The organism is Ensifer adhaerens, from assembly GCF_002940685.1.
Lineage (GTDB): Bacteria > Pseudomonadota > Alphaproteobacteria > Rhizobiales > Rhizobiaceae > Ensifer > Ensifer adhaerens_E.
On the sequence record NZ_PNFP01000003.1, the window covers coordinates 57,672 to 113,586 of the forward strand.

The 55,915-nt window shown below is 63.7% G+C and carries 57 protein-coding genes (2 of these 57 only partly in view); 22 read left to right on the plus strand and 35 right to left on the minus strand.

Annotated elements, in window-relative coordinates:
- The 3 genes in view from C1A35_RS06355 to C1A35_RS06365 are tightly spaced (each overlapping or abutting the next) and all read left to right on the plus strand, a layout consistent with a single transcriptional unit that may run on beyond the window.
- On the plus strand, positions 1 to 340 hold the 3' portion of the coding sequence (locus C1A35_RS06355; protein WP_104663514.1) for a response regulator transcription factor. It extends 305 nt beyond the left edge of the window; the window shows 340 of its 645 coding nt (coding positions 306-645); its start codon lies off the left edge, out of view; it ends in the stop codon at positions 338 to 340.
- Entirely contained in the window at positions 337 to 717 is a 381-nt protein-coding gene (locus C1A35_RS06360; protein WP_077966552.1) for a response regulator, read from the plus strand. The genes C1A35_RS06355 and C1A35_RS06360 overlap by 4 nt, the downstream gene beginning before the upstream one ends.
- Entirely contained in the window at positions 717 to 1,412 is a 696-nt protein-coding gene (locus C1A35_RS06365; protein WP_077966553.1) for a response regulator transcription factor, read from the plus strand. The genes C1A35_RS06360 and C1A35_RS06365 overlap by 1 nt, the downstream gene beginning before the upstream one ends.
- Positions 1,413 to 1,585: 173 nt before the next feature.
- Here the strand turns inward: C1A35_RS06365 and C1A35_RS06370 are convergent, their stop codons facing one another.
- Positions 1,586 to 2,422, minus strand: coding sequence for an alpha/beta fold hydrolase (locus C1A35_RS06370; RefSeq protein ID WP_104663515.1), 837 nt, complete (start codon positions 2,420 to 2,422; stop codon positions 1,586 to 1,588).
- Between the two features lie 1,342 nt (positions 2,423 to 3,764).
- On the opposite strand from C1A35_RS06370, the gene C1A35_RS06380 reads away from it, so the two are divergent.
- The 3 genes from C1A35_RS06380 to C1A35_RS06390 are packed head-to-tail and all read left to right on the plus strand — an operon-like array spanning position 3,765 to position 6,447.
- Positions 3,765 to 4,994 (plus strand): macrolide family glycosyltransferase, encoded by a 1,230-nt coding sequence (locus tag C1A35_RS06380; RefSeq protein ID WP_104663517.1) that lies wholly within the window; start codon positions 3,765 to 3,767, stop codon positions 4,992 to 4,994.
- A complete protein-coding gene (locus tag C1A35_RS06385; protein WP_077966557.1) occupies positions 4,985 to 5,497 on the plus strand; it encodes a hypothetical protein in 513 nt (170 codons plus the stop codon). Before C1A35_RS06380 ends, C1A35_RS06385 begins: the two co-directional genes overlap by 10 nt.
- Positions 5,494 to 6,447 carry a hypothetical protein gene (locus C1A35_RS06390; RefSeq protein WP_104663518.1) on the plus strand — a complete coding sequence of 318 codons (954 nt, stop codon included), beginning with the start codon at positions 5,494 to 5,496 and terminating at the stop codon, positions 6,445 to 6,447. Before C1A35_RS06385 ends, C1A35_RS06390 begins: the two co-directional genes overlap by 4 nt.
- 290 nt (positions 6,448 to 6,737) lie before the next feature.
- Here C1A35_RS06390 and C1A35_RS06395 read toward each other — a convergent pair whose 3' ends face one another.
- Positions 6,738 to 7,904: an FAD-dependent oxidoreductase gene (locus C1A35_RS06395; protein ID WP_234804155.1), complete on the minus strand. Its 1,167-nt coding sequence runs from the start codon at positions 7,902 to 7,904 to the stop codon at positions 6,738 to 6,740.
- A 22-nt stretch (positions 7,905 to 7,926) separates the two neighbouring features.
- On the opposite strand from C1A35_RS06395, the gene C1A35_RS35805 reads away from it, so the two are divergent.
- Complete coding sequence (locus C1A35_RS35805) at positions 7,927 to 8,253, plus strand: hypothetical protein (protein ID WP_158664995.1); 327 nt, start codon at positions 7,927 to 7,929, stop codon at positions 8,251 to 8,253.
- Positions 8,254 to 8,650: 397 nt separating this feature from the next.
- Positions 8,651 to 9,574 (plus strand): MBL fold metallo-hydrolase, encoded by a 924-nt coding sequence (locus C1A35_RS06400; protein ID WP_104663917.1) that lies wholly within the window; start codon positions 8,651 to 8,653, stop codon positions 9,572 to 9,574.
- Positions 9,575 to 9,629: 55 nt separating this feature from the next.
- Here C1A35_RS06400 and dhaL (C1A35_RS06405) read toward each other — a convergent pair whose 3' ends face one another.
- The 16 genes from dhaL (C1A35_RS06405) to C1A35_RS06480 form a co-directional block, all read right to left on the minus strand.
- Positions 9,630 to 10,268, minus strand: a complete 639-nt coding sequence (gene dhaL / locus C1A35_RS06405) for a dihydroxyacetone kinase subunit DhaL (RefSeq protein WP_104663519.1) — start codon at positions 10,266 to 10,268, stop codon at positions 9,630 to 9,632.
- 60 nt (positions 10,269 to 10,328) lie between these two features.
- Positions 10,329 to 12,416, minus strand: coding sequence for a bifunctional sugar-binding transcriptional regulator/dihydroxyacetone kinase subunit DhaK (locus C1A35_RS06410; protein WP_104663520.1), 2,088 nt, complete (start codon positions 12,414 to 12,416; stop codon positions 10,329 to 10,331).
- Positions 12,417 to 12,588: 172 nt separating this feature from the next.
- Positions 12,589 to 13,230, minus strand: coding sequence for a dihydroxyacetone kinase subunit DhaL (gene dhaL, locus C1A35_RS06415; RefSeq protein ID WP_104663918.1), 642 nt, complete (start codon positions 13,228 to 13,230; stop codon positions 12,589 to 12,591).
- 14 nt (positions 13,231 to 13,244) lie between these two features.
- A complete protein-coding gene (locus C1A35_RS06420) occupies positions 13,245 to 14,237 on the minus strand; it encodes a dihydroxyacetone kinase subunit DhaK (protein ID WP_104663521.1) in 993 nt (330 codons plus the stop codon).
- A 28-nt stretch (positions 14,238 to 14,265) separates the two neighbouring features.
- Entirely contained in the window at positions 14,266 to 15,039 is a 774-nt protein-coding gene (locus C1A35_RS06425; RefSeq protein ID WP_104663522.1) for a GolD/DthD family dehydrogenase, read from the minus strand.
- Positions 15,040 to 15,100: 61 nt separating this feature from the next.
- The gene (locus C1A35_RS06430) at positions 15,101 to 16,087 is read right to left on the minus strand and encodes a substrate-binding domain-containing protein (protein ID WP_104663523.1); all 987 of its coding nucleotides are present in this window, start codon (positions 16,085 to 16,087) and stop codon (positions 15,101 to 15,103) included.
- An 86-nt stretch (positions 16,088 to 16,173) separates the two neighbouring features.
- Entirely contained in the window at positions 16,174 to 17,178 is a 1,005-nt protein-coding gene (locus C1A35_RS06435; protein WP_104663524.1) for an ABC transporter permease, read from the minus strand.
- Between the two features lie 58 nt (positions 17,179 to 17,236).
- Complete coding sequence (locus C1A35_RS06440) at positions 17,237 to 18,715, minus strand: sugar ABC transporter ATP-binding protein (RefSeq protein WP_104663525.1); 1,479 nt, start codon at positions 18,713 to 18,715, stop codon at positions 17,237 to 17,239.
- 360 nt (positions 18,716 to 19,075) lie between these two features.
- On the minus strand, positions 19,076 to 19,228 hold the full coding sequence (locus tag C1A35_RS35810) for a hypothetical protein (RefSeq protein ID WP_158664996.1): 153 nt from the start codon (positions 19,226 to 19,228) through the stop codon (positions 19,076 to 19,078).
- A gap of 122 nt (positions 19,229 to 19,350) precedes the next feature.
- The gene (locus C1A35_RS06450) at positions 19,351 to 20,652 is read right to left on the minus strand and encodes an NtaA/DmoA family FMN-dependent monooxygenase (RefSeq protein WP_104663526.1); all 1,302 of its coding nucleotides are present in this window, start codon (positions 20,650 to 20,652) and stop codon (positions 19,351 to 19,353) included.
- Positions 20,653 to 20,667: 15 nt separating this feature from the next.
- Positions 20,668 to 21,318, minus strand: a complete 651-nt coding sequence (locus tag C1A35_RS06455; protein WP_104663527.1) for an NAD(P)-dependent oxidoreductase — start codon at positions 21,316 to 21,318, stop codon at positions 20,668 to 20,670.
- 20 nt (positions 21,319 to 21,338) lie between these two features.
- A complete protein-coding gene (locus C1A35_RS06460; RefSeq protein WP_104663528.1) occupies positions 21,339 to 22,589 on the minus strand; it encodes an FAD-dependent oxidoreductase in 1,251 nt (416 codons plus the stop codon).
- Complete coding sequence (locus C1A35_RS06465) at positions 22,586 to 23,464, minus strand: NmrA family NAD(P)-binding protein (RefSeq protein WP_104663529.1); 879 nt, start codon at positions 23,462 to 23,464, stop codon at positions 22,586 to 22,588. The genes C1A35_RS06460 and C1A35_RS06465 overlap by 4 nt, the downstream gene beginning before the upstream one ends.
- Positions 23,461 to 24,495: an ABC transporter substrate-binding protein gene (locus tag C1A35_RS06470; RefSeq protein WP_104663530.1), complete on the minus strand. Its 1,035-nt coding sequence runs from the start codon at positions 24,493 to 24,495 to the stop codon at positions 23,461 to 23,463. Before C1A35_RS06470 ends, C1A35_RS06465 begins: the two co-directional genes overlap by 4 nt.
- Before the next feature lie 10 nt (positions 24,496 to 24,505).
- Entirely contained in the window at positions 24,506 to 25,738 is a 1,233-nt protein-coding gene (locus tag C1A35_RS06475) for an acyl-CoA dehydrogenase family protein (RefSeq protein ID WP_104663531.1), read from the minus strand.
- A gap of 13 nt (positions 25,739 to 25,751) precedes the next feature.
- On the minus strand, positions 25,752 to 26,792 hold the full coding sequence (locus tag C1A35_RS06480) for an ABC transporter substrate-binding protein (RefSeq protein ID WP_104663532.1): 1,041 nt from the start codon (positions 26,790 to 26,792) through the stop codon (positions 25,752 to 25,754).
- Positions 26,793 to 27,089: 297 nt separating this feature from the next.
- Between C1A35_RS06480 and C1A35_RS06485 the strand changes: the two genes are divergently transcribed.
- From C1A35_RS06485 to C1A35_RS06505, 5 genes are read left to right on the plus strand one after another with little or no spacing between them, the layout of a single operon-like run.
- The gene (locus C1A35_RS06485) at positions 27,090 to 28,076 is read left to right on the plus strand and encodes an ABC transporter permease (protein WP_104663533.1); all 987 of its coding nucleotides are present in this window, start codon (positions 27,090 to 27,092) and stop codon (positions 28,074 to 28,076) included.
- On the plus strand, positions 28,076 to 29,074 hold the full coding sequence (locus C1A35_RS06490; RefSeq protein ID WP_104663534.1) for an ABC transporter permease: 999 nt from the start codon (positions 28,076 to 28,078) through the stop codon (positions 29,072 to 29,074). Before C1A35_RS06485 ends, C1A35_RS06490 begins: the two co-directional genes overlap by 1 nt.
- A 2-nt stretch (positions 29,075 to 29,076) precedes the next feature.
- Complete coding sequence (locus tag C1A35_RS06495) at positions 29,077 to 30,075, plus strand: ABC transporter ATP-binding protein (RefSeq protein WP_104663535.1); 999 nt, start codon at positions 29,077 to 29,079, stop codon at positions 30,073 to 30,075.
- On the plus strand, positions 30,053 to 30,997 hold the full coding sequence (locus tag C1A35_RS06500; protein ID WP_104663536.1) for an ABC transporter ATP-binding protein: 945 nt from the start codon (positions 30,053 to 30,055) through the stop codon (positions 30,995 to 30,997). Before C1A35_RS06495 ends, C1A35_RS06500 begins: the two co-directional genes overlap by 23 nt.
- A 14-nt stretch (positions 30,998 to 31,011) precedes the next feature.
- Positions 31,012 to 32,073 (plus strand): aldo/keto reductase, encoded by a 1,062-nt coding sequence (locus tag C1A35_RS06505; protein WP_104663537.1) that lies wholly within the window; start codon positions 31,012 to 31,014, stop codon positions 32,071 to 32,073.
- Positions 32,074 to 32,180: 107 nt separating this feature from the next.
- On the opposite strand, the gene C1A35_RS06510 is transcribed toward C1A35_RS06505, so the two are convergent.
- Both C1A35_RS06510 and C1A35_RS06515 read right to left on the minus strand, forming a co-directional pair.
- The gene (locus tag C1A35_RS06510; RefSeq protein WP_104663538.1) at positions 32,181 to 33,134 is read right to left on the minus strand and encodes an amidohydrolase family protein; all 954 of its coding nucleotides are present in this window, start codon (positions 33,132 to 33,134) and stop codon (positions 32,181 to 32,183) included.
- Entirely contained in the window at positions 33,131 to 34,231 is a 1,101-nt protein-coding gene (locus C1A35_RS06515) for an LLM class flavin-dependent oxidoreductase (RefSeq protein WP_104663539.1), read from the minus strand. The genes C1A35_RS06510 and C1A35_RS06515 overlap by 4 nt, the downstream gene beginning before the upstream one ends.
- A 346-nt stretch (positions 34,232 to 34,577) precedes the next feature.
- Between C1A35_RS06515 and C1A35_RS06520 the strand changes: the two genes are divergently transcribed.
- A complete protein-coding gene (locus tag C1A35_RS06520; RefSeq protein WP_104663540.1) occupies positions 34,578 to 36,212 on the plus strand; it encodes an ABC transporter substrate-binding protein in 1,635 nt (544 codons plus the stop codon).
- A gap of 86 nt (positions 36,213 to 36,298) precedes the next feature.
- A complete protein-coding gene (locus C1A35_RS06525) occupies positions 36,299 to 37,522 on the plus strand; it encodes an acyl-CoA dehydrogenase family protein (protein WP_104663541.1) in 1,224 nt (407 codons plus the stop codon).
- 145 nt (positions 37,523 to 37,667) lie between these two features.
- Here C1A35_RS06525 and C1A35_RS06530 read toward each other — a convergent pair whose 3' ends face one another.
- The gene (locus tag C1A35_RS06530) at positions 37,668 to 37,877 is read right to left on the minus strand and encodes a hypothetical protein (protein ID WP_104663542.1); all 210 of its coding nucleotides are present in this window, start codon (positions 37,875 to 37,877) and stop codon (positions 37,668 to 37,670) included.
- 169 nt (positions 37,878 to 38,046) lie between these two features.
- Between C1A35_RS06530 and C1A35_RS06535 the strand changes: the two genes are divergently transcribed.
- The 5 genes from C1A35_RS06535 to C1A35_RS06555 all read left to right on the plus strand — a co-directional run bounded on the left by C1A35_RS06535 (position 38,047) and on the right by C1A35_RS06555 (position 41,083).
- Positions 38,047 to 38,466, plus strand: coding sequence for a SyrB-like regulator (locus tag C1A35_RS06535; protein WP_199772875.1), 420 nt, complete (start codon positions 38,047 to 38,049; stop codon positions 38,464 to 38,466).
- A gap of 94 nt (positions 38,467 to 38,560) precedes the next feature.
- Positions 38,561 to 39,094: a hypothetical protein gene (locus tag C1A35_RS06540; protein ID WP_104663543.1), complete on the plus strand. Its 534-nt coding sequence runs from the start codon at positions 38,561 to 38,563 to the stop codon at positions 39,092 to 39,094.
- A 44-nt stretch (positions 39,095 to 39,138) separates the two neighbouring features.
- On the plus strand, positions 39,139 to 39,675 hold the full coding sequence (locus C1A35_RS06545) for a hypothetical protein (protein WP_158664997.1): 537 nt from the start codon (positions 39,139 to 39,141) through the stop codon (positions 39,673 to 39,675).
- A gap of 311 nt (positions 39,676 to 39,986) precedes the next feature.
- Positions 39,987 to 40,487 carry a DUF3016 domain-containing protein gene (locus tag C1A35_RS06550; RefSeq protein WP_158664998.1) on the plus strand — a complete coding sequence of 167 codons (501 nt, stop codon included), beginning with the start codon at positions 39,987 to 39,989 and terminating at the stop codon, positions 40,485 to 40,487.
- A gap of 59 nt (positions 40,488 to 40,546) precedes the next feature.
- The gene (locus C1A35_RS06555; RefSeq protein WP_104663546.1) at positions 40,547 to 41,083 is read left to right on the plus strand and encodes an AAA family ATPase; all 537 of its coding nucleotides are present in this window, start codon (positions 40,547 to 40,549) and stop codon (positions 41,081 to 41,083) included.
- Positions 41,084 to 41,137: 54 nt separating this feature from the next.
- On the opposite strand, the gene C1A35_RS06560 is transcribed toward C1A35_RS06555, so the two are convergent.
- From C1A35_RS06560 to C1A35_RS06620, 13 genes are all read right to left on the minus strand, one after another.
- Positions 41,138 to 42,235 carry an amino acid ABC transporter permease gene (locus C1A35_RS06560; RefSeq protein WP_104663547.1) on the minus strand — a complete coding sequence of 366 codons (1,098 nt, stop codon included), beginning with the start codon at positions 42,233 to 42,235 and terminating at the stop codon, positions 41,138 to 41,140.
- Positions 42,232 to 43,425 carry an amino acid ABC transporter permease gene (locus tag C1A35_RS06565; RefSeq protein ID WP_104663548.1) on the minus strand — a complete coding sequence of 398 codons (1,194 nt, stop codon included), beginning with the start codon at positions 43,423 to 43,425 and terminating at the stop codon, positions 42,232 to 42,234. The genes C1A35_RS06560 and C1A35_RS06565 overlap by 4 nt, the downstream gene beginning before the upstream one ends.
- Positions 43,426 to 43,433: 8 nt before the next feature.
- Positions 43,434 to 43,943, minus strand: a complete 510-nt coding sequence (locus C1A35_RS06570) for a protein-tyrosine phosphatase family protein (RefSeq protein ID WP_104663549.1) — start codon at positions 43,941 to 43,943, stop codon at positions 43,434 to 43,436.
- Positions 43,943 to 44,512, minus strand: a complete 570-nt coding sequence (locus C1A35_RS06575) for a GntR family transcriptional regulator (RefSeq protein ID WP_104663550.1) — start codon at positions 44,510 to 44,512, stop codon at positions 43,943 to 43,945. Before C1A35_RS06575 ends, C1A35_RS06570 begins: the two co-directional genes overlap by 1 nt.
- A 44-nt stretch (positions 44,513 to 44,556) precedes the next feature.
- A complete protein-coding gene (locus C1A35_RS06580) occupies positions 44,557 to 45,138 on the minus strand; it encodes a protein-tyrosine phosphatase family protein (protein WP_104663551.1) in 582 nt (193 codons plus the stop codon).
- A gap of 29 nt (positions 45,139 to 45,167) precedes the next feature.
- Positions 45,168 to 46,211: a transporter substrate-binding domain-containing protein gene (locus C1A35_RS06585; RefSeq protein ID WP_158664999.1), complete on the minus strand. Its 1,044-nt coding sequence runs from the start codon at positions 46,209 to 46,211 to the stop codon at positions 45,168 to 45,170.
- A 475-nt stretch (positions 46,212 to 46,686) separates the two neighbouring features.
- Positions 46,687 to 47,409, minus strand: coding sequence for a phosphocholine cytidylyltransferase family protein (locus C1A35_RS06590; RefSeq protein WP_104663553.1), 723 nt, complete (start codon positions 47,407 to 47,409; stop codon positions 46,687 to 46,689).
- Positions 47,406 to 48,191 (minus strand): 3'(2'),5'-bisphosphate nucleotidase CysQ family protein, encoded by a 786-nt coding sequence (locus tag C1A35_RS06595; protein WP_104663554.1) that lies wholly within the window; start codon positions 48,189 to 48,191, stop codon positions 47,406 to 47,408. The genes C1A35_RS06590 and C1A35_RS06595 overlap by 4 nt, the downstream gene beginning before the upstream one ends.
- A complete protein-coding gene (locus tag C1A35_RS06600) occupies positions 48,175 to 48,777 on the minus strand; it encodes a gamma-glutamyl-gamma-aminobutyrate hydrolase family protein (protein ID WP_104663555.1) in 603 nt (200 codons plus the stop codon). Before C1A35_RS06600 ends, C1A35_RS06595 begins: the two co-directional genes overlap by 17 nt.
- On the minus strand, positions 48,774 to 51,101 hold the full coding sequence (locus C1A35_RS06605) for a PEP-utilizing enzyme (RefSeq protein WP_104663556.1): 2,328 nt from the start codon (positions 51,099 to 51,101) through the stop codon (positions 48,774 to 48,776). Before C1A35_RS06605 ends, C1A35_RS06600 begins: the two co-directional genes overlap by 4 nt.
- Positions 51,098 to 51,847 (minus strand): class I SAM-dependent methyltransferase, encoded by a 750-nt coding sequence (locus C1A35_RS06610; protein ID WP_104663557.1) that lies wholly within the window; start codon positions 51,845 to 51,847, stop codon positions 51,098 to 51,100. The genes C1A35_RS06605 and C1A35_RS06610 overlap by 4 nt, the downstream gene beginning before the upstream one ends.
- A complete protein-coding gene (locus tag C1A35_RS06615; protein WP_234822809.1) occupies positions 51,844 to 52,326 on the minus strand; it encodes an adenylyl-sulfate kinase in 483 nt (160 codons plus the stop codon). Before C1A35_RS06615 ends, C1A35_RS06610 begins: the two co-directional genes overlap by 4 nt.
- Before the next feature lie 41 nt (positions 52,327 to 52,367).
- A complete protein-coding gene (locus C1A35_RS06620) occupies positions 52,368 to 53,564 on the minus strand; it encodes a hypothetical protein (protein WP_158665000.1) in 1,197 nt (398 codons plus the stop codon).
- A 311-nt stretch (positions 53,565 to 53,875) separates the two neighbouring features.
- Here C1A35_RS06620 and C1A35_RS35815 point away from each other — a divergent pair, with 311 nt between their 5' ends.
- Positions 53,876 to 54,073, plus strand: coding sequence for a hypothetical protein (locus C1A35_RS35815; RefSeq protein WP_158665001.1), 198 nt, complete (start codon positions 53,876 to 53,878; stop codon positions 54,071 to 54,073).
- Positions 54,074 to 54,099: 26 nt separating this feature from the next.
- Here C1A35_RS35815 and C1A35_RS06625 read toward each other — a convergent pair whose 3' ends face one another.
- Positions 54,100 to 54,999, minus strand: a complete 900-nt coding sequence (locus tag C1A35_RS06625; protein WP_104663560.1) for a LysR family transcriptional regulator — start codon at positions 54,997 to 54,999, stop codon at positions 54,100 to 54,102.
- A 118-nt stretch (positions 55,000 to 55,117) separates the two neighbouring features.
- On the opposite strand from C1A35_RS06625, the gene C1A35_RS06630 reads away from it, so the two are divergent.
- Positions 55,118 to 55,915, plus strand: the 5' portion of a protein-coding gene (locus C1A35_RS06630; protein ID WP_104663561.1) for a VOC family protein. Its footprint extends 135 nt past the window's final position; 798 of the gene's 933 nt are visible here — the first part of the coding sequence; the start codon lies at positions 55,118 to 55,120; its stop codon lies off the right edge, out of view.

Consider the following 55,915-nt stretch of genomic DNA (forward strand, 5'->3'; position numbering starts at 1 on the left):
GACCAAGCCTTTCAGCGATGCGCACCTCATGGCCGCTATTCAGACCGCACTGGAGCAGGACCGGAAGTCGAGAGCGGATCGCGCCGACCTCAACGCGGTCAGACGGCGATACCTCGAACTGACGCAACGTGAACGTGAGGTGCTGCCTCTGGTCGTGAGCGGCCTGCTCAACAAGCAGGCTGCCGCCGAGCTGGGGATCAGCGAAGTTACAGTCGAAATTCACAGAAGAAACGTGATGCAGAAAATGGCAGCCGCGTCGTTCGCTGATCTCGTGCGGTTGGCAGAGCGACTGGAAATACCGATCACCCATTCGCGCAGGACGGGAGGGAGCGGATCGTGAGCAAGAAAAGCCCCGTGGTGGCCGTTGTCGACGACGATCCGCGGCTGCTTGAGTCGCTGGAGGATCTTCTGGAATCGGCTGGACATGTAGTGCGCAGTTTTCCCTCGGCGGAAGCGCTGCTGGTCAACGGCCTGTCAGATCTCGACGTCCTCATCACCGACATCGGCATGCCTGGGCTAAGTGGCCTTGAACTTCGTGATCTGGTCGAGAAGGATCGCCCGGACCTCCCAGTCATCCTGATCACCGGCCGGCATGAGATCGCGGATCGACTCCGCGCCGGCGGTGTCAGCAGGCTTTTCTGCAAACCTTTCGACGGCCCGGCGCTTCTTGAAGCCATCGGCAGCGCTTTGCCGGATGTAGAAACAGGAGAACGATGATGAAAGCCGAACAGCCGCTCATGCGAACGCCAATGCCCTTGTCGCCGCAATGGGGAAGTGAACTGGAGCTCCCTCTCGTCACCATCGTCGATGACGACGCCTCTGTTCGCGAGGCGCTTGCCGAACTGATCCTGTCAGCGGGCCTGCGACCGGTCTGCTTCGCCTCGATCCGTGAACTGCTCGATGCCGACGTCCTGGACCGTCCGGGCTGCCTGATCCTCGACGTGCGCATGCCGGGAGCGAGCGGTCTCGATCTGCAGCATCACCTGGCTCGAACCGGCAACCCCAAGCCGATCATCTTCCTCACCGGGCATGGCGATATTCCGATGTCTGTTCAGGCCATGAAGGCTGGCGCCGTCGATTTTCTCACCAAACCGGCGCGTGATCAGACGTTGCTCGACGCTGTCGCCGCGGGCATTGCGATCGACGCTGAGCAATGCGCGAAGGCTGCGGTGGTCAAGCGTAACGTCGAGTTGTTTTCTGCGTTGACGCAGCGGGAGCGTCAGGTTCTGCGCGAAGTCGCGCGCGGGCGTTTCAACAAGCAGATCGCCTACGACCTCGGCATCAGCGAAGTTACGGTCAAGCTGCATCGCGGCAATGCCATGCGCAAGATGGAGGTGGCCTCGATCGGCGAGTTGATCCGCTCATGGGAAACGCTGCCCGTCACTGTTCGCGAGGGTGGAGCGACCCAGTAGGCGAGGCTAAGGCAGCAAGAACGCCGCCGCTTCAGATATCGGTTGAGGCACTTCTTCACGGCCCTTTCGCGACGCTTGCGACCAGCTTCTCCCTCCTCATGGCCCATTTCATTTGAGGATGATCGCCGGGCGAGGGGCACGACCGGCGATCGGGCTCGGGGAACGGCGTGAGCCTAGGACCTGATGAAGGCAAGCAGGTCAGGATTGAGCGTTTCGGCATGCGTGGTGCACATGCCATGCGGAAGTTTCTCGTAGATCTTGAGTGTTGCGTTCGTGAGAATCTTTGCAGCGAGGAGTGCAGAATCGGCGATCGGAACGATCTGATCGTCGTCGCCGTGCATCACGAGCGTCGGCACGCTGATCGCCTTCAGGTCTTCGGTGAAGTCGGTCTCTGAGAAGGCTTTGATGCCGTCATACTGTGCCTTGGCGCTGCCTATCATGCCCTGCCGCCACCAGTTGTGAACGACGGCTGAGATCGGCTTTGTGTCCGGGCGATTGAAACCGTAGAAGGGGCCGCTTGCGAAATCGAGATAGAATTGCGCCCGATTGCCGGCAAGCGCCTTGCGCAAGCCGTCGAAAACTTCGATCGGCAGTCCGCCGGGATTGGCCGGTGTCTTGACCATGATCGGAGGTACGGCGCCGATCAGCACGAGCTTGGCTGCACGGCCCTGCGGCTGCCCGTACCGCGCAACATAGCGGGCGGCTTCGCCGCCGCCGGTGGAATGGCCGACATGGACCGTATTTCGCAGGTCGAGATGCTCGATCACGGCGGCGACATCGGCTGCGTAGTGATCCATATCGTGGCCCTCGCTCACCTGCGCCGAACGGCCATGGCCGCGCCGGTCGTGGGCGATCACACGGTAGCCCTTGTCGAGAAAATAGAGCATCTGCGTATCCCAATCGTCACCGCTCAGGGGCCATCCATGGTGAAAGACGATCGGTTGGGCATTTTTGGAACCCCAGTCCTTGTAGTAGATTTCCGTACCGTCCTTGGTGGTTACGATGGTCATAGTCGTGGCTCCTTTGAGAGGGGATGATCATGTTCTACGGCTGCCGGCGGAGTTCTGCCTCTGGCAGACCGCCGCAGCCAGGGCGCCCAGCAAGTCGTCGCGGTGCGCCCGGGAGGATGCCCTTCATCGTTTCGTTGATTGGCGTTCACGCGGGCGGCTTCAGCGCTGCCCGACGTTGCGGCATGCATCAACCGTGCCTTTCTCCGCAGGTCGCGCTGAGCATGCAGTTCACAATGCGGCGGAATCGCCTGCCAGACTATCGAACCGAGGTGTGCGTCAGGCGATGCGATGGTTTAGGGCAAATGCGCCGACCGATAGGGGAGGCTGTGAGGGCGCTGGGCACGATTGTGACAGCAAGCCACGCGGCCCACTCTCACGGGCCGATCTGAGGATGCCGAGGAACATCGCGCATCGCTGACCGGAGCAGCAACGATCCGGGCTGAAGCAAGCTAGAATAATCGCGAGGCATGTTGCGACCGCCCAATCGGGGGCCGGCGCAATCCTGGAGGTGTAACCATCTGAAGCTTATCGAAGTGGGCGCAAAGCCGCCCGCAAGCCAAGCCTGTGATGCGCCTGCAAAGGAGGAGATGTCTCGCCGCAAACCCGGATTTCACCCGATCAGGGGCATGCGACAGACTTGCTTTGCTGTGCTAGCGGATTCGCAAAGGCGGGCAGACGTTCATCTGCAGTTCGTGCCAGGTGGCATAGCGGCCGAGCAACGTGATCAAGCGTCGCTCCTCTGCCTCTCCGACGCCGGTTCGCCTGCAGTACTCCGATATCTCCAACACGGGTCGCCCGTCGGGCCGGGAAGATAGTCTGACTTCATGTGATGACATCGCGAGGACCCCGTCTGCATCGCCGTGCACAGGACACAAGCGCCACGATGTTAAGGATTGAGATCGCGAGCGAAACTGTATGGAGGTCTATTGCGAGCAATACGGGGAGACGATCGACGTCCCTGCGGCCGAACGCGTCGGTGCGGCTCCCGGATCAGATTTCGTTCGAACTCGGCGAGCGTACGACCGTTCGGCACTCGGCGGTTGCGACGTGTGCTGCCGTGCTCAGCATATTCTCAGCCTCTGGATTGCCAATTGATCCTGGATGTCGAGGGCCGATCCTCCAGGTCGAGCACTCGCCCTATGCTTTGGCATTGCCGAACCGACCCCACCGTTTGATGGCCCCGCACGCTGGATCGGAGCATTCTCGATCAGAACCAGCAGAGCGATCGCTCCAGGGATGAAGGCGGATCGCCCGCCTCGTCATGATCCCTGAACGGGGAGTGCATACAGATGGAAGACGTACCACGCGTAACTGTCCCGATCGCCAGTTGCGGAGGCCAGCGATGAGCATCGTCTCGTTCCTCAATATCGGCATGCACGGCTACGTCAATCCGACGCTGCCGATCGTGGCAGAACTCGTGCGGCGCGGCCACACGGTCACCTACCACACCTTCCCCGCATTCGCGGGGAAGATCGAGGCGGCCGGTGCGAAGGTTTACCTCTACTCCGGTGAGGACATGCCCCTGCCGGATCCACCGATCCCTCTCACATTGCTTGAAGAACTCGCACGTACCACCCTCGGCCTTTTGCCCGGCTTGCTCTCGGATCTTCGCCGCGTCGGGCCCGACCTGATCGTTCACGGAGCCGCCTGCCCATGGGGCGCGGTGGCGGCGCGTGAACTCGATGTGCCGGCGGCGGCCACGTTCACGACGTTCGCGTTCAACAGGCAGGTGCCGAGCCCCACCGGCCTCTCCCGCGCGCTGGTGGCCGCCGCGACTGCCCGTCCTCGCCTCGGCTGGGGCTACGCCCGCGCGCGCTGGGCGCTGCGCCGAAGCTACGACACCGGCGGGTTGCCTCTGATCGACCTGATGAACGCGTGCGAGCCACTCAATCTCGTCTTCACCTCCAGCGCATTTCAGCCCGGAGCCGAGGAATTCGACCCATCATACCGGTTCGTCGGGGCGAGCGTCGGTTCCCGGCCGTCCGATCCGGGGTTCGACGCCGTCCGGCTGGAGGATCCGGTGCTATACGCATCGCTCGGCACGGTGTTTGATGCAGGACCGGCCCTGTTGCGGACCTTCGCGATCGCACTGGCGCCGCTGGGTGGCACCGTTGTCGTCTCGACAGGGCAGGAGGAGCCGGCAGACCTGGGTCCGCTCCCGCCCAACGTGCTGGCCCGCCGATCCGTACCCCAACTGCAGGTGCTGGACCGGGCGGCACTTTTCGTGACGCATGGCGGCATGAACAGCGTCAACGAGGCGATGCGCGCCGGGGTGCCAACGCTCGTGGTGCCACAGGGTGCAGACCAACCGCTCGTGGCCCGGCGGGTCGTCGAACTCGGTGCAGGTCTCGCGCTCCGCACGGACGATGCCAGCGCCGAGACCGTGCAGGCGCTCGCCCGGCGTCTGTTGGACGAGCCGCGCTTCCGCGAGGCGGCGGCCGCACAGCGCGCCGCACAGGAGCAGGCCGGCGGCGCGCGGCGTGCCGCCGACGAGATCGAACGATACCTCGGCGAAGCGCGCCAAAGCGTCTTGATCGATCGCGCATGGGGGAGTGCTGAACCATGTCGATAACCGTCGCCGCCCTCCTGGTCCTCTGCGGGCTGTCCGAGAGTGCCGGGCGCGTACTGCCCCTCGTGGCAAGCAGGCCCAACGTGTCCCCGCGGCTCGTGGCCGGGCTGATGATGACCGGAACGGTCGTCGAGGCTACGGTGATGGCGCTGTGGCCCGTTGGCGCGTGGGCCGTCGCCGACCTGTTGCAACCTCTTGTCGCGCCGAACGCGGCGCCGCTGCCCGGCGCGGTCGGGCTGGCCTGGACACCCGCGTCGGTGGCCCCGCTGCTCCTGGCCGCCGTCCTCGCGTTCCCGCTGCTCGGGCCGTTCCTGCACCTCCTGCTCGTGGCGGGTGTCGGGGCTGGGTTGGCCGGCTCGCTTGCCGCGGCGTCGGGACTGGGCTGGTGGACCGCGGCCGGGTGCATCGCCGTCGCGGGCATCGGGCTTGCCGCTACCGTCGAGGTGGTCCGGCGGCTGATCGCGAGGATCATCGCCGGCGCGCGAAAGCGGGAGGCGATCGTGTGAGCGAGCCTCTCCTGCTGGTCGCCCTCCTTGCGCTCGGACCGCTCCTGCTCGTCGAAGGGTTGCTCGCCCGCCACGAGCTGATGGCCTACACCATTGGCCGACGCGCATCGGCGGCCCCACTGCGGCCGGAGGTGCCCTACGCCAGGGGGGCCGATCCAGGGCGACCGCCGGACGCCTATGTGGTCTACCTCGACGGGATCGGCAAGCGCCGGTTCACCGATACGCGCGACGGTGGCCAGCTCGTCAAGGCCGTCATTGCCGGCGCACCGGAGTTGCGTGTGCTGGGCCAGGTCCAACCCTATTCGCCGCTCGCGGCCCCGCTCGTCGGGCGCCCGGTGTGGGACTGGTTGCGGCGGCATGCCGGCATCACGCTGTTCCTGCACAACGTCATGCAGACCCTAGTCGCCGCCGACGGCCGCTACCGCCCGCTCTATAACCAGGCGGTGGGCGGCCAGATCGCCGATCAGCTCCGGCTTGCGGGCTATCAGCCCTCAAGCGGCACACCGGTCGTCCTGCTCTGCTACAGTGGTGGCGCCCAGGTGGCTACCGGTGCGGTGGGAGAGCTCTTCGATCAGCTGGGCGCTCCACTCGTCCTGATCACGCTCGGTGGTTTCCACAATGGTGCCAACGACCTTACGCATGCGCGTCACCTGTACCGGCTCACCAGCGCGAACGACTGGATCGAGCGGGTCGGCGTCTGGCTCTTCGCCCCGCGTTGGCGCTTGTGGCGGCGCAGCGGCTGGAACCGGGCCCTGGCTGCCGGGAAGGTTACGGTGCACGCGCTCGACCCCGCAACCCACGTCGGTCCCCAGAGTTACATCAGCCCGACGGCGCGGCTCGCCGACGGACGCAGCTATCTCGATCGCACCACCGCGACCGTGATCGAAATCATCCGGCGTAACTGCACCGGGACGGCGCGCGGAGCAGGTCAAGCGGCGGATCGAGGCTGACATTTTCCGATTTGCAACGGCTGCATTGGACCACGATCGTTTGCGCCTGACGCAATCAGGTCAATGCCCGTCAAGGACGGATCCTGCGATTGAACAGCGACCTCGCGGGCGCCGCGAGAGGGTTTGAAGAAAAACCGGAGACCATTGAGCCGATACGCCGCCGCGCAAACGGCCCGTCGGATTGCCAGGACATCGGCGTGATTGCGTGGAAGGATCTTGCTCCTCCAACCAAAATGGCAGCGGGGGCAAGGCACCCCGCTGCCATGTTGCATTGCCCTACATCGTCCGCGCTAAAAGTCGACGGTACGTGCGTAGAGCACATTCTCGTAGGCGGCCGTGCGCTCGGCGGCCGGGGGATAGATCCAGACCTCGTTGATCTCCTTCTTGACCTCCTTGGCTTTCGCGCCGGTGATCTCGACCTTGGAGTCCCAGCCACGTGTGAAAATCGCGTTGTCGGGGCCAAGGTCGAGGCAGGTCACGTAGACCGGCTGATCGTAGGGGAGGGTCGCTTCTGCGAGCAGGTCCGCCGCGGCATTGTGTCCGGCGAAGGCACCCAGGCGGCGGGCATGCTGGCAGGACATGACGGCATAGTTGCCCAAGGCGTCGCTCCGCGCCTTGGCCGTATCGCCGGTTGCAAAGATGCGGCTGCCTCCCGATACGCGCAGGTCGGGTTCGACGATGACCCGGCCCAGCTTGTCCCGCTCGGCAGGTAGCTGCTCGGTCAGCGGCGAGGCGCGCATGCCGGCGGACCAGATCACCGTGGAGGTTTCGATCCGCTCGCCGTTTCCAAGCGTCACACCGTTTTCGTCGAGTGCCGCGATGCCGACATTCAATCGGGTCTCCACGCCGAGCGCGCGCAGCCGCTCCTCGATGAAGGGCCGGGGCTCGCTTCCCATCGCCGGCGCGACATGCTCCGACCGATCGACGATGATGACGCGGATATCTGCATCCTTGCCAAGGATCTCGCGCAGGCGTCCTGGTATTTCGGTGGCAAACTCCAGCCCGGTGAAACCGGCGCCACCGACCACCACCGTGTTGCGCGCCTTGGATGACGGCTTCCTCGCCAGGGCATGCAGGTGGCGGTCGAGCGCCACAGCCTCCGCCAGCTGTGTTGCGGCGAAGCCGAACTCGGCGAGACCGGGGATCGGCGGAGTGAAGCCATCGCTGCCCGCCGCCAGAACCAGCCGGTCATAGGGGAGCGTCGCCGACGTACCGTCCGCCGCGACGACCGTGACCGTCGATGCCGCGCTGTCGATCGTTTCGACACTGCCCTGATGATAGTTGATGTCGGTCGCGGCGAACAAATCGCTGAGAGGCGCGACCATCTGCTCGGGATTGCGCTCATAAAGTCGCGGGCGGATGACCAATTGCGGCGCAGGCGACACCACGGTGATCGCCAATTCGTCCGGCGAGACGCCCTTTTCATGGCGCAGCCGGGAGGCACCGAGCGCCGCCATCGTCCCCGCGAAACCGGAGCCAATGATCACGATGTTCCTAGACAAGACACTTCTCCTCGTCCCTGTTGAAGACAGCAGTAAAACAGAGGCGGCCGTTCCCGCCGTCACGCAAATTCGCGCCCGCAAGCGAGCGAGCGCGTATGGTGCGCCGGGGGAATCCGATCGGCAAACGGTATTGATGTCCGTTGCCAGATGCCGCCGCAGATCAGGTATCCGTCCGGCGGCTGCCGAGGGAATGATGGCTCTCGTCGCCTCGAACAGTCGGCACATCCTCTTGATGCTTCATTTACAGGGAAAGCGGCCCGAAGGCATCTATGCGAAGGTTCAGGAAATTCTGTCGGGAGAATAGGCCGGTGACGGCCGGCACGGCGGTCCCATGGGATCGCGCGATCATCGCCGGGCTCTTTCGTTGGCCGCGCGGCGAGGAGCCGTCGGGAGAGGAGGGCATCGCCTCCGGCCATATTCCCTGCCTCGCATAGATCGACGACGGGCATGGGGCATAGCTGATCTTAGCCGAGCGACGTGGCGTCCTACGAGAAGTTTGATCGGGAACCTGTCCCCGCGGGGGATCCGACCTCGACGTTCGCAGTATCCGACCGGCGCTTCTGTCTGGTGGCCGGGCCGACCGAGACAGCGCAATCTTCTCCACCGACGATGTAGGTGCCATGGGCACGCGCACCGATCCACAGCGGCCAGGAAACCCGGCCGGACGGCGATCACAGGAGGAGAGAATGTATCAGGAGCAGATGAAGATACGCAGCGGCGACGCCCCCGGTTCCAGCGTGGCGAGGCGCGAAGAACTGGTTCCGTCGCGCTATGCGGTACAGGTCGGCGAGATCGAGGTGCTGATAATCAGCGATGGCGTGCTGCCGCTGCCAACCAAGATGTTGGGGCACAACGCCGACCCGGCCCTGCGGTCGGAATGGTTGACCGACATGTTCCTCCCGCAGGACGCCTTCGACTGGGCGCTGAACGTCGTCGTGGTGAGTAGCGGCGACCAGACGATACTCATCGACGCCGGGCTAGGCTTGGACCCGGACCTGAACCTGCCGCGGGCTGGACAGTTGATCAAGCGCCTGGAGGCGGCCGGCATCGACCTTGGCTCTGTAACCGATGTGGTGCTGACCCACATGCACATGGATCACATCGGCGGCCTTCTTGTCGACGGGGTGAAGGACCAGCTGAGGCCGGATTTGCGGATCCACGTCGCGGCGGCCGAAGTCGAATTCTGGCAGTCGCCCGACTTCTCACACGTCTCCATGCCGCCTGGTTTTCCGGACGCGCTCCGGTCTGCCGCCAAGCGGTTTGCGAAGGAATATGGCAATCACCTGCGGCTGTTCGAAGACGAGTACGCCGTGGCGCCGGGCGTAATGGTCCAGCGCACCGGGGGGCACACGCCCGGTCACTGCGTGGTGCGCGTGGCGTCCGGCGGAGACCGGCTGATGTTTGCCGGCGACGCCGTATTTGCGGTCGGCTTCGACCATCCCGACTGGTACAACGGTTTCGAACACGATCCCGAGGAGGCGGCTCGTGTTCGGGTCCGCCTTCTGACGGAACTGGCAGAGACCGGAGCGTCGCTTGTGGCCACACATCTGCCGTTCCCGTCCGTCGGCCACGTGGCGGTCGACGGCGACCATTTTCGTTGGGTGCCGGTCTTCTGGGACTACTGACCGCGGACAAGCGATGGTGGCGACGACCGCCCCATGGGGCGGTCGAGGCAGCGGCTCAGCTGAGTACGGATGCCATCGCGCGAAGGACGACGACGGCCGATGCCGCGCCGGGGTCGACATGGCCGAGCGAACGCTCGCGCACGCGGGCCGCCCGGCCCTTGGCCGCCACCATCGATCGGGTCGCGTTGGCGCCAGCTTCCGCGGCAGCGACGACTTCGCTCCAGAACTCCGTGCTCGCCTTGTTGTCGGTGAGCGCGGCGCCGGCGGCGTCGGCTGCGGGCAGCCAGGCATCCAGCATTGTCTTGTCGCCGCGCTGACCCTTGCCACGCTCACGGATACCGGAGCCGATGGCATCGATCATAGCCGCCGTGGTGCCCAGGTCCAGCTCGTTTGCGCCCGCGAGCGCCTGTGCAGCGCGCCGAAAGGCGGTCGCATAGAGCGGACCCGTCGAGGCACCGACGGCGTTGAGGAAAGCGCCAGCCGCTGTCGCCATCACGTCGGCGGGCTGCGCCCCGTCGACGTCGATCTTTGCGAGTTCGGCTTTCACCGCAAGGAAACCCAACGACATCGTCGTGCCGTGGTCGGCGTCGCCGATCGCCCCGTCCAGTTCGGAAAGATGATCCTTCTCGGTCTCAACGGCGGCAGAAATCGCCTCGAACATAGCGATCAGGCGGCGCACCGCATTTTCCGACATCATTATCCTCCCAGAACGTCGCGGGGATCGCGTTCGTATCACGGACCCCGTGACGGCATTTTAACTGATACGCAGGAAAGCCGTTTCGCAAGGATGGTGCAAGAGTTCGGTCAGTTCCTGGTCGAGATGCAGAATGGAGATCGAAGCCCCCACCATGTCGAGTGAGGTGCAATAGTGCCCAATCCAGTTCGCTTCAATTCGAATATTCTTGGCTTCCAGTCTTTGGGCCACGCGCCTGAAAAGAATGTAGAGTTCCATCATCGGCGTGCCGCCGAAGGAGTTGATGAGCACGGCAACGCGGTCGCCGGAGGCGGCCTTCATCTCCTTGAAGATGTTGTCCATGATGCTGTCGGTGATTTCGTCCGAGGATTTGATCCGCTCGCGCGTGACCCCCGGTTCGCCATGGATGCCCATGCCGATCTCCATGTCATCGGGCCCGATCTCGAAATTGTGCCGCCGGGTCTGCGGCATCGAGCAGGGCTCGAGGGCCACGCCGACGGTGTAGGTGCGCAGGTTCGCCTTTCGGGTCACCGCTTCGCAGGCTTCGAGCGGCAGGCCGCGATCACAGGCTGCACCGGCAATCTTGAAGATGAAGAAGTTCCCGGCGACCCCACGGCGCCCCTCGCGGTCTTCGACCGGCGACGACGCGATGTCGTCCGTTGTGAGCACGGTACGGACCTTGATGCCCTTCTCTTCGGCGATCTCCGCCGCCATCTCGAAGTTCATCACGTCGCCGGCATAATTGCCGTAGACGAAGAGCACGCCTTCGCCACCCGAGGCTGCGGCTGCGCACTGCACGATCGGGTCGGGCGGTGGCGAGGAGAAGATGTTGCCGACGGCAACGGCATCGGCAAGCCCCTTGCCGACATAGCCAAGGAAGCAGGGCTCGTGGCCCGTGCCGCCGCCAATCACCAGTCCGACCTTGCCGGGCCTCGGGCCGTTGCGGGCGACCAGCGCACGGTTGGAGCCGTTGATCGGCTGCAGATAGCCGGCATGTGCGCGAACGACGCCGTCAAGCATCTCCTCGACGACCTGGTTCGGGTTGTTCAGGAACTTCTTGACGTGGGTGCGGTAGGAACTCGGCGCCTGCGTCACCCTCGGCTTTTGCGACAGCCGCCCGTCGAGACCTGTAACGCCGTCGGCGCGCAGGATGCCGTGCCCCGTTGCCGCATCGGTGATCAGCACGTTGGCGTAGCCGCCGCGCAATGCCGCAAGCAGCGCCGGTACCTTGTCGAATCCGCCTGCAACGAGAATGCGCGTTTCGATCCGGCGCAGCATGTCGAGGGAAATGCCGATGGTGCGGTCGTCGAGGGGACCTGCAACCGGACGCCCACGCTCGTCGATGAAGCGCCCCGCGACGACGCCGACAGCGCCCGCGGCGAGGTAGTGCTGCAACGACACGGATTCGAAGAAACCGCTGGTATGGATCGTCGAATTCGGTCGCAGGGAGGAAATGCCGAACAGAACGCGATTGGCGCGCGCAAGCGTTTCGAACTGTTCCTGCAGCAGCGGCTCGTCCAGGAGCATCTCGCGCATGGCCGACGATTTGACGATTGCCGGCGCAGTGATGTTGACGCAGCGGGCGGAGACCGACTGGGCGATCGCGGCCGCGCAGAGTTCGGGCGTGTAGGAGAAGGTTGCCGTGGTGCCGCCGGTTGCCTGCACGACAGTCATGTCTTGCAGTGAAGCGATGTCGGCATGTTCCCCGACGGAAAGCACCGTGCGTCCCCAGGCGACTGCGAGCGTGTCGCCGGATTTCAGGAGCTTCGGAAGCGCTTGCGCGGCGGCCACGCCGAGGCGGTCGATCAGCGGCCGCGCATTGTCGTCGCTCGGGACGACCAGGCAGTCGGTCAGGCCGAAATGCCGCTTCAACTCCTGGGCGATCGTCAGCGAGGCCAGGCGAGCCGGTTCCAGCGAGATCTGCACGATACCCTTCTCGCGGGCTTCCGCGAGGTAGCTGTTGACCGTCGCGCGCGACACACCCATCGCATCGGCGATCTCGCCCTGGGTCATGCCATCTTCGTAGTAGAGCCAGCAGGCCCAGACATAGGGATCATCGCCATAGCGCAGCGGGATTGCGTCCGACGTATCGATCGCAGCGCCGCGGTTGGCGCCGCCTTTTCGCGATGAGGATGCCCTGGTTGTCATCTGGTCTTTTTCTTCCCCGGTTTTGGTTCGCGAGGATGGAAGCAACGTCGTGCTTTTGCAACCTCATAACCGTGTCGAGCGACGCACGATCCCAAGCAATTCGTCGGGATCGCGCTGGCCCCTGGGAGAAGGCTGCCGGCCGCAACGAGCCTTTCGTCGCGGCCTATAGGCGTCAGGCAAGGCGCGAGCGGGCGCCAAGTGAAAGCTCCTTGAGGATGATCGCGCAGGACGTTGCACCCGCATCGAGTACGCCAAGGGACCGTTCGCCGAGCCGGCTCGCTCGGCCGATCTTGGCGACGAGGTCGCGGGTCGAATCGCGGCCGGCTTCGGCAGCCGCAATCAGGGCGTCGAGCGCGGCAGAGAAGCTATTGCCCGACGAGATAGCCCCATCGAAGGCCTCGATCGCCGGAACGAGCGTGTCGATCAGCGTCTTGTCGCCGACCTTGGCCGAACCGATCGACTGAATGCCCTCGAGCCCGGCGTGCAGCATGCGGCTATAGGCTGCCGCGTCGATGGCGGCGACACCGTCGAGCTTTTCCGCGAACTCGGTGAACATCACCCCGTAGAGCGGCCCCATGGAGCCGCCGATCTCGGTCATCAGCACGGTACCGAGCGTGTCCAGCGCCTCGGACAGAGTGGCCTCCCTGTCCTTCAGCCGATCCGCCGCCATGCCGAAGCCCTTGGCCATGTTGACGCCATGATCGCCGTCGCCGATCTTGCCGTCGATCTCGCTGAGATAGGCGCGGTTCTCGATGATGCGTTCTGCGAGCGACAGCACGATCGCGCCGGCATTGGCGTTCTTAAACGTCTGCATGATGCCTTCCTTCGTCACAGAATGGTGGTGCAGCGGACCTCGACGTCGAGGAGCGCCTTGAGTTCGTCGTCGAGTGCCAGCACGGTCAGCGTCGCGCCAACCATCTCCAGCGAGGTGAAATAGTTGCCGATATAGGTGCGGTAGATGCTGAGACCGCGAGCGGTGATTTCCCTCTCGATGGTGTCGTTCAGGATATAGAGTTCGTTGAGCGGCGTGGCGCCGAGGCCGGAGACCAGGACCGCGACCTCGGTTCCGGACGCCAGGTTGTGATCGTCGAGCACGATCTGGCACATGTCCCTGGCGACTGCGTCGGCGGTCTTCAGCGCTTCGACGCGTACGCCTGGTTCGCCATGGTGGCCGATGCCGACTTCCATGGTGCCCGGCTCGATCTGGAAGTTCGGATGGCCGACCGCAGGAAGCGTGCAGGGGCCGAGACCGACGCCGATCGAGCGGCAATTGTCGATCGCCTTCTGCGCTGTTGCGCGCACGTCCTCGAGGCTGGCGCCTTGCGCGGCCTTGGCACCGCCGATCTTCCACATGAAGATCTCGCCGGCCACGCCGCGGCGCTTTTCCCGTTCTTCCGGCGGCGCCGAGCAGACGTCGTCGTTGGCAACCACGGTCAGCACCTCGATGCCGTCCTTTGCGGCCAGCTTCGTCGCCATCTTCACGTTCATGTTGTCGCCGGCATAGTTGCCGTAGAGGCAGACAACGCCCTTGCCGCCATCGGCTTCGCGAATGGCGTCATGAAAGCTCTTGGCGGTCGGAGACGAGAAAAGCTCGCCGACGGCGACGGCATCCAGCATGTTGCGGCCGGTATAGCCGATGAAGGCCGGCTCGTGGCCCGAGCCGCCGCCGGTGACGACGCCGACCTTGCCGGCGACCGGTGCGCCCCTGGCGACGACGACGCGAGGATTGTCAGCCAGCCGGACGATATCGGAATGCGCCTTGACGAAGCCCTTGACGGTGTCCTCGACCACTTCGTCGGGATTGTTGATGAACCTTTGCATGGTTTCTCCTGTGGGTAGGCTTGCGTCGTCAGAGGATGGTGTAGCCGCCGTCGATCAGGAGATCGGCGCCGTTGATCATGTCGGCTCCTGCCGACGACAGGAACACGGCGGCGGCCGCGATCTCTTCCGGGTAGGCGAAGCGTCCGGCCGGGATGCGCTTCCTGGCGGCTTCACCCTTTTCGCCGCTCCAGGCCTTCTTGCCGAGTTCGGTCAAAACGATGGTCGGCGAGATGGTGTTGACGGAGATACCGTGCTTGCCCCATTCGGCGGCAAAGGTCTTCGACATGCCGATGACGCCGAACTTCGACGCGCAGTAGGCGACATGTTCCTCGATCGCCACCGTGCCGGCCTGCGAAGCGAGGTTGACGATCTTGCCGCCCTTGCCGGCGGCGATCATGGCGCGGCCGACCGCCTGGGTGACGAGGAAGCTGCCCTTGAGATTGATGGCGATGGTCTTGTCCCAATGGTCGAGCGACAGGTCTTCGGCGGGCGCCAGGAAGACCACGCCTGCGCTGTTGACAGCAATATCGATGCCGCCATAGGCCGCGACCACGGCCGAGACGGCGGCATTGACCGATGCCGGATTCGAAACGTCGCAGACGAAGGGCTTGGCATCACCGCCGAGCGCCTCGGCCTTGGCCCGGGCCACATCCTCGTTGATGTCGAGGACGGCGACCTTGGCGCCCTTGGCGGCAAAGGCGGCGGCAATGGCCGCGCCGATGCCCGAGGCGCCGCCTGTGACGAGCGCCACCTTGCCGGTCAGCGGGAAATTGAGGTCGATCTGAGGGGTGGTGTCGCTCATGTCTTCTGGTTCCTCGGCTTTGCGAAGGCGGGGCGGGCATGCCGCCCCGCGTTGACGTGTCTTACTTGCGTGCTTCGAGCAGCTTATCGACGTTCTCGGTCGTGACCGGCGTCCACGGAACGTTGTATTCCTTGTCCTTGCCGTCGTTGAACGGCATGTCCGGATACTGCGCCCAGATGTCGGACTGCGGCTTGTAGTCGCCCTTCCTCGCCTGGAAGATCGCGAGGTCGAGCGCGCCCTGCGCCTGCGCGCGGGCATCCTGCAGGATCGACGTCATCGTGCCTTCCTTGACGGCCGTCAAAGCATCGGTCACGCCATCGATACCGGCAATGGCGAAGTCATCGACCTTGAGGCCGGCGGACTTGATGGCTTCGATTGCGCCGAGCGCCATCTCGTCGTTCTGGCCGATGACGCCGTTGATCTGGCCCTTGTGCGCCGTCAGCCAGTTTTCCATCAGTGTCTGCGCTTCGGCGCGCGACCAGTTGGCGGTCTGCTGTTCCAGCACCTTGACGTCCGGGCACTCGGCGAGCGCCTTCTTGTTGCCTTCGAGACGCGAGATCTGGGCAGACTGGCCGATCGGGCCTTCGATGATGACGACGTTGCCCTTGCAGCCGATCTTGTCGAGCACGGTCTTGGCTTCCATGTATCCGGAGACCGTGTCGTCGGAACCGACATAGGCGGTCAGGAGGTCGGAGTTGACGCGCGTGTTGGAACCGACGACCGGAATGCCGGCGTCGTGGGCGGCCTGGACGGCGGTCGCGCCGGCCTCGATGTCGATCGGGACGAAGATGATCGCGTTGAACTGCTGCGTGATCATCGTGTTGAACTGTTCCTGCTGGACGAGTGCGTCGTAGCGGCCGTCGAAGACGGTCAGCTCGACTTCACCGCTCTTGACGGCGGGATGATCCTCGAGGGCTGCGGACCAGATCTGCATGAATTCGGCGTTGAGGCCGTAGGGCGCCGCGCCGATCTTGATCTTTTCCTGCGCAAGGGCCGACGAGGCGAAGAGAGCCGTGGCGGAAGCCAGGGCGATCACGAGTTTCTTCATGCTACTCCTCCATTTTTTTGGACTCCGCCGCCTTCATGACGCGCGGATTGGTTGACGGCCGCCGATCGGTGGCCGTTTTCGTGGGGTCAGAGACCCTGATTGCGTTTCTGGTCGAGCATCACGGCGCCGACGATCAGCGCGCCCTTCAAGACCTGCTGGTAGTAGGACTGGATACCCATCAGATCGAGGCCGTTGTTCATCACGCCGATGATGAGTGCGCCGATCAGCGTTCCCGTCACGCGGCCGACGCCGCCGGAAAGGCTGGTGCCGCCGATCACCACGGCCGCGATGGCGTCGAGTTCGTAGGCGATGCCGGCCTGCGGCAGGGCGGAGCCGGTGCGCGCCGAAAGCATCATGCCCGCCAGTCCCGACAGAGCACCGGAGATCACGTAGACGAGAAAACGGATGCGCGTGACGTTGATGCCCGACGTCTTGGCCGCATGCGGGTTGCCGCCGACGGCGTAGACATAGCGGCCGAAGCGCGTGCGCGTGAGGATCCACCAGGAAGCGGCAAAGACGATCGCCAGCAGGATGACCGGCATCGGTATGCCGAGGATGTTGCCCGTTCCGATCCAGCGGAACTCAGGGGTCAGCGCCGGTACCGGCTTACCGCCGCCATAGATCAGAGTCATGCCGCGGGCCGCGGAAAGCATGCCGAGCGTCGCGACGAAGGCCGGGACCGAGAACCGGGAAACGATGATACCGACGAGCGTGCCGCAGGCGACGCCGACGAGTATGCCGATCGCCAGCGCCAGAAAGAAGGGATAGGGCGCACCGGCGACGCCCGCGGTTGCCGAAGTGGTGGCGAAACTCGCGCTGACCATGCCGGCAAGCGCCACCACCGATCCAACCGAAAGATCGATGCCACGCGTCAGGATGACGAAGGTCATGCCGATCGCGAGCACGCCGTTGATGGACGTTTGCAGGAGCACGTTGGAGATGTTGCCCGGCGTCAGGAAATACGGGTTCGAGACAGAAAGAATGACGGCGAGCAGCAGGAAGGCGAGGAAGATGCCGTATTCCTGGATCAGCGTGCTGCGGTTTTCGGCGGCAAACCACGGCCGGGACTGTTTGTTCTCGATGTTGGACACGGTTCAGAAGCCTCTCTTGTGTCGGGCAATCGCTGGCGGCGCGGGATCCTGAGCGCGCTCAGGTCGACAGGTGGACGAGCGCTTGCGCGTCCGTTGCGCGGCGATCGTAGATGCCGGCGGATTTTCCTTGCCGCATGACGAGGATGCGGTCGGACATGCCGAGCACTTCATCGATTTCGGACGAAATCATCACCACCGTGCCGCCGGAGGCGGTGAAGTCACAGATGATGCGGTAGATTTCCCGCTTGGCGCCGACGTCGACGCCGCGGGTCGGCTCGTCGAGGAGCAGGAGCCGCGGATTGCGCAGGAACCACTTGCCGAGCACCACTTTTTGCTGATTGCCGCCGGAGAGCCCCGAGACCGGCATGGTGTCGCGGGCGGCCTTGATGCCGAAGCGCGCGATCATCTCGGCGCTGGCGGATGCCTCCTCGCGGCGTTTCATGACGAAGTTCGGGCTCATTTCCGGCAGGCTGGCAAGGCTGATGTTGCCGCGCACGCTGTCGCTGAGATTAAGGCCGGTCAGCTTGCGGTCTTCGGTGACGAAGGCAATGCCGCTCGCCATCGCGTTGACGGGCTTGCTCACATCGACGCGTTCACCTTCGAGGCGAATTTCGCCCTGGCTCGGTCGATCAAGGCCGAAGATGCAGTTGAATATCTCGGTACGGCCCGATCCCATGAGGCCGTAGATGCCGAAGATCTCGCCCTTGCGGACGGAGAAGGAAATGTCGTCGATCTTGCCGGGCAGGGAGAGTCCGGAAACCTCCAGGCCGATGGTGTCCTGAGGCTCGTTCGTCTTGATGTATTCTTCGCCCAGCTCGCGCCCGACGATCATGCGGATGAGGCCGGGGCGGTCGATATCCGCCAGCAGGCCACTGTCGACATAGCCGCCATCGCGGAAAACCGTGTAGGAATCGGCGATCTGGAAGATCTCGGAGAGCCGGTGCGAGACATAGACGACGCCTTTGCCCTCGGCCTTCAGGCGGGCAACGGCGGCAAACAGGTGCTGCGCCTCTTTTTCCCCAATGGCCGAGGTCGGCTCGTCCATGAAGATCACTTCGGCTTCATGGCTGAACGCCTTGGCGATTTCGACGAGCTGCATCTGCGCGACCGAAAGGTTCATCATCGTCTGGGTTGCGCGGATATTGAACTCGAGCCGGTCGAGCAGTTGCTGCGCGTCGCGGTTCATCTTCTTGAAGTCGATGCCGCCGAAACGCGCCGACGGCTCGCGCCCCAGATAGATGTTCTCGGCCACCGTCATATGCGGAACCGGACTTAGTTCCTGCTCGATGATGGCAATGCCGGAGGCCAGTGCCTCGGCGGGATTGCCATAGCGAACCTCCTTGCCGCGTCGCCAGATCGTGCCGCCGTCGCGCTGCTGGATGCCCATGAGGATCGAGAGGAACGTGGACTTGCCGGCGCCGTTGCCGCCGCAAAGCGCGTGGACGGAACCCGCCTGAAGTTCGAGCTGGCCATTGCGCAGCGCGGCAACGCCTCCGAACGACTTCTTCAGCCCCTCAACCTTCAACAATGGTGGCATGGCTTCCTCCCACGCTGCATTCGATTAGACAAAAATCACAGATCGATCGACATATGTCAATAACACACTTTTACTTTTGACAAATGCAAGCCGTCTTTTGTCAATTAAGTGCTGTTGTGCCCCTGACAGGCGGCGGAGGTCCGCTGCCTCGCGCCTGCGTGTGTCGGCTGGTCGCGCTCCTAAAGGAACGGCATGAGAGACGAGTGCGTATCGACGTATGGGTAGTTGGGGTGCCGGTGATCGCCATGGACGACAGAAGCGATCGAACGCGGCTTCGCGCGAACCATCCGCCGCCCGGGCGCCCTATCGGCATCGCCAAGCTCCCGACAGGGCCGGTCGGTCAAAAATCGATGGAAAAGGTTACGGCAGCTTGCGGGCCTGCAGGCGTGTCGCTTCGGGATGCCGGTTTTCCGCTTCCGCATGGAAGAGGCGACGGGCTTCATCAAGCGGTGCCGGCGCTCGACCAGCGGCGGCTACCAAGGGCCGCAGCGGCGCGACGTCGTCGCTCCCCATCTGCGTCTCGCAGTATGGGCTTTGCGCCGGAATGGACGAAGGATCTTGAAAGGTGGGCGGTCGCCAGTTCTTGCAGTGGCGAGGATGGAGGGCCGTTCAGCGCGCGGTCGAGATCGCAGACCTCAAATTGCCGGAAAGGGCAAACCGTAGCGCTCCCTGATGGTTCGCTCTTCATAGCGGCGGCGATAAACACCGCGGTCCTGAAGGACCGGGACGACGTTCTTCACGAATTCCTCGATATCGTCGGGCGCTCGTGGCGGCTGGAGCGTGTAGCCGTCGACAGTGCCGTCGTCCCACAGGTCGATTAGCGCGTCAGCCACCTCTTCTGCGGTTCCGAGTAGTAGCCGATGATGGCCCTCGGAGCGGCGCACCGCTTGCCGCGCTGTCAGCTTCTCATGGGCCAGCATATCGGAAAGCCCCAGTCCCATTCCGACTGCCTGAAGACGGTTGGGATCCGGGATAAAGCGATCGGCGTCCAACACGGCATCCGGATCGAAACCATCCGGGTCGATGCCGTTCTCCTTGACGAACCGCGCGATCAGACCGTCTTCCGAGCCTGCGCCGCTGAAGAGTTCGTGCTTGCGCAGCGCTTCTTGTTTCGTCTCGCCGAGGATCACCACCACTCCGGGCACGATCCGAATGGCCTTCGGGTCGCGACCGAGCGCTGCTGCGCGATCCCTGACCTTCTTGCCAAAGGCCTGGCCAGCCGGGCGGGAGAGGATATTGCAATAGATGATTTCGCCATGGCGGGCGGCAAGCTCGATACCGCCATCGGACGCGCCTGCCTGCGCAATCACCGGGTGGCCCTGCGGTCCGCGCGGAACGTTCAGCGGCCCCTTGACCGTGAAATGATCGCCCTCGTGGTCGATCGCATGCGCGCTTCCGGCATCCCAGAAACGCTCGTCCGGGACATGGCCCTCGCGGGCCGGATCCCAGCTTGCCCAGAGCTTCTTGGCGACGTCGAGAAATTCGGACGCCTTGGCGTAGCGCTCGGCTCGCGCAGGCAAGGGGGCCGCGCCGAAGTTGGCCGCGACGTTCGGATTGAAGGACGAGACGACGTTGATGATCAGCCGGCCACCGGAAACGATGTCGGCCGACTGAGTTCTTCGGGCGAGATTGTAGGGTGAGTTGTAGGTCGACGACATGGTCGCGACGAAGCCGATATCGGGCACCTGCGCCGCCAGCGCCGTACAGAGGATCAGTGGATCGATGGTGTGAAACGGCCGGCTGTTCGGATCGGTCATCAATGCCGGATGATCGGAGAAGAACACCGCGTCGAAAAGACCCCTGTGCGCGAGTTCGGTGAGACGCCTGTAGTAATCTGGGTCGTAGATGTCGTGGCGGTTGCCGCTGCGATACTTCCAGGCTGCCGGCAGATAGCCTGTCGTGTTGATGCCGACATTGAGATTGAGCGTGCGGGGCATGCGAGCGAAAGTCCCTCAATAGGCCGCGGTGAAGCGGCGGCGGATGAACTGTCCCTTGTCGAGTTCATCGAGAATGGCGATGGCGAAATCGGCTTCGGAGATGCGGCTTTCGCCCGCTTCGTCGCGCAGCAGCGCATCTTCGCCGAGCCTGAAACGCCCGGTTCTCTCACCCGCCTTGATCGACAGCGGCGGGGAGACATAGGTCCAGTCGAGGTCATGCTCGCCGCGCTTCAGGCTGCGCAGGATCTCGCGATTGCGCAGCGTATGCGCCTTGTGTTCGGCGGGGTAAAAATCGCTGTCGACGACGTCGGTACCGGGGCTTGCCTGAAGGCTGCCGACCCCGCCGACGATGATGATGCGGCGGACGCCGGCGCGCTTGACGCCTTCAAAAAGGGAGGCATGCGCTCTCTCGATGAGACCAGCTGCTTCCTCGGCGGAATGACGGCGGAGGCCCGGACTATAGGCGCTGATGACGGCATCGTGGCCGGCGACGATTTTCGCCACCACCTGCGGATCGGCGATATCGGCCTTCACGGCCGTAAGGCGCTCGGCGGGCTCCAGCGTTGAGGAGTGCGTCACCGCTGTGACGCGATGGCCGCGCAACAAGGCCTCGTTGCGGATGTTGCTGCCGATGTTTCCGGAAGCGCCGAAGACGACGATGGGCATGGTCGATCTTTCCTTAAGGGCTAGAGGGCAGGCACCGCCTTCAGCGGACGATTGGCGCCGACATTGCGCTGCATGGCGGAGAGCGACGACCGCACGGCTTCGTAACCGTGGTCGCGCATGGCATTTTCATAGTCGTTTACGGCGGCGCGCTGTGGCTTGCCCCGGCGCCGTGCGGCGACGAGTTCGCGCGCAAGCAAACCGGAATCGTAGAGGGCGGTGTTGCCGCCAAGTGCGCGGAAGTAAGTCATCGCGTGGATCGCGTCGCCGAGCAGTGTCACCGGACCGGTCTGCCATACCCTGCCGGGTGTGGAACTCTTGACCTTGAGGAAGGCGACCGTCGACGGGTCGCTGTGGCGGATGAGCCTCAGGATGCGCTCGTCCCAATGACCGATACGCCGAAGGAGCGTTTCGATGAGAGCCGCGCCATCGAGCCGTTCAAGCACCCCGTCCGACCCGAGCTCGTCGGTGTCGTAGGCTGTGTTCCACCAGGTGTAGCTGGTCGAGTTGTTGAAGTGGAAGCCGGGGATGTCGGCATGGCCGGGATCCTCGCCGTCTATAAAATCGTGACGGGCATAGGCGGATGGATCGACGCGATGGCTGGTGATCATCAGGCCACGCCCGTCGCGCGGTCGAATGTTGGTGTTGAACTCGGTGAGAAGCGGCGAGATGCCATGGCGTGCCGCCGCGTCGAGGGCTATCTTGCCGGCGAGGCGCCGTACGCCGGTGTCGATGCTCCCGAGGTCGGGCAGCAGTTGGCGGCGCACCGCCGACCCCGCGCCGTCGGCGCCGACCAGCAGATTGGCGCGCACGGCCGTGCCATCGGAAAAATGCGCAACGACCGTGTCGTCCCGGAGCGTCTCGTAGCGCTCGAACCGTTTGCCGCTCTGGAAAATGCCATCGAGTCCGGACAGGAGGATCTGCCGCAGCGTGATGCGGCTGACCGATTTCTCGATGTGGGTGTCCTCGGGCTCGCGGGTAGCCTGTCCTGCATCTTCCACACGGTTGAACCCTTCGTCGAGGATCAGGGTCTCGGTCGGAGCAAGCCCAAGCGTATCGAGGAAGGCCTGATAGAGATGCGGCGGCAGGTTGGCCTGAAGCGCATCGATGCCGCGCTGGCGGATGCGCATGCGGAAACCCTGCACGTAATCCGCCCGGACCGGGTCGCGCTCGAAGACGGCGGTGTCGATGCCGTTCTTCTTCAGGCCCTGCGCCAAGGCGAGGCCGCCCGGTCCGCCGCCGATGATGGCGATATCGACGAAGGGTGTCGTCATGGCTGATACTCGGGGACGGCGGTCTCGGCGGCGACCTGTTGCAGGATGAAATCGGCGACGGTGCGCGGCGGACGGCCAAGCAATGTCGAAATGACATCGGTCGTCGTCGCGGCGCGGCCGGCGGCGATCAATCTTACGAACTGTGCAACGGCGCGGTGCTCGAAGTCGCCATCTGCGGGGATTGCCTGGGGTGGTTTCTCGAGTGCGGCAACCGGCCGTTTCAACGCGGCCGCCAGCAGCGCGGCAATCTGGCGGAACGACACCACGTCCGGGCCCGTGAGGTTGAACGCGCGGTTTCGGACGCGGTCGGCAAGGAGCTGGTGCACGGCGACATCGGCGATGTCGCGCGCGTCGATGTAGCCGATGCCGGCGTCGAGGTTGGCTGCGATGACCTGATTGCTTGCGATCGCCTGCCTGACGGTGTTGGCGAGCGACACCTGCATCCAGGCGTTGGGACGAAGAGAAACGGTCTCCGTCGGCAGCCCGCTGAGATGGCGTTCGACGGCAGCGTGTGCTGCGCCGGAGATCGAATTCCCCGGCGGTTCGATCGTCCAGTCGGAGCCTGAAATCTTGACGATGCGGGCGGCGTTCGCGGCGACGGCCGCATCGGCGACGGCGGTCTGGTCTGCGACGAGCCTGGCGCTGATCGGGGACAGCAGCAGAAGTCGTCCAATCCCGCCAACGGCCGCATCAAGGGCGGCGCGGTCGCCGAAATCGCCTGCGGCGATCTGCACCGTCTCGCCGAACAGGGTGCGGGCAGCATCAGGGCGGCGGGTGAAGACGCGCACCGGCTGACCAAGCGCGACCAGCCGTTCGACGACGAGCCGGCCGAGCTTGCCGGTGGCGCCGGTGACGAGGGTCGGCCGGGTGCTCATGCCGCCGCCCGCCGCAATGCGGCCTCCAGCGGCCGCTCGTCGATCCAGCCGAAGACGTCGAAATCTCCGGGGATGAACCCCCAGTCGAGAAGGAAGCGCTTGAAATGGTCGAAGGCGGCGATCTGGTCCTCATCCAAGCTCAGTCCCAGATGGCGGTGAACTTCGGGGCCGTTCGCTGCCCAGACGGCATCCTCGCCGACGCCGATCTCGTTGGCGATGAACCGCACGGCCGTATCCGGGTTCGAAGCCGCCCATGCGCCAACGCCGGCAACAGTCGCCACGAGATCGACGACAAGATCGAAATGTTCGTCGAGAAAGCGGGCGTCGACCGTCAGCGGTCTTGGTGTCCCGTTGTTGATGCGGATCTTCGGATCCGGATGGAAGCCGAACTCCGATACCACCACCGCGCCGATCTGGTTGGCAAGCACGATGCCTTCAGCGCTCTTGACGAAGAAGGCGTCGATCTTGCCCGAGGCCAGAGCCAGCAACTCGTCCCCGTAGGGGTAACGGCGCTTCAGACCTAGGAAGGCCGAATTGCCGCGCTCGATCAGGTTGCCTTCATTGGTGTCGAGATAGACGAGTTCGACGTCGCGATGATCGAGCCCTTCGAGCGAAAGCGCCGATAAGATGCCCTTCAATGCCGTGGCGCGCTGGAAGTCGACGACATCGGAATTGGGCTTGCGCGGCACGCCGATGCGGCGCCCTGTCAGGTCACTCGCTTTGCCAATGCCGGAACCTGGAAGCGCGATGATCGCCTGGAACTCGTCTGTCGTGGTGATGCCGACGACCCGTGTCTCGCGCCCGCCGGACCGCGCCCAGATCGGCGGAATGTTGCCGCCCTGCCTGAACGAAAAGTCCAGTGCATGGGTGAAATGGCTCTGCCGGACAGCCGGATCCTTGCTGTCGCGGATCGAGCGGACGGTTACGCCGGAGTTTTGAAACTGTTTGTCGACCCAGCCGAGCTGGTGGGCGATTGACAGTGGCGTCGGGGCGGGGCAGCGCGTGTACCAGACGGAAGAGAGGGAAGACATGGCGAAACTCCTAGCTGCGGCCGACAACCGCAAGGCGGGGTTGGTGGTGAGCGCGGACCGGAACCGGCTCAAGGGCGATTGCAGGTGCCGCGGCGTGGCGACTGAACGCGGCCTTGGCGAGCATCGTGCGGATGAGGTTGTTCTGCGGCGCGTGCGCCTTGCCGGAGAGCGCGTCGCGGTGGTGACGTTCCAGCGGATTGTCGCGGCTGATGCCGGGGTTGCCGCCGAGCTCCAGGGCAAGGGTCGTCACCGCGATTGCGTTTGCGATGACCGTGTGCTTGACCGCGGCGGCATCGGCGCCGAAGGCGCGGCCACTGTCGAAATCCTCGGCGATCGAGCGCAGGAGCCTTCGGTTGACGGTCAGCAAGACCTCGATTTCACCAAGGCCATCCTGGATGCGGGGGACGGTGGAGAGCGGCGCGCCGAGGCTTGCCGGTGCCCGCGAGGTGGTGAACTCGATCAGCCAGTCGCGCGCGCCGCGGGCCGCGCCATCGTAGATCGCCGGGACGAGCGAGAAGTACCAGGCGCCCATGCGTTCGTCCCGTTTCAGACCCTCGCTCGCCGGGGCGATATCGAGCACGTCGTCCAGCGGGATCGCCACGTCATCAAGGATCAGGTCGTCGCTGTTGGTCGCCCGCATGCCTGTCGCGTTCCAGGTCTTTTCGACACGGATGCCATCGGCCGACGTCGGCACGAGGAAGGAACCCAGTCGCGGCTCCGGCTCGTCGGTCACTGCGAGAACCGACACCCAGCGCAGAAGCGGGATACCGGTCGCATAGGTCTTGTGGCCGGTGATGCGCCACTGGTCGCCAATACGCCGGGCAATCGTTTCGGGCAACGACCCGTGCGATGGCGAGCCGACGCGCGGTTCCACCTGCGCGGCATTGATCAGCGCCACCCCCTCGCGATTGGCCCGGGTGACTCGCTCGACCAAGTGCTGCGGCCACTTGCCGGACGTGCGTATCGAATAGTGCTGGTTGTAGTGCATCGAAAGAACGAGCGCGGTCGATGGTTCGCCGCGCGCGATTGCCGAGATGACCGCCAGCGCCTCCGTCAGTCCGCCACCAAGACCGCCGTGCTCCGTCGCTGTCACCAGGCCGAGCAGCCCCGCCTCGTGCAGTGCATCGAAGTTGGCAAAGGGGAACTCGCCGGTTTCATCATAGTGGCGCGCAGTCAGGGCAAAGCGCTTGCCAAGCTCTTCGGCCTTGGCAATCACCGGTTCGAAACGTCTGGGATCGGTCATTGGTGACTCTCGTTCAGGCGACAGCACGGGCGTCGAGTTCCGCCCACGGGCGATGGTCGACCCATGCATCGATGTCGAAATTGCTCGCGAGGAACCCCCAGCCGTGAAGGAAGTCCTTGTAGTGGCCGATCGCCGCGACGAGTTCCGGTTCGAGGCCGATGCCGAGATGCTTGTGCAGATCCGGGCCGTTGGCCGCAGCGACGACCTCCTCCGATGCACCGACTTCGCGAGCAACGAAGCGACGCACCTCGTCCGGGTGCTCTACTGCCCAGGCGCCGGCTTGCTTCAGGGTCGTAATCAGCTTTGCCACGAGGTCGGGACGATCCTCCGCCAGCCGTTCATCGACGGTCAGCACCCGTGGGGAACCGGAATTGATGCGGATTTTCGGGTCGGGATGGAACCCGAATTCTGCGACCGTGTGGGTTGCGAAGAGGTTGGCGACGGCAATGCCGGGCGTGCCTTTGACATAGATGGCGTCCACCTCGCCGCGCAGCAGCGCGGCGGTTTCGGGGCCATAGGCCTGACGGTTTCTAAGGCCGTAAAGCTGCGGTCCCTCTCTGCCATCGAGCACGCTTTCGGACAGCGGGATATCGACGATCTCGACGTCGGATGGTGCCAGCCCCTCGAGCGACAGAGCGGAAACAAGGCCTTTCAGAGCGGTGGCAGCCATGAAATCGACGACGCCTGGCGGACGACGCGCAATGCCGAAGCGCCGGCCGACGAGGTCGCGCGTGGTTTTGATCCCAGTGCCGGGCAGCGTGACGATCGCCTGGAACTCATCGGTCCAGGTGATGCCGACGAGCCGCGTCGGATTGCCTTCCGAGCGGGCGCGGATCGGCGGCACGTTGCCGCCGTGGCGAAATGAATAATCGAGATGATGATCGAAGTGGCTGGATCGAACGGAGCGGTCCTTGCTGTCGATGATGGAGTTGAGCGTGATCCCCTCGGCAGCAAATGCCTTGTCGAGCAGGCCAAGCTGGGTGGCAAGCCCGACTGGTGTCGGGACGGGGCAGCGCGTGTACCAGATTTCTGAGATGGCGTTCTTGCGGGTCACGGGGTCCTCCACTGTCTCTGACGGGCCGTGCGGGGAAGCGTTTTTCGCTCAGGCACGGATGCATAGTCTGTCGTTGCGCACTTTGCGGTTTTCTCGGGATAAAGTTTCTATAAGTACGTAAGTGGCGATGAAATCAGGAATTCAGTTCCCGCTAGCGCCTTATTCAAGGGTGAAATTGCTAAAACAGATTTGACAAAGCCTATCTATTTAGTCAACAATAAAAATCATCGGCGGCGAAATGCCGAGCCGAGGTGAAGGTTCGCTGTTGGCGGACAGCCAAACGGAGAGGCGACATCGATGCCTGCGCTGGTCAGAATTGGGCGAACGCTTCGGCGAACGCTCCTGCAGGCGGTTCCGACCATCCTCGGAATTGTGATCCTGAACTTCTTCCTCTTGCAGCTGGCTCCCGGCGACGCGGCCGACGTGCTGGCCGGCGAGGCGGGTTCGGCGACCGAGGAGAGTGTTGCAGCCCTCAGAGCCCGCTTCGGTCTCAATAGCCCGGTGCTCGAGCAGCTGGCGACCTATCTCGGCAATCTTGCCCAGTTCAGCCTTGGGTTTTCACCGCGCTACGGCATGCCGGTCGCCGATCTCATCGCCCAGCGCCTGCCGGGAACGCTGACGCTAATGGCGGTGGCGCTGCTCATCGCGATCCTGCTCGGCGTCGTTCTCGGATCGCTGATGGCAACGTTTGCGGGTCGGATCCCCGACCGGCTGCTGTCGGTGTTCTCGCTGCTCTTTTACTCGATCCCGAGCTTCTGGATCGGGCTGATGCTGATCGTGCTCTTTTCCGTCAAGCTCGGCTGGCTGCCGAGCGGCGGCGCGGCGACGATCGGTTCCCAGCTGAAAGGGCTTCCGGCCTTGCTCGACAAGGCACGCTACATGGTGCTGCCGGCAACGTCGCTCGCGCTCTTCTACGTCGCGATCTATGCGCGGCTGACGCGCGCTGCCATGCTCGAAGTCAAGAATCAGGATTTCGTTCGTACCGCCTATGCCAAGGGCCTGACGCCGTTTGGCGTCACCGCGAGGCACATTTTGCGCAACGCGCTGATCCCGATCACGACCATGGCCGGTATGCACATCGGCGGCATGCTCGGCGGCGCCGTGGTGGTGGAAACCGTCTACAGCTGGCCGGGCCTCGGCCGGCTTGCGTTTGAGGCGGTCATGGGCCGGGATTTCACCGTGCTGCTCGGCATCCTGCTTCTCTCCTCTCTTCTCGTCATCATTGCCAATGCCACCGTGGACCTGGTCCATGCCTGGCTCGATCCCCGAATTGGAGCGCGCTGATGTCCGCCACCGACTTCGGGGCATTCCCGGCCGTCACGGGCGGCGCCTACGCTGCTCCTGCCACGAACGAGCAGGCGGCCGTGCCGGAACGCCCGGCCTGGTCCAACGTGAAGGCGCCCGACGCGCGCTCGCAGCAAAGTGCCGCGGTCGCCATTACCAACGGGCGACGGGCGCTGAAGGTCTTTCTCGCCAATCCCAATGCGCTGTTCGGGACGGCATTCCTCGCGCTCGTGATCGCCGTCGCGCTGCTGGCGCCCGCGCTCTATCCGGACGACCCCTTGTCGATGGTCGGAAAACCGTTCCTCTGGCCGGGCCAGGATCCGGCCTTCCCGCTCGGCACGGATTCGCTCGGTCGTGACGTGCTCGCCGGCATCCTGCACGGGTCGCGCATCTCCCTGTTCGTCGGGTTGATGGCGACGGCGCTCGGCCTGACCTTCGGTGTCTTCGTCGGCGCGATCGCCGGCTATTTCGGCGGTTGGGTCGACGACCTCCTGGTCAGGCTCATCGAGATCTTCCAGACCCTGCCGAGCTTCGTGCTTCTCGTCGTACTGGTCGCGATCGTCCAACCCTCGGCAACGACGGTGACGCTTGCGATCGCCGTCATCTCCTGGCCGACGGTGGCAAGGCTGACCAGGGCCGAGTTTCGCGCGATCCGCGAGAAGGATTTCGTCATGGCCGCCCGCAGTCTCGGCTTTGGCCATGGACGGATCATCTTCCGCGAGATCCTGCCGAACGCGCTGCCGCCGATCATCGTCACGTCTTCGGTCATGGTCGCAACCGCGATCCTGATGGAATCGGCGCTCTCTTTCATGGGCCTCGGCGACCCGAACGTGGTGAGCTGGGGCTCGATGATCGGTACCGGCCGCGAACTGGTCCGGACCGCCTGGTACCTGACGGCACTTCCGGGCCTCGCCATCGTCTTTACGGTGCTTGCCCTCAACCTCATCGGCGACGGGCTGAACGACGCCCTCAACCCCCGCTTCACGCAGGATCGTTGACGATGGCGCCGCTGCTTCAGGTCGAAAACCTCACCATCGGCTTTCCGCGCGCCGAACCCGTCCGCGACCTTTCGTTTGAGATGGGCGCCGGCGAGACGCTTGCGATCGTCGGAGAATCCGGCTCAGGCAAATCGCTGACGGCGCTCGCGCTGATGCAACTGTTGCCGCGGGCAGCACAGGTGACCAGTGGCCGCATCGCCTTCAACGGCCGCGATCTTCTCACCCTCGACGCGCGTGAGATGCGGCAGCTGCGGGGACGCGACATCGCCATGATCTTTCAGGAGCCGATGACAAGCCTCAATCCCGTCATGTCGATCGGCCGGCAGATCGGTGAGGTGCTGAAAGTGCACGAAAAGCTCTCGGGCAGGGCGGCGCGAGAACGCGCGATTGAACTGTTGCGGCTCGTGCGCATCCCGGCCGCAGAAAAGCGGGTCGACGACTATCCGCACCAGCTTTCGGGCGGCATGCGCCAGCGTGTCATGATCGCGATGGCGGTGGCCTGCCGGCCGAAATTGCTGATCGCCGACGAGCCGACGACGGCGCTCGACGTGACGATCCAGGCGCAGGTGCTCGACCTGCTCGACACGCTCCGGCGCGAGTTGCAGATGGCCGTGGTGCTGATCACCCATGACCTCGGGGTCGTCGCACAATGGGCCGACAGGGTCGTCGTCATGTATGCCGGCCGCAAGGTCGAGCAGGCGCTGCCTGGCGACCTCTTCAACGATCCGCTGCATCCCTATACGCGCGGGCTGCTTTCGGCTTCGCCACGCCTGAAGAATGACTTCCACTACCTGAGCGGTCGCTTGACCGAAATCCCCGGGTCGATCGTCTCGGCGGCAGGCGAGACCGGCTGTCCCTTCAGGCCGCGCTGTCGCCAGGCGCGCGCGAGTTGCAGCCATCAGGTGCCGCCGCTGATAGTGCAGACACCGGACCGCCTCGTCGCCTGCCCATTCACTTCGCCGCTCAAGGCCGTTCCCGATGCCGCTCATCTCAGCCTCTGACCTCAAAACCCATTACAAGACCCGCGACGGGCTGCTGCGCTCGGTCGATGGCGTCGATCTCGTGGTGGAGCGCGGCGAAACCGTCGGGCTTGTCGGCGAAAGCGGCTGCGGCAAGTCCACGCTCGGCAAGACACTTCTGCGCCTGGTCGATCCGACCGCGGGACGGATCGAATTCAAGGGCGAGGACATCACGGACCTCGATCCGGGGCGGCTCAGAAACGTCCGCAAGTCGATCCAGATGATCTTTCAGGATCCCTTCGCCTCGCTCAATCCACGGCACACGATCGGTGAGATCCTGGAGGCGCCGCTGATCGTGCACAAGGCCGGCAATCGGCCGGAGCGCCGCCACACCGTCGCCAGCATCATCGCCAAGGTCGGGCTGCCCGCCGAAGCCATCAATCGCTACCCGCATGAATTCTCGGGCGGGCAGCGGCAGAGGATCGGCATCGCTCGCGCGCTGCTGCTCAATCCGGATCTGATCGTCTGCGACGAACCCGTTTCCGCGCTCGACCTGTCGATCCAGGCACAGATCCTCAACCTCCTGGTGGAGATGAAGAAGGAGTTCGGTCTCTCCTATCTCTTCATCAGTCATGACCTGTCGGTGGTGCGCTATTTCTGCGATCGGGTTCTGGTCATGTATCTCGGCCGGATCGTTGAAAGTGCCGACAACGAGACGCTCTGGTCGGACCCGCGGCATCCCTACACGCGCGCTTTGATGGCCGCGGTTCCCGATCCTTCGCGGCCGAGACAGGCCGCTCCCCTCGGCGGTGACCTGCCGAGCCCGAGCGACATACCCTCGGGCTGCCGATTCCACACCCGCTGCCCGCTGGCGACGGAGCTCTGCCGTGTCGCCGAACCCGAATTCCGCTCCATCAAGCCTGGCCATCAGGTGGCCTGTCATGTCGCGGACCACATCAACTGAAATGGAGAAACTGAATGGTTGAGTATCGCTATCTTGGGAAGAGCGCCCTCAAAGTGTCGCCGCTGACGCTCGGGTCGATGATGTTCGGCAACCAGACGCCGGACGATGTCGCCTTCCGCATCATCGACAAGGCGCGCGAGCAGGGCATCAATTTCATCGACACGGCCGACGTCTACCACGACGGCAAGTCGGAGGAGGTGGTCGGGCGCGGCATCAAGGCGCATCGCGATCACTGGGTGGTGGCGACGAAGTTCGTCAATTCGCGCCAGAAGGGGCCGAACCTTGGCGGCTATTCGCGCAAGTGGGTGTACCAGACGGTCGAGAATTCGCTGCGCAATCTCGGCACGGACTATATCGACATCCTCTATTTCCACCGCGCCGTCTTCGATGCGCCGCTGGAAGAGCCCGTGCGGGCGATCGCCGATCTGATCAAGGCCGGCAAGCTGCGCTACTTCGGGGTTTCGAACTTTCGCGGATGGCGCATTGCTGAGGTCGCCCATCTCGCCGACCAGCTCGGCATCGACCGGCCGATCGCCAGCCAGCCGCTCTACAACATCGTCAACCGGACCGCCGAGGCCGAGCAATTGCCGGCGGCCGCGGCCTATGGACTGGGTGCGGTATCCTACAGCCCGCTGGCGCGTGGTGTCCTGACAGGCAAGTACAATCCCGGCGAAGCGCCGGCTGCCGATACCCGCGCCGGGCGTGGCGACAAGCGCATGCACGACGTCGAATTCCGCGAAGAATCGATCGCGATCGCCAGGCAGATTGCCGCGCATGCCGAGGCCAAGGGCGTTGCTGCCGCCGATTTTGCGCTCGCCTGGGTGCTGAACAACCGGCTGATCACCTCGACCATCGCCGGCCCGCGCACCGAAGAGCATTGGGATGGCTACATTCGCGCGCTCGACGTCAAGCTCGATGCGGAAGACGAGGCCCTGGTCGATCGGCTGGTTGCGCCCGGTCATCCGTCGACCCCGGGCTTCACCGATCCCGGCCATCCGCTCGAAGGGCGCGAGCCGCGCTCCGGTGCGGCGGAAGCCGAGATCATTCCTCTTGCCCGTGCGCAGCGCGTCGCCTGACGATTTTCCGCCGGGCCTTTCCGCCGGGCCTTTCCGCCGGGCCCGGCTGGTCAATCGAATTCAGACAAGCCCCGGATCATCGGTCCGGGGCTTCGTTTTTTTCAGTTCTACTCAGCCGCTACCGCTTGCTCGTGCCGCAAGCCGAGGAGGCGTCGGGCATTGCCGCCGGCAACGAGGCGCGCCTCCTGCTCGTTCAACCCGGCCTGCGCCAGGCTCTGCCGCAATTCGTGTCCGTTGAGCGCTGCAAGGATCGGCCAATCCGTGCCGGCAAGCACCCGTTCCGCACCGAAGAAGCCGGTCAGCGTTCGAATGATGTCGGGATCATGCCCCATCGTGTCGAAGTAGATGTTGGGCCGGCGTCCGGCCGCCCGCTCGGCGCGACCATAGATGCCGCCACGCGCCGCCTGGACGATTGCGCCAAGACCGAGCGTGGCAAAGATCAGATGCAGGTCCGGCAGTTCGTCGATCAGCGAAGACTGGATAACCGACAGGAAGGCGACGCCGTTCATCAGACCACGACCGAGCGAATTGCCGAGATTGCCGGCACCCTTGATCAGAACCTCGGCGTTCGGATGGGCAACAGGATGCACGAACACCGGCACCTTTTGACGCGCGGCGACTTCGAGCGTTGGTCGCGCGGCGGGATCGCCGATGAACTTGCCGTCGCGTGCACTGTCGATCACCAGACCAGAAAGACCGAGTTCCACGATCGCGCGTTCGGCTTCGCGCGCCGCCGCCTCGCCGGCGAAGGCATCGACGACGGCAAAACCGGCGAGCGACGGATGCTCCTGAGAAAGTGTCGCGAGCCAGTCGTTGGCTTCCCGCACGGCCGCGATCGGTACGTTCCCCTCCATGCCGAAGAGGCTTTCGATCGTCGCAGTGACCACGGCAAGCGATACGCCGCTTTGCTCAAGCTCATCGACCAGGGCTTGGGGCGTGGTGATCTTCCGGTGCGTGTCTGGCGAAAATGCGCCGGCGGGCTTTTCATGTTTGCCTCCGGGGCGCCAGGCGGGCGGCCACAGATGGGCGTGGACATCGACGATATCGAGCGGCGCGGTCATTCGGCGGCAACCTTTCTCGCTTCGCGTTCGGCGATCCCGGCCTTGACGAGCGGCACGACATCGCGCCCGTAGGTCACGGTGTCCTCGGTCGGGTAAAAACCGCGGACCAGGAAGTTTGAAACGCCGGCATCGTAATAGTCGAGGATGGCGTCTGCGACCTGCTCCGGCGTTCCGACCAGCGCCGTCGAGTTCCCGCCGGCGCCGCTTGCTTCCGCGACTTCGGTCCAGAGCCGCTTGTCCAAAACCTTGCCGCGCCTTGCTGCCTCCCGCAGACGAACCGAGCCGACATTCGACGGCAGCTTCTCGCCGTTGCCGCCGGCCGAGCGGGCCACCTGCGACCTGACCTTCTCAAGGATATTCGCTGCCTTTGCCCAGGCGGCGTCTTCGGTGTCAGCGACCACGGTGCGGAAGGCGAGGGTGAAGCGGATGTCTTCGGCCGCGCGACCGCTGGCGACCGCTGCCGCCCGCACCTTGCCGATGGTTTCCCGTGCGCCGTCGAGCGGTTCGCCCCAGAGCGCGTAGACATCCGCATGCTTGCCGGCAACGGCGATCGCCGCGTCCGACGAGCCGCCGAAGGAAATCGGGATTCGTGGCTTCTGAAACGGCTTGACCTGGCTGAAGGCCCCCTTGAACCTGTAGAAGCGCCCCTCGTGATCAAAAGGCCGGTCGCTCTCCCAGACCTTCTTCAGCACCTGGAGATATTCATCGGTGCGGGCATAGCGGGTGTCATGATCCTCGAAATCGCCGTCGCGGGCCTGATCCGTGTCGGATCCACCGGTGATGATATGCACCCACAGGCGGCCTTCGGAGAACTGGTCGAGCGTGGCAAGCTGGCGCGCGCCGAGCGTCGGCGCCATCAGGCCCGGCCGGTGGGCAAGCAGCGCCCCGATGCGCTCGGTCTGGCCAAAGACATAGGCCGCGATCTGGTTGTTGTCGGGCCATTGTGCAAACTGGCCGATCAGCAGACGGTCGATGCCCGCCGCTTCCGCCGCCTGAACATGATTGCGGATGTAGGCCTTGTCGATGATCGGACCCGAGGCGGGCACGATGTCGGACCCTTCCCTGTTGGAGGTGTGACCAATGAATTCGGGGCGCATGGAAAACTCCTTCAGAAGGCTAGGCGCGTAGAAGGCAATAATCTATTTATTTGATGTATTTTGTCGATTGCGTTTTCCCGGCCAACCTTGGCATGGATTGTCACGCGATCGGCGATATGGGAACTTTTCCTCCAATGCGGCGGTGTTCCCAAACCCTCACTTCGTCTTCGCGCGGCACAGGGACGCGGCAACAAGCATGCCCTGAGTAGGTTTTTTCAGAAAAGCCGCGGACTTTAGAATTACACTATCTCGATAAATATAGTAGAGTTTATATGGTCTGACCAACACCCCGACGGGGTGCTGGAGAAACCGGCGTGCCTGCGCTCGCCTGCTTGGGGATACTCAGATGACATCACGACAGACAGGGACATTGAAGCCGACGCGCCGTGCGTTTCTGCTCTCCTCCGTTGCACTTGCGACCGCGGTGGCGGTGCCATTGCTGCCGGTGCCTTCGTTCGCCGCTGCCGAAGAGCCGGCGCGCGGCGGCAGTGTCTCGATCAACATCGGCACGGAGCCGCCGGTTCTCGTGCTCATCGCCCACAGTGCCGGCGCCGCCTATTACATCAGCGGCAAGGCGACCGAGAGCCTGCTGACCTATGACAAGGAGTTCAATCCTCAGCCGCTGCTCGCCACCGAGTGGACGGTGAGCGAAGATGGTCTGCGCTACTGGTTCAAGCTGCGCCAGGGCGTTCGTTGGCACGATGGCAAGGAATTCACCGCCGAAGACGTCGCTTTCTCGATCCTGGCGCTGAAGGAAAACCATCCGCGCGGCCGCGCGACCTTTGCCCATGTAAAAGAGGCCAATGTTCTCAATTCGCATGAGGTGGAGCTGATCCTCGCCAAGCCGGCCCCTTATCTTTTGACCGCCTTTGCCAGCTTCGAGGCGCCGATCGTTCCGAAGCATCTCTATGAGGGGACGAAGATTGCGGAAAACCCGCACAACGTCGCGCCTGTTGGAACCGGCCCCTACAAGTTCGTCGAATGGGTTCGCGGAAGCCATGCGCTTTTCGTGCGCAACGAGGACTATTGGGGGGCGCCCAAGCCCTATCTCGATCAGATCATCTTCCGCTTCATCATCGATCCGGCTGCAGCCGTCGCCGCGATCGAGACCGGCGAAGTGCAGGTTTCCACGGCCAATCTGCCGCTCACCGACATCGACCGCCTGAAGGCCAATCCGAACCTGGTCGTCGATACCGACCCGGCGCCCTATTCGCCGAGCATCGCCCGCGCCGAGTTCAACCTCGAGAACAAGTATCTGGCCGACATCAAGGTGCGCCATGCGATCGCGCATGCGGTCGACAAGGACTTCATCGTCAATACCGTCTATCTCGGCTACGCCACCCGCCTCGACGGGCCTGTCAGTCCGGACCTTGCGAAGTTCTATTCGCCTGACGTTCCCAAATACGAGTTCGACCCGGCGAAAGCGGAAAAGCTCTTGGACGAGGCAGGCTACGCCCGTGGCGCCGATGGCTTCCGCTTCAAGCTGTTCATCGATCCGACCCAGCCGTCCGGCCCTCCCAAGCAGACCGCGGAATACATCGCCCAGGCGCTCGCCAAGGTGGGCATCAAGGTGGAACTGCGAACGCAGGATTTTGCAACCTTCGTCAAGCGCGTCTTCACCGATCGCGACTTCGACATCGCCATTGAAGGCATGAGCAATCTCTACGACCCGACAGTCGGCGTCCAGCGCCTCTACTGGTCGAAGAACTTCAAGCCGGGGGTGCCCTTCACCAACGGCTCGAAGTATTCGAACCCGGAGGTCGACCGGCTGCTCGAGACGGCCGCCGTCGAGATCGATCCGAAGAAGCGCCTGCAACTCTTCAACGAGTTCCAGAAGCTGGTGGTCCAGGACCTGCCGACGCTCGACATCGTCACTCCGGCTGTCATCACCGTCTTCGACAAGCGGGTGAAGAACCTGAAACTGGGTGTCGAGCATCTCTGGAGCAACGGGGCGGATATCTATCTCGACGGGCAATCGTGAATGATCTCGATGAGCAATCGTCGAAGCGCGTGCAGCCGGCGAGTTAACCGGCTGCATCGTCTTTTCTTCAATTTCGGAGTTGCTGCGTGACGATATCCAAGGCATTGGCCCTTTCCCGTCCGACGCGCGCGGAGCTTCTGGCGCGCGTTCCGGGCTTTGTGTCCGAGGTCGCAAAGGGCGCGTCTGAGCGAGACCTGTCGCGTGAGCTTCCCTTCGAAGCCTTCAAGCTGTTTCGCGAGCTCGAACTTGGGACCTTGCGCATCCCCGTCGCACTCGGGGGACCGGGCGGTTCCGTTGCCGACTATATCGAGATGATCGCCGCGATCGGCGCTGCCGATTCCAACGTCGCGCACGCCCTTCGGTCCCATTTCAACTATGTCGAAAACGTCATCTTGAGCGAGCCTCGCGAACGCGATGCCGGAGCGGTCGAACTGATCCTCGCCGGAAAGCTCTTCGGCGGCGCGCATACCGAGCAAGGCACGGCTCGTCCCGGCCAGGTGACGACGACGATCGTCAGGCGGGGTGACACCTACAGGCTCAACGGTCGCAAGTGGTATGCCACAGGCACGGCCTTCGCAGACTTCGCCTCGTTCAGTGCGCTGGACGAAGAAGGACAGGCGGTCGGTGTTCTCCTGCCGGTCGACCGGCAGGGCATTACCATTCTCGACGACTGGGACGGCATGGGCCAGCGGCTGACGGCGAGCGGCGGCGTGATCCTCGACAATGTCGAGGTGTTTCCGCACGAGTTGGCCCGCCGCAGCCTCGATAATCTCGTCGGTCGCCATTGCTCGACGCTGCGGCAATTGCACCTTGCGGCAAGTGCGGCTGGCGCGGTGCGCAATGTTCTTTCGGATGGCCTAGCCTACGTCCGCAAGCAGGCCCGCTCCGCAGCGCACAGCAGCGCCGAAACAGCCGATCAGGACCCCTTTGTCCAGCAGGTCATTGGCGAGATTGCCGCGAATTCCTTCGCGATCGATACGGCGATCGCAGCCGCTGCGGCGGCGCTGGACCGCACGGTTGCAGCACTTGGCGGAGGAAGGGACGTCGAGATCGAGGATGCGTTGATCGCCAGCGCGCTTTCAACGGCGCGCGCGCAACTCGTTCTTGGCCAACTTGGGCTGCGAAGCGCCGAGCGCATGTTCGAACTCGGTGGGGGGTCGGCGACGTCCCGCAACAACAATTTCGATCGGCACTGGCGCAACATCCGCACGGTCCTCAACCACAATCCTCTGCTGCACAAGTCCCGTGTGCTGGGCGACTACCTGCTGAACGGCACGACGACGCATCTGAGGGAAGGGAAGGTGTTTTGAGCCCCCCTGGCAAAGGACGCGACAGTCTGTTGCGGGCACCCGGGCGGTCGCGGCCGTCTCGACTGCAACGGCGAAGCGCTGCGACCGAGAAGGCGCATCGCCGCGTGACGCGAATACATTCTGAGCCGCCGCCGATCCTAGGCGCCTACCTAGGCGAACGCCTGTCCGGGACCGTCCTCTTGCGGTAGCGTTCCTGCAGCAACTTCACATATCTGCGCCTGATGTCATCGACGGAAATGTCTCCCCTGATCCAGAGCGTCAAGAGGGCCTGAAATTCCGCATGGTCGTCGATCGGAAAACCAAGATCGCGCCATTTGGCAATGACGCGATCGGCTATGTCTTTGCGGGTCGTCATCTGGCTTCCATCGTCTTGGGCCGCGCGGCGTGAAGATTGTCTCTGCAAAAGACGGCTTCACGCAATGTAGCACCGATATCGACGGAGTCCCGACCGCGTTGCCGGAGTAACCATTGACACCGCGCTTCGCTCGTCGGAAAAGTTCTCTAGAGCTGGAGAGGGAAAACTCATGGCAGATGAAATCAAACCGGTTGAGACCACCGCCGCCGTCGAAGCGACCGCGCCGGCAGACGTGACTGCGCCCAAGAAGCGCGGGCCGCGGGCAAAGAAAGTGGCTGCGGATGCAGCGACGGCAGAGGCAAGTGTTGCGCCGGCCGCCAAGAGGGGCCGCAAGCGCAAGGAAAGCCCGGCCGAGGTGAAGGCGGCAAGCCAGGCGGCGCCTGTCGTCAAGGCAAGAGCAAAGGCTGCCACCAAGGCGACCGGGAAAAAGACGGCGCCGAAGCCGACGGCACAAGCGCCGGCTCCAGTCCTCGACGAGATTGCGGATCTTCTTCAGCTGGAGGAAGAGAATGCGCGGCTGCGCAAGGCGCTCGCCGAGAAACTGCGGGCGGAGAATGCCGATCTGCGCAAGCGGCTCGGGCTCAACTGATCACTCGGTGAAAGGCCGACCGTTCATGCGGTCGGCCTTCGTCATCGCGTCTTTTCGAGATGGGCCTGGCATAAGTCCGGGGTGACGGGACATCATGAAATCACCATGGAAGTTCTTGCTTGATCTGGCGTCGAGAAGAAGCGCCGAGCAGCCGGAGGGCGTGCCTGAAGCCGGGCTCGAAGAACATCGTGCGCCCCCGACGGCGACGGACGCCCCTGTTGTCATTCCGAGACCTGTTGAGGCGGCCGGGACTGTAGAGGCGGCGGCGGTCGAAGTCGAAAGCGATCCTGGTGCCGAAGGAACAGGTAACGTTGTTGTCGAGACTGTCGGCGATAAAACAGGTTCGGCCGTTGCGTCCGCGCAGGCGCGCGCCACCGAAGCGGTCGATCGGCCCAGACGAAAACCTTCCAAACAGCAGGCACCGGGCAAGAAATCGAACGCGCGAAACGTTGCGGTGGCTGCCGGTGTCGAGTATGGAGCTGCAAGCTCCGACGCCCGCGTGCCGCCGATCGCCTTTGCCGATGAGGTAGCCGCACTAGACGAGGACATCAGACAACTGAGGCGGCAGCTGGCAATAAAGCTGTCCTTGCAGAACGCTCAACTCAAGAAGTTGCTCGAGCGATTTTAATGCGCCTGGCGCGCCAGCCTGCCGCTCGTGACCCCTGGATATCGATGAAACCACAGCAGCGAAAATTTATCGTCGAAGTGAAGTCGGCTCGCCGGCGTTCGGCAACACGACCCGCCTCAATCTGGGGCGATACCGATCTGAAGGCGCTGGCCCGCGCGGCCGAGGACGAAGCGCCGGATCTCTTCGCAACGGGCGGTCAGGCCGCGGACCCGGCTTCGCCGCAGCGCGCCGAGGGCTCTAGCGACGATGGGCGCGCGGCCGCTGGCGCGTCAGCAATCACCGGCCACGCGGCCGTGGCGGAAGAGGCTGCTGTCACTCCGGCGCGTTTTGTAGATGCCTCGGGTGCGCAGCCAAGCGCGGATCTCCCAATCACGCTCTCTCACGCTTCGAAGCGTCCTCGGCCAACGCCTGTCGTGCGCCGTCCCCGAAGCAAGACGGTGACGCCTGCCGTTCCGATCGCCGTCGACGAGGTTGATGCGCTCGAGGAAGAAAATCGCATGCTGAAAGGGCGTCTGGCCGAGCAGCTTCAGCAGGAGAATGCTTTGCTTCGACAGATGCTTGAGCGGTTTGGCGCACACTAGGACGCCGTGAACCGGGCCCGCCTCTTCTTTGTGTCGCCGGCGGTCCCCGCCTGGGGTTCTTGCCCAACCAGCGATGACTGTCAAAGATGCGCTCCAAAGCATCGATTGCAGCGAGGAACTCCATCTCGGGTCGCGTTGCTGGCTTGAGGTTTGCTTCTTCGGTTTTCGAGACCGATCCGCGTTGACGACCTTTGGATCGAGGCCTCCTGTGATGGAGATCAGGGGAAGTGGTGCTGCACGTCCTGAAGGCGGCTGCGGCCTTGAGGTGGCGGGTTTTCGGCCTACATTTCCATGGTGCTATGGAGGCTGACATGCGCGTCGCAACCCGACTTGCCCTGATCGCAATCGTCGCGGTGTTCCTTGGAGGAACCGCGAATGCGTCGGTATCCGTCAACTTCGTGCGTCCGGAGGCGTTCCGGGATCCCGATTTCCGCAGCGTCAGCGAGCGCAATCGGTTGATCGCGGAATTTCGCACCTATTTCGAGAAGCTCGGTACACGCTACCTGAAGAAGGGGCAGGCGCTGCAGATCGATGTGCTGGACGTACGGCTTGCGGGTCAATACGAACCCTGGCGGCCGGATTTCGATGACGTGCGGATCCTTCGCGATTCGACGCCGCCGAGGTTCAAGCTTCGCTATGCGCTCAAAGAGAACGGGCGGGTGCTGGCAAAGGGCGAGGAGAGCGTCAGCGACCTGAACTACCTCTGGAACTCGTCGGCCCGCGCCGCGATGGAGCGGCACCCCTATGAAAAGGCGATGCTGCGCGATTGGTTCCGAAAGCGCTTCGTCAGGCTTCAGCCAGCCAGACCGTGATCGGTGTCCCGTCCGTCGGTGACGGATCTCTGACCGGAAAATCATGATACGGAGTACGCATGGAAAATGCGGGTGAAATTCTGGTTCTGACGGGCGCTCCCGGTTCAGGAAAGACAACAGCGGCGCAAGCGATCGCAAGCGAGCCGGGGTCGCCCAAGGTTCATCTGCACGCGGATGACTTCTGGCACTTCATCAAGAACGGAGCGATCCCACCGCATCTACCCGATGCGCACGAGCAAAATGCCGTCGTGATGGATGCGCTGGCAACAGTCGCCCACCGGTTTGCAAAAGGTGGCTATTTCGTCATCGTCGATGGCATCATCGGCCCGTGGTTTCTTGGACCCTTCAGGCATCTGCCCGTGCCTGTTCATTACCTGATCATGCGCCCTGCATTGGAAGACGCCATCAGGCGTTGTCAGACGCGGGGCGGAAAAACGCTGTCTGATCCGGAGGTTATCACATCCCTCTATCATCAGCTTTCTTCTCTCGGAGAGCTGGAAACGCATGTCCTGGCGGTCGACGGAAAAACCAGCGATGAAACCGCGCGTGCCGTCGTGGCGTCAGTGCAAGCCGGGGCCTTTCGCCTTCAGGCATAGCTTGCTTCCAGAAACGGCTTGGCTGGTTCCAGGAGGGTGTCGCTTCGGCGTGTATCAGGCGCTCCGCTTTCGACCTTGCGTTGCCCGCGCGGCGAGCCGTCGGCCGATCCAGGAAAGGTAGGAGCAGGAGACGAGGAACCAGACGCCGACGAAGACATAGGCCTCCAGCGCCTGATTGCCCCAGGCGACGTCGCTGAAGGCCATGCGCGCTGTGGCGCTGAGGTCGTGCAGGCCGAGGATCACGACAAGCGACGTATCCTTGTAGGCGCCGATGGTGCTGTTGACGAGGGCGGGCATGGCTCGCTCGATCGCCTGTGGCAGGAGAACGAGGCGGGCGCTTTGCCAGAAGCCGAGACCGAGCGAAGAGGCTGCCTCCTGCTGGCCGGCCGGCAGCGCCATGAGGCCGCTGCGCACATCCTCGGCGAAATAGGCGGCATGGAAGAAGACGAGGGCGATGAGGACCGCCACGATCGGATCGATGGCCATGCCCTTGGGGAGCGTCAGAGGTAGCACGAAGACACCGACGAAGAGCAGTGTCACCATCGGCACGCCACGCATGATCTCCACATAGGCGCCCGCGGCGCGGTGCAGCAACCGATGGCGCGTCTGGTAACGGGCAAGCGCGAGCAGTACCCCGACCGGCAGGGCCAGGGCGAGCGCGATGGTGGAAAGGATGAGGAGGATCGGCAGGCCGTTCCACTTCGTGGCATCCACCGGAACGAGACCGAGGATGTCACCGCCCATCAGGGCGAAGGACGCGGCCATGCCCGCGAGCCAGAGCCCGGCGAAGAGCCTCATGTCGGGCCAGCGGCCGCTGACCGCCATCTGGCCGGTGGCGATGGAAAGGCCAAGCAGCAGGAGCGAGACGAGCATCGGCCGCCACTGCTCGTCGAACGGATAGGTGCCGAACAGGATGAAGCGGGATTTCTCCGCCCAGAAGGGCCAGCAGGCGCCCGCAGCTTCGGCGCAGGCGGCCGGGTCGGCAAGGGGCGGCACGGCCGACAGGACGAGCCAATCGGCAACGGCCCACAGGATGGCAAGCACGAGGCCACCGCTCGCCAGAGACAGGAGGCTCGCGCCCGGTCGGGAAAGCTGCCTCAACAGCCAGGCGGAAAGCCGGCCGAAGCCGATCGAATGTGTCACTCCGCTCATCGCCCGCTCCGTCCTTCCCGGGCGCGGGTGCGGCCGCTCCAATGGTTCAGCACGCCGGTGAGCGCAACGCAGAGCAGCAGGTAGATCGACATGGTGATCAGCATGGTTTCCAGTGGCCGGAAGGTCTGGTTGATCGCGGTGCCGGCCACCGACATGAGGTCCGAATAGCCGACGGCAATCGAGATCGAGGTGTTTTTCAGGAGGTTGGCGAACTGGTTGTTGAGCGGCGGAACGACGGTGCGCAGCACCTGGGGCATGACGATGAGCCGGGTGGTCTGGCCGCCCTTGAGGCCGAGCGCCGCCGCGGCTTCGACCTGCCCCTTCGGAACGGCCTCGATGCCGCCGCGCAGCACTTCGGCAATCTGCGCGCCGTGATAAAGACCGAGCGCTACGGCCACCGTGCAGAACTGAATGGAAAGAGCAACGCCGCCCTCCACCGAAAATCCTGCAAGTGCGGGCCAGGAGAGCCCGAGCGGCGCGCCGAGTGCTAAGGCAAGTACCGCCGGGACGGTGAGGCAAAGGACGAACGCAACCGGCAGAACGGGCATGCGACGGCCGGTCAGGGCCTGACGGCGGGTGGCATGGCGCGCCCACAGCCAGATGAGCGCGCAAACGAGAACGAGGCTTGCGACGAGCCAGAGGGTGTTGCGCGGATCCTGCGAAAGCCAGGGCAGGTAGATCGCCCGGTTGGAGATCGTGAAGGGGCCGAGCACCAGCGCCTGCCGGATGGTGGGCAGTCCGTTCACTGCGGCGACGAAGATGATCAGGAGGACCAGAATCTTCGGCAGGTTGCGGAAGAGTTCGATGTAGGCGAGCGCGAGATAGCGCGCGACCGGCGACGCGCTGACGCTGAGAAGGCCAATCAAAAGGCCGGCGAGCGATGCGATGACGAGGCTCGCGGCTGCGACGACGACGGTGTTGGCAAGGCCGGCGAGGATTGCTCGCAGATAGCTGTCATCCGCCCCATAGGGGATCAGCGTTTCGCTGAGATCGAAGCCGGCCTGCTGGGTGAGGAAGGCAAAGCCCGGCTGGATGCCGGCTGCGAGCATATTGGAATGGACGTTGAAGGCGATGACGGCGAAGGCCGCAAGGATGGGAAGGCCGACACCGATGTCGGCAAGCGAAACGGCAGATCCTGCCTTGGGCGGACCGTCCTGCGGGACGTGAGGAGCTTGCAGATTTCGGTCCATGGGCGCGCTCAGGGGTTGGTTTCGGCGGGCAGGGCAAAGCGGGCGACCAGCGCCTTCTGCGCTTCGGTCTCCGGCCCGGAACCGGCGCTAGCGACACGGGCGGTGGCCTCAGCCAGATCAAGGCCGAAAGCACGCAGAATGCAGATGGCGAAGGTGCCGGTGCGGCCTATGCCGGCCGCGCAATGCACGAAGACCCGTTCGCCCGCGGAAATCGCTAGCGCCGTCTCGCCGGCAAGCGCAAAAAGGGCGGCCTCGTCCCCGGGCACACCGAAATCCGGGATCGGGAACTGCGCGACGGAAAGGTCCATCCCGCCGCCAAGGGCAGCAGCGTAGCCGGACGCCTTCTCCTCGATTTCCGCAAGCGGGGTGAGACTGACGATGCGGGTGATTTGTTGCGCTCGCAAGTCGTCCATGTCGTCGCCGAACGGGCGCAGACGACCGGGCATCGGCCCGAGCGAGAGCGTGCCGGCAATGCCTGACGGCAGCCGGAGGGGGCGCAGGAAATTTGTATCGGTCATCAGGTTTCCGCCGCGAGGTCCGAAAGAAGGTCGGCCGGCGTCTGCGCCTTGGAAGCCGCCGACACGGTCGCGCGCAGCGTCGAGAAGGCCGCCTCGATATCCTTGCGCGCCGCCTGCATGCGCCAGCGGATCACGCGCCAGTGCAGGGCGGCATGGGCCTCGGCGGCAATCGGATCCAGAACCAGGCCGGAGACGAGTTCGAGGAACCGGGCGCGGATGGCAAAATAGCTTTCGACGCCTGCGTCGCCGGGGTTGGCGGCAAGTTCGCCGATCGTGGCGATCTGGATACGGGCGGGCATGGCAAAATTCGGCGCGCAGCATCGCGTGCACAGGGTGAGCATATCCGACAGCATGGAAAAATGCAGATTGCGCTGGGCGGGATCGAGCGTGCTCACCACCGTGCCCACGCCCGAGCGCGTTTCGAGGAGATGCTCGAAGGAAAGCCGTTGCAGGACCTGGCGGATCGGCGTGCGGCTGACGCCGAACTCCTGCGCCAGTTTGCCCTCGTGCAGCATCATCGGCGTATCGGGGTCGGTCGTGCAGATGCGGAAGCGCAACTCCTGAAGCATGTCCTCCGAACGGGGCGGACCGGATCTCGATGTTTGCGGCAAGCTCACGCTTTCCCCTTTCCTGTGCTTTGGCGCGCATCGGCGCGGCCGTTGTCCTGGTTGTGCAGCCAGTCTTCCTGAAGCGGACTTTCGACCGATTCCGGAAAGGCCCGGCGCACCGTCGCAAGGGCCTCTTCGACCGAAAAGCCCCGTGCATTGAGAATATATGCGGCGATCATGCCGCTGCGCCCGGCGCCGTAGCTGCAGCAGAGCGCAATGGCCCCGTCCCTGGCAAGCAGAGCCGACGCCCGCGCCTCCAGCCGCCGCCACGCCCGCATCCACGCCGCGCCGGGTGCCGAAAAATCGTCGATCGGCAAGGCGGCAAACGCGATGCCCCTCTGCCTGACGCGGCGGCGCAGCAGGGTGCGGAAGCCGGGCGGGCAGTCGCCGTCGCGCGCCAGGAACAGGAAGAGGTCGGTCCTGCAGGCGGCAAGTGCCGCCAGCGTCTCGTCGATGCCCGCGGGATCGACCCAGAGCTCGCCGCGCGGATCGATCGTCACGCCAGGCGCGCCGAGGGTCACGAGGCGTCCCCCGCCGGGGCAATCGACGGTGGCGCGGATGGATATGGGATCGTCTCTATCCGCCACGCCGCCGGTCCTCCTTCTGGCCGCCCGCCTCACCGTATCGGATAGGCGTACATCAGGCCACCTTTGCTGGTCGAGGCGTTCTGGCTGCCTTCGCGCGTCAGCTTGAAGGGCGTCGCGGGACCGAGATGGCGGTCGAACACTTCGCCGTAGGAGCCGACCTGCTTGACCACCTGGTGGGCCCAGTCGGCGGGTAGCTTCATCTTGGCGGCCATGTCCGCGGTCGCGCCGTCCTTGGCGAAGAGACGCTGCACGGCCTTCGGCTGCTTGTCGAGATCGGCGATGGCGGCATCGACGTTGGTCGAGTTGATGCCGAGCTCGTCGGCGTTCAACATGACCTGGAAAGCCCAGCGCACGGCCTTTTCCAGCGTCTCATCCGGCTGGGTCACCAGCGTCAGCGGCTCGGCGGAGATGATTTCCGGCAGCAGTTCGTAGTCGTCGGGGGACTTGGCAAGGCGACGGTCGGCGGCAAGCGCCGTCATGTCGGAGGCGTAGGCGTCGCACTTGCCGGCGAAGAAGGCCTGTAGGCGCGCGGTCTTGTCGGCGATGTTCTCGACCTTGTAGCCAAGCCCTTGCGCGGCGAACCAGTCGGCTAGGTTGAGCAGGGTCGTCGAACCGTCCTCGGCGCAGATCGTCGCGCCCTTCAATTCCGTGGCGGATTTCACGCCCAGTGCCTTCGGCACCATGAAGCCCTGGCCGTCATAGAATGTGGTTGCGACGAAGGCGAGGCCGGGATCGGCCGAGCGCGTGCCGGTTTCCGTGACCGAGCGGGAGGCCATGTGCGCCTGCCTTGAGACCAGGCTTTTCAGCGAGTCGGAAAAGCCGATGCCGCGGATGTCCGCCTTGTTCGCATCGCCGAGGATCGCGGCGGCCGCCATGCGGCAGAAATCGGCATTGAAGCCCTGGAAGACGCCGGCGCTGTCAGGCACGGAAAAGCCGGGCGCACTGGGGCTGACGAGGCAGACGAGTTTGCCGCCGGAGACCACATCATCGAAAACCGGACCGGCCTGAGCATGGGACGTATTGGCAAGACTGGCGGCGCAAGCGAGCGCTGCCGCAATATAGGACCGAAGCATGATGTTTTCCCCTCCTGTCACGTAAAGACAGCTATACCTGTATACATGTGTAACGTACGAGCGGTTTTTCCTGCTGTCAACGGGGTGGTAACCGAGGCAAATCGCATGGGGACGGCAATCAACGCTTGACGGTGCCTGAGGCGACGGAGACCTTGCGCGATGGTTCAGCTTCGCGCTCTTCGGCATGCCGGGCGACCGGCCGGGCATGGGTCGGCGGCGGCCCACGAGGGACCTCGCCAAAGATCTCAACGAACGCCGACAACTATCTGAAAAATATGAAAACGATGCCGACGCCCGGAGGTCAATTGGCTAAGCTTCAACCACCGAGCTCAGGTGCCAAAGCGGCTGCTCGCGGAGGCCGGCAACGGGCAAGGCTCCTGGTTCAGGCTTTGCGGCGCAAAGGAAGAAAAGGCTCAAGACGCGCCGCTGCGGCCCCGCAGTGGTGCAGCGCCGATCAGCGTCTTGGCTCCGCCGGTCAGGACGCGGCGCTGTATATGTCGAGATCGGATGCGGAGTCGATCTCGCCCCAGCTTCCCCCATAGGCGACCGTCTTTACCGCCATCCTGCCGGCCTCTATCACCCGCTGCAGCGTGCCGGTCATGTGCATGCGATCCCGCTCGGCGGCGCCGAGGGCGGCGCGAATACGCGTGATTTCAGCCCATGCGGTCGGGGTAAAGCGGAGCAGCCCCATATATTGGCCCTGCACCTTGTCTACGTGGGTCGGCCGGTTGCCGATCTCCAGAAGGAAGCCCTTGTCATCCATGCGAAACGTCTCGGCATCATCAAGCGGATCCCCGAACCGCCTGGACCACAGGCCAAGCCAGTTCGGATCGTAAGTGACCGCCAGTTCGGCCGATGCTTCGATCAGTAGGCTGACGGCCTCCGGCTCGTAAAAGATATCCGAATAGCTGACGACGCAGCTGCCGGCTTCGAGCCACTGAGCGGCGCATGCAAGGGAGGAGACCATGTTCGTCTCTTGCCAACGCGGATTGTGAAACTCGATGAGCCCCTTGTCCGCAAGCATTTCGCGGCGATAACCGGTCACAATGCCGATCTCGTCGATCCCGGCTGCCCGCAAGGACGCGAGCTGATGGTCGAGAAGGCTCCGGCCGTTGAGTTCCACCAGGCACTTGGGCCGCTCGTCGGTCATCTGTTTCATGCGGCTGCCGCGGCCGGCCGCGAGGATGAGCGCTCTCATAGAAGCTCCATGTCGTATGCTTTGAGGTTAAAAACGTCCGGGCTCAGCGGCGCGCGGAGCGAGAGCAGCCGCGGGTTGCGCCGGTTGGTCTTGCCGTATCTTAGCGGCAGTCGGGTATGCCAATCCAGGACGCAGCCGCCGGCCGATTCGAGCACGGCCTGGCCAGCTGCCGTGTCCCATTCGGAACTGCCGACCAGCCGTGGGAACACGTCGACGTCCCCGGTCGCAAGCAAGCCATACTTCAACGCCGAGCCCGCCTGGATGCGGTGCGCTATCGCATTTTCTTCAGCAAAGATATCCACGTCGGGATGGTCGTGGAAGCGGCTGACCGCCATGCGAAGATCCTTGGCCGGAGGCGTCTGGCGGAAGTCGCACCGTTCATCGCCGCGCTGGAGCCAGCCCCCGGTCCCGACGATGCCGCAATAGGCTTCGTTGAGGGCCGGCGCGAAGACGACGCCGAGAACGGGCCTCTGCTCGATAATCAGCGCGATGTTGACCGTGAACTCGCCGTTGGCGGCCAGAAAATCCTTCGTGCCGTCGAGGGGGTCGACGAGCCAATAGCAACGCTCCTCCAGATGAAGTTCGTTGCCCTCCTCTGACACGATCGGATAGCCGGTACCGGACAAATGCTCTGAAATGACCTGGTGCGCCGCCCTGTCCGCCGCAGTCAGGGGCGACCCGTCAGCCTTTCGCTCTACAACGCAAACCGTCGCATAGTGCTCCAGAATGGCGTCGCCTGCCGCCCGCGCGGCGCGAAGGGCAATCTCAAGCAGTTCTTGCATGCGTAAGTTCCCTCAGTCGCTCGATATCCCGATCGGCAAATTCCGCCTCGCGTTCGGGATGCCACATCCATGCTTCCCACGGCAGGTGCCGATGTTTCATGGCCTCGATCTCACCATCTTCGCTCCACGCGAGCGGAGCGAACGCCGCGGGGAGCGCGGCGAGGCCAAGACGGTGGTAACTGTTCACCGTGCCCGTTATCGCGCCGGAAAGGGTGTGGCGCGTACCGATATGATGAACCACCGTTCTCAGCTCGGCGCCGCCCCAATGCGCCATCATCTGCATCCCCCGGCAGATGCCGAGCAGCGGGATGGCCCTGTCGGCCGCATAGTCGAGAAGAGCGGCCTCCAGCCGATCGCGCTCGACCGCTTCGCCAATGTCGTTGCCACCGGAAAGGACGATGGCATCCGGCTCCACGGCACTGAGCCAGTCAGCCGAAAGGCCCAAATCTTCAACGAGATTGGGAACGGCGATCGGAAGCCCACCTGCCCGTGCGATAAAGGCGGTAAGGGCCTGGTCGACGGCGTCGCGCCGCTCCTTCCGGTCTGCCCAGACGTCGACGCGTTGGCTGACGACGACCTTCTTCACGAAAGCACCTCGACCCGCCTGCCAGCGCAATCGAGATGGAGCCGGCTTGCGCGGGACCAGAGGTTGTAGAGCGCTTCGCCGGCCCCGATGACGGCAGGCAGGCCCAATTCGCCGGCCCTGATCGCCATGTGCGAATTGGCGCCGCCCCATGTGGTGATCAGGCCCGCGATCGGATAGGCAAACAGCCAGTCGAAACCCGGATCGGCGCTTGGGATGCAAACGATCGCGCCGGCGAGTTCGTCACGCCGATCACAACCCACGACCGGAGCAGTCACCCGTTTCTGGGTGATGAAGTTGGGGGACGTCTCGGGCCACTCGAAGCCCCAGATATCCTCCGGTCTGCGGATCAGTGGCGGCATCGCCACCCTGAGCGTGTTTTCGTAGCGCGCACGTCCCTGCTCGATGGAGGTCATCAGCAGCTCTCGTGTATCGACGGCGGCAGTGTGCGCCTCGCGGAAGGCTGCGATGTCGCAGAAAGCGAGATCCTCGGACGAAAGTCCGTTCTGCTCGCCGACCTCCGTCACCAGAGCCAGCGTGTCGGAGAGGTTGCGGGTGAAATGAAACTTTGCCAGTTCCCGAAGCTCGATACCCTTCTGCAGAAAATCGAACAGGCCGACAGGATCCGGGTGCAGCCCGTGGGCGTCGAGAAGGCGGACCATCTCGCGCATCTGCGGCAGCGTCATCGAGAAGGGGGCGGCCGGCTGTGTCGCCGGAGGGCGTTGCTCCCAATCGAAGTAAAGCCCGGGCGCCTCGTCATAGCGCGGCGAGAGGATGTCGTAGGTTCCCGGACGCAAGTGCCCGTAGCGCGAAAGGAAGGTCGTCCTGTCCAGCCCCAATCGATCATGGGCCAGTTGACCGCTGACCGTGGAGACGCTGCCCATGAAGGCGTCGTAATCGCCCTGCGAGAAGACCCCCACGCTCACCAGTGACTTGAGCATCTGCACGGCCACAAAGCCGGCGCGGGCAAGACCTGCAAACGGCAAGGTGCCGTATCGCTTCGCGTCCTCGATCAGCCAGTAGATACGCTCGAGCGGATCGGCCGCGGACCTCAGCAGCGTCTCGCGCCGGGCGTTCAACGTATCGATCTTGGCTGCGTCCCCGACCCAGAGCCCCGTCTTCGGATGCACGATCTTGTTGGTGAGCGTCCGCAGGCTGTCGGCGATCGTTGCGGTTTCCTCGGCGGAGAAGCCCGCCTCGGACAGGCGCTTCAGCCGGTCCGGAAGATCCAGCGTGTAGCACGAAAAGACGATCTCGAACTCGACCTTGTCATGAAGCGTCGGTTCGTCGAGAAGCCGGGCGATGTAGTAGTCGACCAGACGCCCGGCCAACCCCTCGTCCAGGTCCGCCGGGATGAATGAATTGAAGGACAGCCGCACGTCGATATAGGGCAGCCCGAAGAAGTGCGGCATGAGCGGGAAACCGCGCAGATTGCGGTAGCCGTAGTTGTGCCGCTGGTAGGCCCAGATGGAATCCGTGATCAGCTCGCGGTAGAGGGAAAGAGCCAATGGCTTCGGACGGACGCCGACGATCTCGGCGGGGTTCCAGTCGGGCATGACGCCGTAGACGGTGCTGCTTCCCCGCAGGAATGGATGCGGCCTCATTCCGCGAAGGAGCTTTTCCTCAATGCGGGACAGGCGCTCTGCCTGGGTTTCGCTGTCTTCAGGCAGGTGTTTCAGGATCAGCGGGCGCGCCTGCAACAGCCAGGTCACGGGCTGATCGTCCTGCATCGTCACCGCAAATTCGCAATCGATCGGTGCGTTGCCGGACAGCGCACTCAGCTCCTCCAGAAGCGCGACCACGCCTGAAAGAGCGGGCGGCGGCGGCACTTTGGAGCGCGAAGCCTGCTGCCATGTTCTGCCGCCGAGGCCCGATGTGACGGTCGCCGTGTTCGAGCCTTCCGACCAGTTCACGATGCGGTAGGGCGCGCAGGTGTTGGGATCGTGCGAAAACGCAACACCCGCCCGCGCCACATCGGTCAGCATTGGCTGGATCAGCACTTCGTCGGCAGCCTCTGCCTCCCCGTAGGAGGCGATGACCTTGTCGATCGCCTCCGCGAGATCCGCTTCGTCAACGTTCAGAAGCGATAGAAAGGCGCCGGCGTTCGATTGCGTGGCGCCGTCCTCCCGCCGGCAGCTCGAGCGAACGGCATAGGGGCCGTTGCCCACCGTCTGCGCACCGTTGAGGCACGCTGCACGGTCCTGTTGCCAGCTTTCGACCGTGAAGTAGTGGACGGGGGCGATGCTCGCGCTCGTCAACCGGCCCCGGAGTTGGGCCAGAGTTTGCGCTTTCGAGCTGAACCGGAAGGGGAGGCTGGATATGTTCACTTCAGTTGTGCCACCCAGATGTTGGTCGAATAGGGGATCTGGATCACGGCCTCGTCGAGGCCGACCAGGTAGCGCTCGATCTCCGCAACGATCGCGGCGAACTTGGAGCCGGCCTGCCGCGCCAGGGTCGCGTGGGAGCGCCAGGCTTCGACGCACTCGGCAACGGTCTGCTGATGCATGACGCGAGAGCTGAGCTGGACGACGGGACCAAAGAGATTGCTTGCGTCGATCTCGGCCGTCTGGTCCTCGCGGCGCGTACCATATCCGTACTCGGCAACATGGCTCTTGATGATCGTCTCGATCCGGTGCTGGATCGGGTCTTCAAGCTGCCTGTGGTTCCACATGCAGGCAAACCAGCCCTTCGGCTTCAGGATGCGAGCCGTTTCCTTGAGCGCCTGCTGGCGGTCGCAGACGTTGAAGGAGCTTCCAAAGGTCACCATGTCGAACGCATGGTCCGCCTGTCCCGTATTCTCGCCGGTGCCCTCGTGCCAGCCAAGCTGCGGGAACCTTTCGGTCCGCTTGATGCCGTTCGCGCGCATGGCGTCGTTCGGCTCGACGGCCGTGACGGCGAAGCCGCGTGCCGCCAGCATCAGCGTCAGATGTGCGACGCCGGCGCCGACGTCGCATACCCGCTCGCCCTTGTTCACGCCGGCGATCGACAGCATCGCGTCGATCGCTGCGTCGGCATAGTCCGGGCGCAACAGATAAGCGTCGGCCAGCGAGGTGTAGTCCCATTCCGTTTTCATGTTAGCTTTCTCTTCTGCAGTTCGGATATCAGTTCAGTTGCCAAGGCGGCGGCGCCGCGATCCGGGGTGAACTCCGCGGTCCAGTCGGGCGCGGTGGGCTCATCGACGGGAAGGTCGAGGCCCGCGACCGAGGAAAGCGTGCCCTCGTCGAAACGACGATAAATCCCCTTCGGATCCCGTCGCCGCAGCTCCTCCAGCGGCACCTTCAGGTAGGCTTCGAAGTAGCCGGGCAGGTTCGCGCGGTTCCATTCGTGGACCTCGTGGAACAGGGAGATCGTCGCGATGACGACGGATATGCCCTGGGCGCCGATGAGCTGGCAGAGCCTCGCGTATTGCATGGCGAGGGCAAGCCGGCCCTGCCGTCCGTGATTGGTGTCGGTGGCGGCAACGGCCCCGAACACGGCGCGCAGCTCATCGCCGTCGAGCATGACGAGCGGCCGTCCGTCAGCGCGCAGGCGAACCGCGACCTCGTTTGCCAAGGTGCTTTTTCCCGCGCCGGAAAGGCCCGTAATCCAAAGGATCATTGCAGGCCACCGGAGGCGACGGGATCAAAGATGCGTCCCACCCGATCGACCCGCTTGAAGGCCTCAAGTTGGCCGAAGAGGGCATCCTCAATGTAGGATGCCTTGTCTTTTTCGAGATAAAGGTCTCCGTCGCAGTAGTTCCTGTAGTACGCCAGTCGGTTTTCCGCCTTCATGGCGCGGCATTCGATGATTTTCTCCCGGAGTTCATCAGCTGTTTTTGCGACGAGGACCTTGTTATTGATTTCATCGGAGAACCACGAAACGATGTGATCCTGAAGCGATGCTTCCGGGATGTAGTAGATCGGCGGAATCACACGCTTCAGCATGTAGGAGACGCCCCCGGTCGAACCATCGGTGATGAGAACGTCCGATTCCTCATAGAATTCAGCGGAGGAGCGTCCGGTTTCATCCAGCAAAAGCCGGGGAATGGTTCTCAGTGGTTCAAACCATTTCTGACACGCCGGATTCTCTAGGTCTGCAGGATACGGTCGAAACACGATCCGGGCTTCGGGAAAGTGCTCCAGGATCGTCGGCACGATGTCTGCGAGACTGTTGTAAAGAACGGCGCTTTGACGGATCGCAGTGACCGACGTCGGCAGGATGCCGACCGTGAAGTCGGAACGCTGTTCCAGTTCGGCGACTTCCTCGACCCGACCCGGAAACTTCAAGGGCGTCGAAGGGCAGAAAGCCGTCGTTCTCAGATCGGATCTGCAAGCGGCGCCCGGGACGTTGAGCTTGCCGCTCCAGCGCGCATGGCGATAGCTGGACATGCCCCTTGCGGCCATGCCGGTCATGCCCTTGGACGCTCCGATTATGCAATCCCAGAACGACGTCCAATCCGAAAACATATAGTCGGAACTTGCCGGCATCGGCGCGGAGCCGTGGCTGATGAAGATCGCCCTGAGGGACTCGGGTACAAACCGTGCGGCGTAAGCATCGTTCCCGATAAAATGGGTGTATCCGCCTTCATCGATCAGCGGAAATGCCCCGTAACTGGCAGGATTGACGATTCTGCCGAGAAAGTTCTCCGCCTCCTGCTTCGTCAATCCCGTATTTTCCGTCTGGAAAACATCGACCTCGCAATCAGCGGGCAAGTGCTTAAGGACTGCACGCAGATACTCCAGATACGTTTCGCCTCCTTGGTTCACGCTGTTCACCGCTGCGATACGTAGCTTGCGTCCTGAATTTGTCATGTCCCATGCCTGTCGAGATTTATTCTGCCGTGATTTCGGCGCTGCGAAGATTTGAATTGTTATGACGCAAGACGTTTCTTGAGCGCTCTCACGGAATTCAGCTAGTTCCGTTTCATCTTGCCGTTTTGGCTTGTCTGAAGCTGGTGCCTTGCACGGAAAGGACGAGTTATCTCATCGATTTAAATTTAGAGTACACTAATATTCTGAGGCTGTTGGTGCCGTCACTGGCGGATATGCGCCCGAACTCGTCGGACCCGGTTGCCCGTCGGACGAGCATGCGCCCGGCGACGGCGAGGAAAACGTCGACGGACGTGACGAAAACTGGGGGTGACGAGCAGCTCTCGGAAATGCGCGCGAATCGCGCCGAATCGAGTTGGAGGCCGGCGTCGAACCGTGACAGCGACACGCCGAGCTGCTGCGTCCATTGTTTCGCGATGCCCGCCTATGCCGACCTATGCTTCATAGCGCTGCGCGCCGGCATCAATTCGACCATCCGCCTGTTGCTGTGACACCTGCTCGAAGGGCATCAGCCGGCCTAGTCGAGCATGACCATGTGCGCGGTCAGCTGTTCCTCGAAGAATTTCGAGAACGTCGCGATACGGGGCGGCAGGGCCTGGTAGGGCGGATAGTAGAGCGTCAACCAGAGGTCCGGCGGCGACCAGCCACGCAAGACATGGACGAGCCGGCCACTGCGGATATGTTCGGCGATGTGAAATCCGGGCAGCATCGCCACGCCTGCGCCGTCGGCGGCCATGTCGGCAAGCACCTCGCCATTGTTGGCGCTGAACGCCCTGCCTGCAACGATCGTGATGCTGGAGCCACCGTCCGAAAGCAGCCAGTTCTCCCGCCGGCTTTCACCGCCATAGGCAAGACAGTCGTCCGGGGTCAGTTCGCTCGGGTGCTGCATCTCCGCAAACCGGCTGCCGGGCGCCGCCACCAAGATCCTCGGGACCACCTTGATCTTGCGCCAGATCGTAAACTTGTCCGATGGCGCCGACGAAATGCGGATCGCAAGATCGTAGTCGTCGTCGACAATGTCGATCAGGCCGTCCGAGAGCGAGATCTCGAAGCACATTTTCGGGTAGAGTTCCCGGAAGCCGGAGAGGATCGGCGGCAGCACCGTCTTGCCGAGCCAGGTCGGTGCGCTGATCCGCAAACGTCCCTGGTCGGCCTTGTGGGCGTTCCTGACCTCGCGGCGCGCATTTTCGAGCGCTTCGACCGCCGGTTGGATCTGCGCGGCGAAAACGGCGCCGTCCGTCGTCAGGGATACCTGACGGGTCGTGCGAACGAACAGCTGCACCCCCAAGTCATCTTCGAGTGCTGCAATGGCTCGCGTGACGGCGGCGGGGGTCATGGCGAGCTCGCGGGCAACCTGGGCGAAGTTTCGCTTCTCGGCGGCCATCAGGAAGATCTTCAGGGCCTTGTGGTCGTTCATCTTCTATTGTTTCAAAATTCGCAATTAATTCGAGAAAAATATTGCAATTCTTCGGGGCAATCAACCCGCGTAAATCTCTTCCACCGACGAACAACGTCAACGAAGAAAGGCACCGGCCATGATCAAGGATATCAAGGGACTGCACCACGTCACCTCCATGGCGTCGGATGCGCGAGAGAACAACAGGTTCTTTACCGATACGCTCGGTCTTCGCCGGGTGAAGAAGACCGTCAACTTCGATGATCCGAGTGTGTACCACCTCTATTATGGCCATGAGACGGGTACGCCCGGGACGGTCATGACATACTTCCCGTTCCCGCACATGATGACCGGGCGGCCGGGTGTCGGCGAGGTCGGCGAAACGCAGTTCTCTGTTCCCAAGGGAGCGCTGTCCTTCTGGAAAGACCGGCTCGTGGCGCAAGGTGTCGCCGGTATTCAGGCCGACACGGTGTTTGGCGCCCATCGCCTGCGTTTCACGGGGCCCGATGGTGACGGTCTTGCGCTGGTCGAAACGGCCGACGACGCCCGCGCTCCCTGGCTTGCCGAGGGCATTTCCGAAGCCAACGCGATCCGTGGTTTCTCCGGCGCGCGCTTCAATCTTCACGACACGGCGGCGACCGAGGAACTGTTGCGTTTCATGGGTTATGAGCGGTCCGAAGTCGAAGGAGACGTCACGCGGTTCGTCATCCCCGGCGGCAACGGTGCTGACACGATCGACCTCGTCGCGCTGCCGAAGACACCGTTTGCGCGTCAGGGTGCAGGTTCGGTGCATCACATCGCCTTTGCTGTCGAGAACTGCGAAAAGCAGCTCGAAGTGCGCAAGGCCCTGATGGACACCGGCTACCAGGTCACGCCCGTCATCGACCGCGACTATTTCTGGGCGATCTACTTCCGCACCCCGGGCGGGATCCTGTTC

Coding starts and splice junctions, on each gene's coding strand:
- C1A35_RS06385 (WP_077966557.1), top strand. CDS start 4,985: ATGTCGATAACCGTCGCCGCCCTCCTGGTCCTCTGCGGGCTGTCCGAG.
- C1A35_RS06430 (WP_104663523.1), bottom strand. CDS start 16,087: ATGAAGAAACTCGTGATCGCCCTGGCTTCCGCCACGGCTCTCTTCGCC.
- C1A35_RS06595 (WP_104663554.1), bottom strand. CDS start 48,191: ATGCAAGAACTGCTTGAGATTGCCCTTCGCGCCGCGCGGGCGGCAGGC.
- C1A35_RS06365 (WP_077966553.1), top strand. CDS start 717: ATGAAAGCCGAACAGCCGCTCATGCGAACGCCAATGCCCTTGTCGCCG.
- C1A35_RS06500 (WP_104663536.1), top strand. CDS start 30,053: ATGCCGCTCATCTCAGCCTCTGACCTCAAAACCCATTACAAGACCCGC.
- C1A35_RS06420 (WP_104663521.1), bottom strand. CDS start 14,237: ATGCAAAGGTTCATCAACAATCCCGACGAAGTGGTCGAGGACACCGTC.
- dhaL (WP_104663918.1), bottom strand. CDS start 13,230: ATGCAGACGTTTAAGAACGCCAATGCCGGCGCGATCGTGCTGTCGCTC.
- dhaL (WP_104663519.1), bottom strand. CDS start 10,268: ATGTCGGAAAATGCGGTGCGCCGCCTGATCGCTATGTTCGAGGCGATT.
- C1A35_RS06450 (WP_104663526.1), bottom strand. CDS start 20,652: ATGCCCCGCACGCTCAATCTCAATGTCGGCATCAACACGACAGGCTAT.
- C1A35_RS06530 (WP_104663542.1), bottom strand. CDS start 37,877: ATGACGACCCGCAAAGACATAGCCGATCGCGTCATTGCCAAATGGCGC.
- C1A35_RS06370 (WP_104663515.1), bottom strand. CDS start 2,422: ATGACCATCGTAACCACCAAGGACGGTACGGAAATCTACTACAAGGAC.
- C1A35_RS35810 (WP_158664996.1), bottom strand. CDS start 19,228: ATGGGGAGCGACGACGTCGCGCCGCTGCGGCCCTTGGTAGCCGCCGCT.
- C1A35_RS06590 (WP_104663553.1), bottom strand. CDS start 47,409: ATGAGAGCGCTCATCCTCGCGGCCGGCCGCGGCAGCCGCATGAAACAG.
- C1A35_RS06470 (WP_104663530.1), bottom strand. CDS start 24,495: ATGTCTTCCCTCTCTTCCGTCTGGTACACGCGCTGCCCCGCCCCGACG.
- C1A35_RS35805 (WP_158664995.1), top strand. CDS start 7,927: ATGATCACGATGTTCCTAGACAAGACACTTCTCCTCGTCCCTGTTGAA.
- C1A35_RS06400 (WP_104663917.1), top strand. CDS start 8,651: ATGAAGATACGCAGCGGCGACGCCCCCGGTTCCAGCGTGGCGAGGCGC.
- C1A35_RS06425 (WP_104663522.1), bottom strand. CDS start 15,039: ATGAGCGACACCACCCCTCAGATCGACCTCAATTTCCCGCTGACCGGC.
- C1A35_RS06570 (WP_104663549.1), bottom strand. CDS start 43,943: ATGACCGATACAAATTTCCTGCGCCCCCTCCGGCTGCCGTCAGGCATT.
- C1A35_RS06540 (WP_104663543.1), top strand. CDS start 38,561: ATGAAATCACCATGGAAGTTCTTGCTTGATCTGGCGTCGAGAAGAAGC.
- C1A35_RS06625 (WP_104663560.1), bottom strand. CDS start 54,999: ATGAACGACCACAAGGCCCTGAAGATCTTCCTGATGGCCGCCGAGAAG.
- C1A35_RS06495 (WP_104663535.1), top strand. CDS start 29,077: ATGGCGCCGCTGCTTCAGGTCGAAAACCTCACCATCGGCTTTCCGCGC.
- C1A35_RS06440 (WP_104663525.1), bottom strand. CDS start 18,715: ATGCCACCATTGTTGAAGGTTGAGGGGCTGAAGAAGTCGTTCGGAGGC.
- C1A35_RS06460 (WP_104663528.1), bottom strand. CDS start 22,589: ATGACGACACCCTTCGTCGATATCGCCATCATCGGCGGCGGACCGGGC.
- C1A35_RS06510 (WP_104663538.1), bottom strand. CDS start 33,134: ATGACCGCGCCGCTCGATATCGTCGATGTCCACGCCCATCTGTGGCCG.
- C1A35_RS06490 (WP_104663534.1), top strand. CDS start 28,076: ATGTCCGCCACCGACTTCGGGGCATTCCCGGCCGTCACGGGCGGCGCC.
- C1A35_RS06410 (WP_104663520.1), bottom strand. CDS start 12,416: ATGACAACCAGGGCATCCTCATCGCGAAAAGGCGGCGCCAACCGCGGC.
- C1A35_RS06465 (WP_104663529.1), bottom strand. CDS start 23,464: ATGAGCACCCGGCCGACCCTCGTCACCGGCGCCACCGGCAAGCTCGGC.
- C1A35_RS06395 (WP_234804155.1), bottom strand. CDS start 7,904: ATGGCGGCGCTCGGTGCCTCCCGGCTGCGCCATGAAAAGGGCGTCTCG.
- C1A35_RS06575 (WP_104663550.1), bottom strand. CDS start 44,512: ATGCTTCAGGAGTTGCGCTTCCGCATCTGCACGACCGACCCCGATACG.
- C1A35_RS06555 (WP_104663546.1), top strand. CDS start 40,547: ATGGAAAATGCGGGTGAAATTCTGGTTCTGACGGGCGCTCCCGGTTCA.
- C1A35_RS06535 (WP_199772875.1), top strand. CDS start 38,047: ATGGCAGATGAAATCAAACCGGTTGAGACCACCGCCGCCGTCGAAGCG.
- C1A35_RS06620 (WP_158665000.1), bottom strand. CDS start 53,564: ATGACAAATTCAGGACGCAAGCTACGTATCGCAGCGGTGAACAGCGTG.
- C1A35_RS06505 (WP_104663537.1), top strand. CDS start 31,012: ATGGTTGAGTATCGCTATCTTGGGAAGAGCGCCCTCAAAGTGTCGCCG.
- C1A35_RS06610 (WP_104663557.1), bottom strand. CDS start 51,847: ATGAAAACGGAATGGGACTACACCTCGCTGGCCGACGCTTATCTGTTG.
- C1A35_RS06520 (WP_104663540.1), top strand. CDS start 34,578: ATGACATCACGACAGACAGGGACATTGAAGCCGACGCGCCGTGCGTTT.
- C1A35_RS06565 (WP_104663548.1), bottom strand. CDS start 43,425: ATGGACCGAAATCTGCAAGCTCCTCACGTCCCGCAGGACGGTCCGCCC.
- C1A35_RS06545 (WP_158664997.1), top strand. CDS start 39,139: ATGAAACCACAGCAGCGAAAATTTATCGTCGAAGTGAAGTCGGCTCGC.
- C1A35_RS06560 (WP_104663547.1), bottom strand. CDS start 42,235: ATGAGCGGAGTGACACATTCGATCGGCTTCGGCCGGCTTTCCGCCTGG.
- C1A35_RS06585 (WP_158664999.1), bottom strand. CDS start 46,211: ATGCTTCGGTCCTATATTGCGGCAGCGCTCGCTTGCGCCGCCAGTCTT.
- C1A35_RS06455 (WP_104663527.1), bottom strand. CDS start 21,318: ATGCCCATCGTCGTCTTCGGCGCTTCCGGAAACATCGGCAGCAACATC.
- C1A35_RS06475 (WP_104663531.1), bottom strand. CDS start 25,738: ATGACCGATCCCAGACGTTTCGAACCGGTGATTGCCAAGGCCGAAGAG.
- C1A35_RS06485 (WP_104663533.1), top strand. CDS start 27,090: ATGCCTGCGCTGGTCAGAATTGGGCGAACGCTTCGGCGAACGCTCCTG.
- C1A35_RS06550 (WP_158664998.1), top strand. CDS start 39,987: ATGCGCGTCGCAACCCGACTTGCCCTGATCGCAATCGTCGCGGTGTTC.
- C1A35_RS06515 (WP_104663539.1), bottom strand. CDS start 34,231: ATGCGCCCCGAATTCATTGGTCACACCTCCAACAGGGAAGGGTCCGAC.
- C1A35_RS06380 (WP_104663517.1), top strand. CDS start 3,765: ATGAGCATCGTCTCGTTCCTCAATATCGGCATGCACGGCTACGTCAAT.